60 protein-coding genes and 1 tRNA gene (2 of these 61 running past the window's edge) are annotated in these 54,753 nt (G+C 71.9%); 19 read left to right on the top strand and 42 right to left on the bottom strand.

What is annotated here, in order from left to right; genetic code table 11:
• From CP984_RS23230 to CP984_RS23135, 20 genes are all read right to left on the bottom strand, one after another.
• Positions 1-291, bottom strand: partial view of a hypothetical protein gene (locus CP984_RS23230; protein ID WP_003979865.1) — the start only. The gene continues 522 nt to the left of window position 1, outside the view; 291 of the gene's 813 nt are visible here — the first part of the coding sequence; it begins with the start codon at positions 289-291; the stop codon falls past the left edge of the window.
• Positions 288-704 carry an HNH endonuclease signature motif containing protein gene (locus CP984_RS23225; RefSeq protein WP_003979866.1) on the bottom strand — a complete coding sequence of 139 codons (417 nt, stop codon included), beginning with the start codon at positions 702-704 and terminating at the stop codon, positions 288-290. Before CP984_RS23225 ends, CP984_RS23230 begins: the two co-directional genes overlap by 4 nt.
• Positions 701-1,078 (bottom strand): hypothetical protein, encoded by a 378-nt coding sequence (locus CP984_RS23220; RefSeq protein WP_003979867.1) that lies wholly within the window; start codon positions 1,076-1,078, stop codon positions 701-703. Before CP984_RS23220 ends, CP984_RS23225 begins: the two co-directional genes overlap by 4 nt.
• Positions 1,075-1,305, bottom strand: coding sequence for a hypothetical protein (locus tag CP984_RS23215; protein WP_003979868.1), 231 nt, complete (start codon positions 1,303-1,305; stop codon positions 1,075-1,077). Before CP984_RS23215 ends, CP984_RS23220 begins: the two co-directional genes overlap by 4 nt.
• Complete coding sequence (locus CP984_RS23210) at positions 1,302-1,634, bottom strand: hypothetical protein (protein WP_003979869.1); 333 nt, start codon at positions 1,632-1,634, stop codon at positions 1,302-1,304. Before CP984_RS23210 ends, CP984_RS23215 begins: the two co-directional genes overlap by 4 nt.
• Positions 1,635-1,790: 156 nt before the next feature.
• Positions 1,791-2,189 carry a hypothetical protein gene (locus CP984_RS23205; RefSeq protein WP_003979870.1) on the bottom strand — a complete coding sequence of 133 codons (399 nt, stop codon included), beginning with the start codon at positions 2,187-2,189 and terminating at the stop codon, positions 1,791-1,793.
• Positions 2,186-2,467: a hypothetical protein gene (locus CP984_RS23200; RefSeq protein WP_003979871.1), complete on the bottom strand. Its 282-nt coding sequence runs from the start codon at positions 2,465-2,467 to the stop codon at positions 2,186-2,188. Before CP984_RS23200 ends, CP984_RS23205 begins: the two co-directional genes overlap by 4 nt.
• Complete coding sequence (locus CP984_RS42830; protein ID WP_003979872.1) at positions 2,464-3,018, bottom strand: MazG-like family protein; 555 nt, start codon at positions 3,016-3,018, stop codon at positions 2,464-2,466. Before CP984_RS42830 ends, CP984_RS23200 begins: the two co-directional genes overlap by 4 nt.
• A 3-nt stretch (positions 3,019-3,021) precedes the next feature.
• Complete coding sequence (locus CP984_RS23190; RefSeq protein WP_054102855.1) at positions 3,022-3,267, bottom strand: hypothetical protein; 246 nt, start codon at positions 3,265-3,267, stop codon at positions 3,022-3,024.
• A complete protein-coding gene (locus CP984_RS23185) occupies positions 3,264-3,491 on the bottom strand; it encodes a hypothetical protein (RefSeq protein WP_030184089.1) in 228 nt (75 codons plus the stop codon). Before CP984_RS23185 ends, CP984_RS23190 begins: the two co-directional genes overlap by 4 nt.
• A 107-nt stretch (positions 3,492-3,598) precedes the next feature.
• Complete coding sequence (locus tag CP984_RS23180; protein ID WP_139679701.1) at positions 3,599-3,901, bottom strand: hypothetical protein; 303 nt, start codon at positions 3,899-3,901, stop codon at positions 3,599-3,601.
• Positions 3,902-4,005: 104 nt separating this feature from the next.
• The gene (locus tag CP984_RS23175) at positions 4,006-4,203 is read right to left on the bottom strand and encodes a hypothetical protein (RefSeq protein WP_030417480.1); all 198 of its coding nucleotides are present in this window, start codon (positions 4,201-4,203) and stop codon (positions 4,006-4,008) included.
• On the bottom strand, positions 4,200-4,544 hold the full coding sequence (locus CP984_RS23170) for a hypothetical protein (RefSeq protein ID WP_129821000.1): 345 nt from the start codon (positions 4,542-4,544) through the stop codon (positions 4,200-4,202). Before CP984_RS23170 ends, CP984_RS23175 begins: the two co-directional genes overlap by 4 nt.
• Complete coding sequence (locus tag CP984_RS23165) at positions 4,541-4,849, bottom strand: hypothetical protein (protein ID WP_003979878.1); 309 nt, start codon at positions 4,847-4,849, stop codon at positions 4,541-4,543. The genes CP984_RS23170 and CP984_RS23165 overlap by 4 nt, the downstream gene beginning before the upstream one ends.
• Positions 4,846-5,109: a hypothetical protein gene (locus CP984_RS23160; RefSeq protein ID WP_003979879.1), complete on the bottom strand. Its 264-nt coding sequence runs from the start codon at positions 5,107-5,109 to the stop codon at positions 4,846-4,848. The genes CP984_RS23165 and CP984_RS23160 overlap by 4 nt, the downstream gene beginning before the upstream one ends.
• A complete protein-coding gene (locus CP984_RS23155) occupies positions 5,109-5,390 on the bottom strand; it encodes a hypothetical protein (protein WP_003979880.1) in 282 nt (93 codons plus the stop codon). Before CP984_RS23155 ends, CP984_RS23160 begins: the two co-directional genes overlap by 1 nt.
• Entirely contained in the window at positions 5,383-5,619 is a 237-nt protein-coding gene (locus CP984_RS23150) for a hypothetical protein (protein ID WP_003979881.1), read from the bottom strand. Before CP984_RS23150 ends, CP984_RS23155 begins: the two co-directional genes overlap by 8 nt.
• Positions 5,616-5,861: a hypothetical protein gene (locus CP984_RS23145; protein ID WP_003979882.1), complete on the bottom strand. Its 246-nt coding sequence runs from the start codon at positions 5,859-5,861 to the stop codon at positions 5,616-5,618. Before CP984_RS23145 ends, CP984_RS23150 begins: the two co-directional genes overlap by 4 nt.
• A complete protein-coding gene (locus CP984_RS23140) occupies positions 5,858-6,157 on the bottom strand; it encodes a hypothetical protein (RefSeq protein WP_003979883.1) in 300 nt (99 codons plus the stop codon). The genes CP984_RS23145 and CP984_RS23140 overlap by 4 nt, the downstream gene beginning before the upstream one ends.
• A 102-nt stretch (positions 6,158-6,259) precedes the next feature.
• A complete protein-coding gene (locus CP984_RS23135; RefSeq protein ID WP_226048690.1) occupies positions 6,260-6,742 on the bottom strand; it encodes a helix-turn-helix domain-containing protein in 483 nt (160 codons plus the stop codon).
• A gap of 214 nt (positions 6,743-6,956) precedes the next feature.
• Here CP984_RS23135 and CP984_RS23130 point away from each other — a divergent pair, with 214 nt between their 5' ends.
• The 5 genes from CP984_RS23130 to CP984_RS42150 all read left to right on the top strand — a co-directional run bounded on the left by CP984_RS23130 (position 6,957) and on the right by CP984_RS42150 (position 9,599).
• On the top strand, positions 6,957-7,496 hold the full coding sequence (locus CP984_RS23130; protein WP_003979885.1) for a helix-turn-helix transcriptional regulator: 540 nt from the start codon (positions 6,957-6,959) through the stop codon (positions 7,494-7,496).
• A 118-nt stretch (positions 7,497-7,614) separates the two neighbouring features.
• A complete protein-coding gene (locus tag CP984_RS41380; RefSeq protein ID WP_156100315.1) occupies positions 7,615-7,773 on the top strand; it encodes a hypothetical protein in 159 nt (52 codons plus the stop codon).
• Positions 7,774-7,835: 62 nt separating this feature from the next.
• On the top strand, positions 7,836-9,092 hold the full coding sequence (locus CP984_RS23125; RefSeq protein WP_226048689.1) for a hypothetical protein: 1,257 nt from the start codon (positions 7,836-7,838) through the stop codon (positions 9,090-9,092).
• A gap of 22 nt (positions 9,093-9,114) precedes the next feature.
• Positions 9,115-9,194: transfer RNA gene (locus tag CP984_RS23120), tRNA-Ser, on the top strand.
• A gap of 69 nt (positions 9,195-9,263) precedes the next feature.
• Complete coding sequence (locus CP984_RS42150) at positions 9,264-9,599, top strand: deoxyxylulose-5-phosphate synthase (RefSeq protein WP_078575436.1); 336 nt, start codon at positions 9,264-9,266, stop codon at positions 9,597-9,599.
• A gap of 41 nt (positions 9,600-9,640) precedes the next feature.
• Here the strand turns inward: CP984_RS42150 and CP984_RS41375 are convergent, their stop codons facing one another.
• From CP984_RS41375 to CP984_RS42645, 5 genes are all read right to left on the bottom strand, one after another.
• A complete protein-coding gene (locus tag CP984_RS41375; protein WP_156100316.1) occupies positions 9,641-10,303 on the bottom strand; it encodes a hypothetical protein in 663 nt (220 codons plus the stop codon).
• A 79-nt stretch (positions 10,304-10,382) separates the two neighbouring features.
• The gene (locus tag CP984_RS23105; protein WP_003979889.1) at positions 10,383-11,102 is read right to left on the bottom strand and encodes an RNA polymerase sigma factor; all 720 of its coding nucleotides are present in this window, start codon (positions 11,100-11,102) and stop codon (positions 10,383-10,385) included.
• Positions 11,102-11,434, bottom strand: a complete 333-nt coding sequence (locus CP984_RS23100) for a hypothetical protein (RefSeq protein WP_003979890.1) — start codon at positions 11,432-11,434, stop codon at positions 11,102-11,104. Before CP984_RS23100 ends, CP984_RS23105 begins: the two co-directional genes overlap by 1 nt.
• Before the next feature lie 203 nt (positions 11,435-11,637).
• Positions 11,638-11,922: a hypothetical protein gene (locus tag CP984_RS23095; RefSeq protein WP_003979891.1), complete on the bottom strand. Its 285-nt coding sequence runs from the start codon at positions 11,920-11,922 to the stop codon at positions 11,638-11,640.
• Positions 11,923-12,046: 124 nt separating this feature from the next.
• Positions 12,047-12,646 carry a DUF4232 domain-containing protein gene (locus CP984_RS42645; protein WP_003979892.1) on the bottom strand — a complete coding sequence of 200 codons (600 nt, stop codon included), beginning with the start codon at positions 12,644-12,646 and terminating at the stop codon, positions 12,047-12,049.
• A 452-nt stretch (positions 12,647-13,098) separates the two neighbouring features.
• Here CP984_RS42645 and recQ point away from each other — a divergent pair, with 452 nt between their 5' ends.
• Positions 13,099-15,120 (top strand): DNA helicase RecQ, encoded by a 2,022-nt coding sequence (gene recQ / locus CP984_RS23085; protein WP_226048832.1) that lies wholly within the window; start codon positions 13,099-13,101, stop codon positions 15,118-15,120.
• 681 nt (positions 15,121-15,801) lie between these two features.
• On the opposite strand, the gene CP984_RS23080 is transcribed toward recQ, so the two are convergent.
• Positions 15,802-16,620 (bottom strand): SDR family NAD(P)-dependent oxidoreductase, encoded by an 819-nt coding sequence (locus tag CP984_RS23080; protein ID WP_032920307.1) that lies wholly within the window; start codon positions 16,618-16,620, stop codon positions 15,802-15,804.
• A 152-nt stretch (positions 16,621-16,772) separates the two neighbouring features.
• On the opposite strand from CP984_RS23080, the gene CP984_RS23075 reads away from it, so the two are divergent.
• Positions 16,773-17,645 carry a helix-turn-helix transcriptional regulator gene (locus tag CP984_RS23075; RefSeq protein ID WP_030182581.1) on the top strand — a complete coding sequence of 291 codons (873 nt, stop codon included), beginning with the start codon at positions 16,773-16,775 and terminating at the stop codon, positions 17,643-17,645.
• Here CP984_RS23075 and CP984_RS23070 read toward each other — a convergent pair.
• Positions 17,629-18,204, bottom strand: coding sequence for a hypothetical protein (locus CP984_RS23070; protein WP_003979896.1), 576 nt, complete (start codon positions 18,202-18,204; stop codon positions 17,629-17,631). The two genes, CP984_RS23075 and CP984_RS23070, sit on opposite strands and share 17 nt — an antisense overlap.
• 197 nt (positions 18,205-18,401) lie before the next feature.
• On the opposite strand from CP984_RS23070, the gene CP984_RS23065 reads away from it, so the two are divergent.
• Together CP984_RS23065 and CP984_RS23060 are read left to right on the top strand one after the other, a co-directional pair.
• On the top strand, positions 18,402-18,926 hold the full coding sequence (locus tag CP984_RS23065; RefSeq protein WP_003979897.1) for an effector-associated constant component EACC1: 525 nt from the start codon (positions 18,402-18,404) through the stop codon (positions 18,924-18,926).
• A gap of 3 nt (positions 18,927-18,929) precedes the next feature.
• On the top strand, positions 18,930-21,050 hold the full coding sequence (locus CP984_RS23060) for an esterase-like activity of phytase family protein (RefSeq protein WP_003979898.1): 2,121 nt from the start codon (positions 18,930-18,932) through the stop codon (positions 21,048-21,050).
• Here the strand turns inward: CP984_RS23060 and CP984_RS23055 are convergent.
• Both CP984_RS23055 and CP984_RS23050 read right to left on the bottom strand, forming a co-directional pair.
• Positions 21,019-22,392 carry a sensor histidine kinase gene (locus CP984_RS23055; RefSeq protein WP_003979899.1) on the bottom strand — a complete coding sequence of 458 codons (1,374 nt, stop codon included), beginning with the start codon at positions 22,390-22,392 and terminating at the stop codon, positions 21,019-21,021. The genes CP984_RS23060 and CP984_RS23055 overlap by 32 nt on opposite strands.
• The gene (locus CP984_RS23050) at positions 22,389-23,042 is read right to left on the bottom strand and encodes a hypothetical protein (RefSeq protein WP_003979900.1); all 654 of its coding nucleotides are present in this window, start codon (positions 23,040-23,042) and stop codon (positions 22,389-22,391) included. Before CP984_RS23050 ends, CP984_RS23055 begins: the two co-directional genes overlap by 4 nt.
• 336 nt (positions 23,043-23,378) lie before the next feature.
• Between CP984_RS23050 and CP984_RS23045 the strand changes: the two genes are divergently transcribed.
• The gene (locus tag CP984_RS23045; RefSeq protein WP_003979901.1) at positions 23,379-23,690 is read left to right on the top strand and encodes a hypothetical protein; all 312 of its coding nucleotides are present in this window, start codon (positions 23,379-23,381) and stop codon (positions 23,688-23,690) included.
• Positions 23,691-23,704: 14 nt separating this feature from the next.
• On the opposite strand, the gene CP984_RS23040 is transcribed toward CP984_RS23045, so the two are convergent.
• Positions 23,705-24,613 carry an isocitrate lyase/PEP mutase family protein gene (locus CP984_RS23040; RefSeq protein WP_003979902.1) on the bottom strand — a complete coding sequence of 303 codons (909 nt, stop codon included), beginning with the start codon at positions 24,611-24,613 and terminating at the stop codon, positions 23,705-23,707.
• Positions 24,610-25,554 (bottom strand): cytochrome P450 family protein, encoded by a 945-nt coding sequence (locus tag CP984_RS23035; RefSeq protein WP_043979071.1) that lies wholly within the window; start codon positions 25,552-25,554, stop codon positions 24,610-24,612. Before CP984_RS23035 ends, CP984_RS23040 begins: the two co-directional genes overlap by 4 nt.
• Positions 25,555-25,617: 63 nt before the next feature.
• Here CP984_RS23035 and CP984_RS23030 point away from each other — a divergent pair, with 63 nt between their 5' ends.
• Entirely contained in the window at positions 25,618-26,382 is a 765-nt protein-coding gene (locus CP984_RS23030) for an ArsR/SmtB family transcription factor (RefSeq protein ID WP_050508371.1), read from the top strand.
• 56 nt (positions 26,383-26,438) lie between these two features.
• Here the strand turns inward: CP984_RS23030 and CP984_RS23025 are convergent, their stop codons facing one another.
• The gene (locus CP984_RS23025; protein ID WP_226048688.1) at positions 26,439-27,758 is read right to left on the bottom strand and encodes a glycosyltransferase family 39 protein; all 1,320 of its coding nucleotides are present in this window, start codon (positions 27,756-27,758) and stop codon (positions 26,439-26,441) included.
• Between the two features lie 295 nt (positions 27,759-28,053).
• A complete protein-coding gene (locus tag CP984_RS23020) occupies positions 28,054-30,894 on the bottom strand; it encodes a D-alanyl-D-alanine carboxypeptidase family protein (protein WP_003979906.1) in 2,841 nt (946 codons plus the stop codon).
• 247 nt (positions 30,895-31,141) lie between these two features.
• On the opposite strand from CP984_RS23020, the gene CP984_RS23015 reads away from it, so the two are divergent.
• From CP984_RS23015 to CP984_RS23005, 3 genes are all read left to right on the top strand, one after another.
• The gene (locus tag CP984_RS23015; protein ID WP_030182595.1) at positions 31,142-31,906 is read left to right on the top strand and encodes a GOLPH3/VPS74 family protein; all 765 of its coding nucleotides are present in this window, start codon (positions 31,142-31,144) and stop codon (positions 31,904-31,906) included.
• A 471-nt stretch (positions 31,907-32,377) separates the two neighbouring features.
• Positions 32,378-33,244, top strand: a complete 867-nt coding sequence (locus CP984_RS23010) for a helix-turn-helix domain-containing protein (RefSeq protein WP_003981622.1) — start codon at positions 32,378-32,380, stop codon at positions 33,242-33,244.
• 201 nt (positions 33,245-33,445) lie between these two features.
• Complete coding sequence (locus CP984_RS23005; protein WP_030182597.1) at positions 33,446-33,655, top strand: DUF397 domain-containing protein; 210 nt, start codon at positions 33,446-33,448, stop codon at positions 33,653-33,655.
• A gap of 195 nt (positions 33,656-33,850) precedes the next feature.
• Here CP984_RS23005 and CP984_RS23000 read toward each other — a convergent pair whose 3' ends face one another.
• Entirely contained in the window at positions 33,851-34,765 is a 915-nt protein-coding gene (locus CP984_RS23000; RefSeq protein ID WP_003981625.1) for a hypothetical protein, read from the bottom strand.
• A 255-nt stretch (positions 34,766-35,020) separates the two neighbouring features.
• Here CP984_RS23000 and CP984_RS22995 point away from each other — a divergent pair, with 255 nt between their 5' ends.
• From CP984_RS22995 to CP984_RS22985, 3 genes are all read left to right on the top strand, one after another.
• The gene (locus tag CP984_RS22995) at positions 35,021-36,223 is read left to right on the top strand and encodes an aminotransferase-like domain-containing protein (RefSeq protein ID WP_003981626.1); all 1,203 of its coding nucleotides are present in this window, start codon (positions 35,021-35,023) and stop codon (positions 36,221-36,223) included.
• A 98-nt stretch (positions 36,224-36,321) separates the two neighbouring features.
• Positions 36,322-37,107, top strand: coding sequence for an SDR family oxidoreductase (locus CP984_RS22990; protein WP_003981628.1), 786 nt, complete (start codon positions 36,322-36,324; stop codon positions 37,105-37,107).
• Positions 37,108-37,467: 360 nt separating this feature from the next.
• Entirely contained in the window at positions 37,468-39,039 is a 1,572-nt protein-coding gene (locus tag CP984_RS22985; RefSeq protein WP_003981629.1) for a sodium:solute symporter family protein, read from the top strand.
• On the opposite strand, the gene CP984_RS22980 is transcribed toward CP984_RS22985, so the two are convergent.
• From CP984_RS22980 to CP984_RS22955, 5 genes are all read right to left on the bottom strand, one after another.
• Positions 39,008-40,702: an ABC transporter family substrate-binding protein gene (locus CP984_RS22980; RefSeq protein ID WP_003981630.1), complete on the bottom strand. Its 1,695-nt coding sequence runs from the start codon at positions 40,700-40,702 to the stop codon at positions 39,008-39,010. The genes CP984_RS22985 and CP984_RS22980 overlap by 32 nt on opposite strands.
• 70 nt (positions 40,703-40,772) lie before the next feature.
• A complete protein-coding gene (locus CP984_RS42140) occupies positions 40,773-43,193 on the bottom strand; it encodes a dipeptide ABC transporter ATP-binding protein (RefSeq protein WP_078575454.1) in 2,421 nt (806 codons plus the stop codon).
• 56 nt (positions 43,194-43,249) lie between these two features.
• Positions 43,250-44,203 carry an ABC transporter permease gene (locus tag CP984_RS22965; RefSeq protein WP_003981632.1) on the bottom strand — a complete coding sequence of 318 codons (954 nt, stop codon included), beginning with the start codon at positions 44,201-44,203 and terminating at the stop codon, positions 43,250-43,252.
• A complete protein-coding gene (locus CP984_RS22960) occupies positions 44,203-45,183 on the bottom strand; it encodes an ABC transporter permease (protein WP_003981633.1) in 981 nt (326 codons plus the stop codon). The genes CP984_RS22965 and CP984_RS22960 overlap by 1 nt, the downstream gene beginning before the upstream one ends.
• Positions 45,184-45,539: 356 nt before the next feature.
• On the bottom strand, positions 45,540-46,688 hold the full coding sequence (locus CP984_RS22955; protein ID WP_003981634.1) for an ADP-ribosylglycohydrolase family protein: 1,149 nt from the start codon (positions 46,686-46,688) through the stop codon (positions 45,540-45,542).
• Between the two features lie 192 nt (positions 46,689-46,880).
• On the opposite strand from CP984_RS22955, the gene CP984_RS22950 reads away from it, so the two are divergent.
• Positions 46,881-47,141 carry a hypothetical protein gene (locus tag CP984_RS22950; protein ID WP_003981635.1) on the top strand — a complete coding sequence of 87 codons (261 nt, stop codon included), beginning with the start codon at positions 46,881-46,883 and terminating at the stop codon, positions 47,139-47,141.
• 14 nt (positions 47,142-47,155) lie between these two features.
• Here the strand turns inward: CP984_RS22950 and CP984_RS22945 are convergent, their stop codons facing one another.
• The 3 genes from CP984_RS22945 to CP984_RS22935 form a co-directional block, all read right to left on the bottom strand.
• Positions 47,156-50,005: a tetratricopeptide repeat protein gene (locus CP984_RS22945; protein ID WP_003981636.1), complete on the bottom strand. Its 2,850-nt coding sequence runs from the start codon at positions 50,003-50,005 to the stop codon at positions 47,156-47,158.
• 131 nt (positions 50,006-50,136) lie between these two features.
• Positions 50,137-52,779, bottom strand: coding sequence for a bifunctional FO biosynthesis protein CofGH (locus CP984_RS22940; protein WP_202480188.1), 2,643 nt, complete (start codon positions 52,777-52,779; stop codon positions 50,137-50,139).
• A gap of 181 nt (positions 52,780-52,960) precedes the next feature.
• Positions 52,961-53,785, bottom strand: a complete 825-nt coding sequence (locus CP984_RS22935) for an LLM class F420-dependent oxidoreductase (RefSeq protein WP_003981638.1) — start codon at positions 53,783-53,785, stop codon at positions 52,961-52,963.
• Positions 53,786-54,024: 239 nt separating this feature from the next.
• Here CP984_RS22935 and CP984_RS22930 point away from each other — a divergent pair, with 239 nt between their 5' ends.
• Positions 54,025-54,753, top strand: partial view of a CehA/McbA family metallohydrolase gene (locus CP984_RS22930; protein ID WP_003981639.1) — the 5' end (the start) only. It continues 843 nt past the right edge of the window; only the first 729 of its 1,572 coding nucleotides appear in the window; its start codon is at positions 54,025-54,027; the stop codon falls past the right edge of the window.

Below are 54,753 nucleotides of genomic sequence, written 5' to 3'. Positions count from 1 at the left end.
CCGGTAGCGCGGGCGCCCATCCGGCAGTACGGCGTTGCGGCCGGTGAAGACCTCTTCCATCCATCCGTGGAAACCAGTTCCGATCACGCTGGCTATGGGGTCGTGGTCGGTGTTGCAGGCCGGCCACTCGAAGAGCTTGTAGGTGAGCTTGCGCTCGCACGGCTCGCCGACCTCGGAGGGACCGATGCGGGTCTGCCGGGAGCGGGGGCTGTTGTTGGCGGCGTCGGTGATGAGGTCGGCGACGCGGGCGGCGAGGGCCTGGCCGGTGGCGTCGTTGCCGGTGGCGATCATGCGGCGGCTCCTTGGTGGGAGTGACGCACGCGTCGCGATTCTCGAATTTTGCGACAGACGTGGCACTCGCGCCGCCCATTCCGCTGGCGATGGCCGGTGTAGGCGTGGCCGTGAGGGCAATGCGTGGCCGTCGCCGGCCGACTGGAGCGCAGGTTTTCGGCATGCGCGATCGCCCTCAGGTGCCAGGGATTGACGCAGCCACGCCTGTGACAGAGGTGGTCGATCTCGTAACCGTTCGGGATCTTCCCGAAGGTCAGCATGTAGGCGACCCGGTGCGCCTTCTCGGTTCGTGCACCGTCGTACACGTTGCCGTAGCCGGTGGGGGTGCAGGCGCCGAGCCATGACCAGCAGTCGTGCAGCGTGTTGGCCACCCGCACCTTGGACCAGAAGCGTTCTGCCAGTGGCTTCGTCATGCCGCTTCCCCCTCCTTGGGCTCATCTGCCTGCGGAGGAAGTTCGAGGAGTTCGCGCAGCATCGATACGAACTGCCGGCCGCTCATGATGACGAACCAGTCAGCGGGATTGCTCTTGCCGCGGCGCTTGCTCCACACGGCCCCAAGAGATGCACCGTCGTTGACTCGTTCGATCTCGGCCTCGTCGACCCAGGAGGCGAGTTCGGTGCGGGCGCAGTTCTTGACTTCCAGGACGGTGCCGGGGATGCCGGCGACGTCGCCGCGGTCCTGACTGCCGTTCAGAGCGCGGCGCTCGGCCTGGATGAAGCCGCGGCTGCGCAGGTAGGCGACGACGGCGCTCTCGGCGCTGGTGCCCTTCTTCTTGGAGGCGCTCACTGGCTGCTCCCTTCGCACAGGCGCCGGTACTCGGCGTCGATGTCCTCGTCGGCGGGCTGGATGGTGGTGAGGGCGGCGGCACGGGCGGTGCGCTGGAAGGCGCGGCGCCGGCGGCGGTGGCGCACGGTGGCGACGGCCAGCCAGGCGGCGCCGATGAGGCTGCCTCCGGCGGCGGCCAGGAGGACGGCGTGCGCGGTGGCGACGGCGATCTCGTGGAGGGTGTTCACGTGTCGTCGCCTCCTTCGATGGAACCGATCCAGGTGCGGCACAGGGAGTTGCGGACGGTTGCGCGCTTGGATCGGGCCACGCCGTGGGGTTCGATGACGCCGTTACGGTGGGCGGCGGCAAACTGCGGGCCCCAGTGGTTGGGGTGGCGGGGTTCGCTGACCAGTCCGGCGGCGACGAGGTCGGCGGCCTGGAACGGCAGCATGAGGGTGGCGGCCACGGCGATGCCCTTCTGGCATTCGGCGGCCCACGCGGTATCGGTGTGGGCTGCGGCGTCGTCCATGCCCTGCTGCTGGGCGATGTCGGCGGCGACCGGGTCGACGATGTTCACGAGGCGGTCACCGCCTCGGTGCTGCTCGTGGTGTCCATGTGGACCTCCGGAAGGGTGTGGTCCGCCCGGCCGCCCGCGGGGAAGGGCGGGCGGCCTGAGCGAGTGGGTGGTTGGTGCGCCGGGCCGCCGGCCGTGGTCATCCGGCGGCCCGGCGGGTCAGGCGGCGCCCACGTCGGCCTGCTTCGTGCTGGCCGGGTCGACGTAGTACGGCGCGCTGTCGAACAGCCCGTCCTCCTGCGGCGGCAGCCGCTTGGCCGCCCGCTTGAAGATGCGGCGCACGGCCCCGTCACACGACGGGCACAGCGCGATCAGTCGGGAGGCGGGCAGGGACGCGGCGGCGGTGAAGTCCACCGACGGGTCACGCGGCACGGCGATCAGCTTGATCTCGCCGATCTTGCTGACGAGCATCCCGTTCTCGTGCGGGCAGCGCATCTGCCGACCGCGCCGGTCGGGGTCGTGCCGCTTGCCGCACACCCCGCGGCACTCGCAGCGGTCCCCGGCGGCCCGCATCACCTTGTTCCACAGATCGGCTCCGACGAGCGGCGGGCGGGTCATGACGCCGTCACCTTCTTCTCGGACCAGGCGGCGAGCGCCGTCCGCAGCCGCACGGCCTCCTCGCGGGCCACCCGCAGGTCTTCGAGGGCGCCGGAGTAGTCGACGGCCGCGCGGTCGAAGTCGGCCTCCAGCCGGGCGCGTTCGTAGCGCAGCCGGTCGTTCTCGGCGGTGAGCCGCACGACCGTGCACACCAGGTCGTCGCACTCGGCGCGCAGCTGCCCGGGGGTCTTGCCGCGGCGCCGGGCCCGGGAGCGGACGGCGGCGATCGGGGACCTCATGCCGTCGCCTCCCGCACCCGCGTCTGGACGCGGCCGAGGTGCGCCGCGAATACCTGCTCGGGGTTGTCGACGACCGAGGCGAGCGCCGTCAGCGCGGTGATGGCCACGTCGCAGAGTTCGTCGGCGACGTCCTCGCGGGTGTGGGTGACGCCCTTGCGCGGGTTCTGGCCGGTCATGCCGATCCACGCTTGGGCGACTTCCCCCGCCTCCTCGGTGATCTTCAGGATGCGGAGGGTCTTCTCGTGCTCGTCGCGGCCGTTCGCGTCATCCAGCCAGGCCACGAAGTCGCGGATCGTCGGCCACATGTCCGCCGGTTCCGCCGCGTCGTCCTCGACGGAGTCCTGGCAGTCGGGGCACAGTCCGGTGATGCGCCACTCGGTTTCGTACTGGCGGGCCTCGTCCTCGTTCCAGAAGACGCGCGCCTCGCCATTCTCCGAGATCAGCGGCTTGCCGCAGCCGATCGGCGGCTTGAGGCAGCGCTCCTCACGCACCGCGTCGGCGGGCAGGTCGCCACCGGAGAGGGCGGCCAGTGCTTCGGGGATGCTCGTCATGGCTCAGTCCTCGTCGCAGTAGTCGTGGGTGTGGACGTGGCCGATGCTGTGCCGCGGCGTCTTCGCCTTCGGCTTGGCCGCCTTGCCGCGGGAACCCCGCGCGCCAGGGCCGGGCTTCAGCGGCGCGGACACCGCCGCCGGGGCCATGGACCGGTCGTCGCAGTCGTCGTCGCGGTCGGTGCACGCCGTCAGCGCGGACGCGGCCAGCAGCAGCGCGACGGTGGTGGCGGCGGTGGTGCGGCGCATCATCGCGACCTGCTGGAGTCGTTGGCCGTATTGAGGGCCTCGAACGCGAGCCGGATCTCGGCGACGATCTTCTTGACTTCGATGTCGGAGGGCTCGCGCTCGTAGAGCTGGTCAGGTCCGTACCGCACGGCGCTGGTCGCCCAGGCGTGCATGTACGCCTCGTACTGGGCCTGCGAGACGCGGCCGTCGCGGTACTGCCACTCAGCTTGGTCGGGTGTCAGCTGCACCAGGCGGTGCGCGTCACACTCGGGGCACAGGCCCTCAAGGTGATTACTGTTGGCGCCAGGACGGTAATGGCCCGGAACGCCTATCGTGCTCGTCTTTCGGCCGCCGGTCACATCTCCTCCTCGGGGAGCGCGGCCTCCAGCTCGTCTGCGTGCTGCCAGCGGCTACGAGTGCTGGGGTGATCGTCCACGGGGCCGGCGCAGATCGCCTTGACGGCCGCGGCGATGGATGCCGGGTCGCTCAGCCAGTCCACGGGCAGAAAGTGCAGGCTTTGCAGGGAGCCGTGGTGGTCGATGTAGCGGCCGTAGCGCCATCCCTCGTCGGAGTCCCAGCGCACGGCCAGGCCGAAGGGGTATGCGGCTGTGCTGTGGCGCGGACGCTCCTCGTCGACCCATTGGAAGACGCCGGTCATGACGATCTCGTCATCGCTCCAGGTATCCCACGCGTCTGGACCCACCTGTGCGGCTGCTAGCGCGTCGGCGACGGCCTGCATGTAAGCAACGTGCGGATACTCGGTCACTGGTCCCCCCTCGGGTGTCGCGGCCCGTACTCCAGCCGCCAGTTGGCGTGTTCGGTCTGCTGCTGCTCGACGGTGCGGCGGGCCGCGTCGCGCTCGTGCGTCAGGTCGTCGACCTGCTGCTGCAGCCGGGCAATCTGCGCGGCACAGGCCGGAGCCAGCAGCAGGCACAGGGCGTAGGCGTCGGCGGCGGTCACGCGGCCCTCACCTCCGCTGCGGCCGGCGCCCACAGCTGCACGACGGCCTCCGGCTGGGGGCGGGGCTGACCGTGCTCTGGCTCCGGCCACGTGAAGACCACCGCGATGCGGGCCGGGTCGTCGACGTCCAGCAGCCGCCACTTACGGTGCTCACCCAGCCGCTTCAGCACGTCCATCGCATCGTCCGGGCCCGCCGCGGCCAGCTCGGCGGCGAGCAGCGGCAGCCCATCGGGCATCGCCCCCACCTGCCAGCCGCGCGTCGCCGGGAACCGCTCATCTTCCTCGTGCAGGCCCCGGATGATGCGGGCCACCAGCGTCTCCACACACATGGGGCGGGTCACGTCTCGTCACCGCCCTCGGCCTCCGCCTTCAGGCGAGCGATCTCTGCGCGGGCTTCAGCGAGTTCGTCGGCCGCGGTGCGGTTCCGGTCGCGGTCAGCGACGATGCTGTCCCGCCACCGCTGCACAGCGGTGAGGATGCGGTCCGCCGTAGCCACCTGCTCGTCGAGCGGCGTGCCGCTCGGGAACTGCAAGTTGATGCTGTTCCGCATGTCCCCGTCGGGCTCGATGTACAGGACGGCCACCGGCGCTGCCCCGCACCGGGCGGTGGCCTGCTGCCCCAGGAAGAACGTGGCGTTGTAACTCATGCGGTGCCTCCGCAGGTCCAGTCGGGGTAGTCGGCGGCGGTGCTGCAGCACTCGGGGTGCTCGACCAGCCAGAGCGCGCCCGCCGTGGCGGCCCGCTCCTTGGCGGGGTACTCCTTGTCGCCCTTGTGCCGGGCCTGCACTTCCTGCAGCGCCTCCCGGACCGCCTCCGGCGTCACACGGCGGCGCTTGATGTCCGCCTGCACGTCGGCCAGCGGCACGTCCAGGGCCTCGATCGCGGGGCGCGGGGTCGTCGTCGCCATCACGACTCACCGCCCTCGGCGGCAAGCTTCTGCAGCTGAGCCCGGCGCCGCTTCGACTGGTCGGCGTAGTAGCGGGTGGCGGACTCCTGGTCGGCGATCGCCGCGCTGGCGTCACGCCTCGTCTGCTCCAACAGCAGGGTCAGCTTGGCGACCTGGACACGCAGCCGGTCGACCTCGGTGATCAGCTCGTACCCGACGGCGCGCAGAGTGGCGGCGGGAGTGGCCTCGTTCCACAGCAGGTCGTCGATCTCGGCGCGGCGGGAAGGGGGCAGTTCACGCACGGGACTCACCCGCCTCGTCGGCCATGCGGCGAAGGTCGGCGGCGGCAGCCCCGCCCTTGTACTTGTGCTCCGCTCGGTCGAAGCCGCTGGCATCGGCGGGGAGCGTGTCCAGTACGTCGGCGGCCCCGCGCAGCACCTCGGCGCGGAAGGCGTCAAGCAGACGGCCGACTTCACTGCGTTCTTCGCCCGCCGCGCGCAAAGCCACGTAGAGCTCGTCGCGGGCGCTCATGCCGCACCTCGCACAACCAGCGACCCGCGGGCCGGGACCGTGGCCAGCGCCTTGTTGGCGCGGGCGACAGCGGCGAGGGCGTCCTCACGGTCCGCCTGCGCCTCGATGCTCAGACCACGGTGGGAGACGGCCTCGCGCACCGCGTCGGCCTGGGTGCGGACGGCGTCCACCACGTACTGCGGAAGGAGAGCCGCCTTGAGGGCGGTCACCGCGTCCGGGACGGGGATCGGATTGGTGTTCACGCCGCACCGCCCGGGACAGTGCCGAGCAGGTGCGGAGCGATGTCCTCGACGTAGACGAACTGCTTGCCGTTCTCCAGCCGCCACGTGCGGGTCATGGCCGCACTGTGAAGGCGGTTCCGGAGCCGCTCGACTTCGCCCTGGGCTTCCCGCAGCTTCGACAGGTCGTGCTGCCACGTCCGGTGGTCGGCGTCACGCTCGGCGCGCAGCCGCTCAATCTCGGCGAGGAGAGCGGCGTTGGTCTCGAGGATCGCCTCGGGTGCCGGGACGGGAGTGTCAGATGGGATAGTGGAGGTCACGTGCCTCCCCTTTCTTGTTCCGTTCTCGGGGTGGTGCGAAGGCCCCGGCTGCCGGGCTTAGGCCCCCGGCGGTTGGGGCCGCATACCGCTAGGCGGCGGTGGTCAGTTGCTCTTCGTCTCGCTGAGCGGTCGGGTCTCGCCCATCGCGGCGATCTCCCGGATGTGCATCAGGCGGAACGTGATTCGGCCACCAGAGCGGCTGTGCGGGATCTCGCGCGCCCGGGCCTTCTTCCGCAGCGTGGAGGCGGTGTACGGCAGCCAGCCGTTGGTCGCGACCTCTTCCGGCTTGTAGTGCACGAGCTCGTCCAAAGTGGTGGTGGAGGCGCCGCCGGTCGTGGCGGTGGGGGGCGCCTTCCTCTTCGTGTCCGTGGCGGGCACTTCGGCTCCTTCATGGGTGATGGCGGCGGTCGGCACCGTCAGCGCGGCAGCTATGGCCAGGACTTTCGCCTCGGCGGGACGCTCGATCAGGCCCCTTTCGAGCCTGGAGAGGTAGCCGCGGTTGAGCCCGGCTCGATGAGCTAGCGCAGGCAGGCTCATATCCTGAGCTTCCCGGATGGCCCGGATGGCGATGCCGTTAGGTCTCACACTCAGAAAGTAGCGTCGCGGCCACACCCTGGCAACCCTTAAGCGCACTTTCTGTGCTTGGTTTCCTCGCCTGGGCGCCGGAGCGGGTGCTCATAAGGGCGCACGCACGGGCTCACTTTGCAACCAGGGGCGCACGGTAAACCTGCTTAAAGGCAGGTCAAGAGGCCAGATCCTGGCTTTCCGGTTGCATCAACGTCAGGCATGATGAGGTGCCATGGATCGAGACTGGGCCAAGCTGGGCGAGGCCGTGCGGCACGCCCGGAAGTCCGCAGAGCTGAAGCAGGATGAGCTGGCCGCCGCGGTGAACGTCAGCCGGGCCACCATCCAGGCCATCGAGCGCGGCGACTCCTTCAAGAAGATCACCCACACGCACCGCGCCATCGCCGCCCACTTCGGATGGGACCCTGGATCGATCGAGGCGACACTCGCGGGTGGAGAGCCTTCACCAGCCGAAGCGTCAGCCGATACCGCCCCTCCAGCCTTCAACGGGGTGGCCTCAGCGCCCGAAGACCTCCCGCTTCGCATCAAAGCGGCGCTCGCCGACGGCCCGCTCGTCGATGCCGCCGTCATCGCGCTGCCCACAGAGGACGGCGACGAGGACCCGGATGCTCAGATGGTCGTCATCGTCCGGGGGCGAAGGGGGGCGTCTGATGAGCAGCTTCGAAGGGCGATGCTGCAGTGGGAGCGGACAGAAGCAAGCCTGCGGCGCCCAGAAGGAGGCGCAAAAGGCGCCGAAGTGCGCCCAGAATCCTAAGCAAAGGGCTCCACATGTGAGCGATCTGTGTGGTTGAGTATTCAACGCGTTACGAAGGTGCCGCCGTACTCGGAGCACAGGGGGACCGGTGCGGGTCGAAGTAATCAGCGTTACCTCCATGCCCCTGGACGTGTGCGTCTACCTGCGTAAGCACGCCCACGCCTGGGTGCTGTACATCCTGCAAGAGATCCTGGACCACCTCGGCGGAGTCGTACCGGGCATGGTGATCACACCCCCTGTGATTACTCCCCGGTGGCTGGTCTCGCCGGGCCGGTAAGAGGAGGCAGTGTGGCTTACGCAGAGAAGCGGGTCAGCACAGCCAAGGGCAGCAAGGGCACGGTGACCTGGCGGGTCCGGTACAAGGGGCCGAACGGCACCTGGCTGACAGAATCCGGTTTTCCGACGAAGAAGACCGCTCTCGACTGGGGGCGCGAGCAGGAGCGTCAGATCAAGGCCGGCATCTGGATCGATCCGGAGGCCCGGAGCACGACCTTCGGCGACTTCGCCCGCACGTACATGCAGTCGCGGCGGAAGCGCGGCCGGACGACCGGAACCCGCTGGGACCGGCTGGAGAACCACATCCTGCCGCGCTGGGAGCACACTCGGCTCGGTGACATCACCTGGTTCGACGTCGACTCTTGGCAGCAGACCATGGATGTCGAGGATGTCAGCCGGGGGCACTGCGTCTCGCTGATGTCCACGATCATGACGGCGGCCGTGGACGCGAAGAAGGTCACGGTTAACCCGCTGTTCGGCCGGCGGCGCACCCGGGAAACGTCCGGCGATGCTGCCCAGCGCAGGCCGCAGAAGGTCCAACGCGACGGCGGAGCCCGGCCGGAGGACGCGATCCTCCTGGCCGAACGGCTCGGCCCGGCAGTGGGTATCCATGTGCTGACCACCGCATTCGCCGGACCCCGCTGGGGGGAAGGGCTGGGCCTGCACCGCGACAACACGCTGCTGGTGCGCCGCCAGCCCTGGGGGGCGGGAGAGTTCGTGTGCCCGATCATCCGCATCGTCGAGGAGTACGCCGAGTATCAGGAGCGCGACGAGCACGGCAACAAGAAGGGGTACATCCTGCGGCTTGAGGCGACGAAGAACGACGGCAGTACGCGGGACGTGGACGTGCCGCCGTTCCTTGCGCAGCTGCTGCGCTATCACCTCAGCGACTGGCCGCACCCTCGGATCTTTTGCACGCCGTCCGGTCAGCCATGGCGTCGCGGGAACTGGTGGCGCACCTTCCGGCCGGCGTGTGATGGACGCGAGGAGAGGGCGCGACGGCGGGGCGTCGCACACCGGGACGCGTGGGAGCCGATTCTGCCTGGGCTGGACATGCGGGCGCTGCGGGCGCTGCACGACACGATGCAGTCGGAGATCGGCGTGAAGGAGCCGCTGGCGTTCGAGGCGGCGGGGCACCGTCGGCCGGGGATCAAGCGGCATTATCAGAAGCCGACGGCGGCGATGCGCGCCGAGCGACTGGAGGGACTGGAGGAGATATTCTGGAAGGGCATGGCGAACGTGGGGCTGTCGACGTTGTGGGGGCGTGTCTCCCTTCAGAAGGCTCCCGCGGAGCGCGTCTCCCAAATCTCTCCCAAATGATCTACTCGGGATGATGGGCACGGCCCCTGACCGGCGAGAGAATTGATCCAGAGCACCGCTCTCCTAAAGCGGGTGTCGCAGGTTCGAATCCTGCCGGGGGCACAGGGAGAAGGGCCGGGGCGGGAGGAAAATTCTCCCGCGTCGGTCCTTCGGTGCGTTTACTCTCGCCCCATGTCCCACGCGAAAACCTCCTACGTCTGTCTCCCCTGCCGGGCCTCCTACAAGCAGCCCCACCCCGGCCGCTACGACCACGCCCGAATCTGTCCACGGTGCGCCGAGCATCTGATCCACGTCGGGTCTGCCTTTGCGGCGCCCAAGAAGCGGGACGACGCAGGCTGGCGGGTACTTTCTGTGTTGTTGAATGCCGGGGTTCGGTTTCACAAGAGTTGTTGTGGTGGGCCCGGGTATCGGCCTCGGACGCTTGGGGAGGTGCGGGAGCGGATGGCTTATGCGCGGGCCAGTGGGGAGCCGATTGCTCGGGTGCTGGTTCGGCGGGAGTTGGCTTAGTTGAGGGGCTGGGGTGGTCAGCTTGCGGGCGTCGTTAGCTTTCAGCCGCGCTTCGATGTCGTGAGTTCCGCTATGTGTTCTGCGAAGCCGGCCGGTGGCAGGGGGAGGTCCAGGTCGGGGTTGTCGGTGAATTGGATGGCTTTGGAGACGTAGCCGAGTACGGCGGCGGCGGTGGTTCGGGGTGGGGGCGGGGCGAAGCCTCGGGCTGTTTCGAGGCTTACGGCCCAGGAGATGACCAGGTCGTAGGCGTCGGCCGAGGGGCGGGTGCGGGCGGGGCGGTCCGGGTCGGCGTGGGCGTGCCACCAGTGGGCCTCGCCGACCTCGGCGAGGGAGAGGTGGTGGAGGTAGAGGCAGTAGGCGGACGAGGTGTCGCCGGCGCCGGCGGCGTACTGCCACCAGAAGCGGGCGGAGTCCTCGCGGCCGGCGAGTTGGAGGACGCAGGCCAGTACGCGTGCGCCGTCGGGTTCGAGGAGGCGGCCGCCGATGAAGACGGACATCTGGTGGAGTGCCTCGGGTTCGCCGACGACGAGTGCGCACAGGCGCAGGAGGTCCTGTGCGGCGTCGTGCATATGGCGCTGTTCGCAGGGGTCGCCGCGTTCGCCGGTGGTGCGGTCGCGGCCCAGGGCGGCTTCCACGTGGGCCTGTATGGCGGCGTCGAAGGACAGGGCGCCACAGAGGACGCGGTCGGCCACGCGGGCGCTCAAGCGGGCTTCGGCCGCGGCTACTTCGCGTTCTGTATACGGGGGTGTATCGAGGCGGGCCTTGGCCAGGAGGCGGTCGAGGTCAGTCGGCAAGGCGGGCATCGTCTTCCCCTTCCTCCAGGTCGAACGCCTGGCGCAGTCGGCGGAGCGCGTAGCGGATGGTCGAGCGGACACCGGCCTCGGTGATGCCCATGAGGCGCGCCGTTTCCTTGGTGGCGTATCCGAGGGCGTAACGCAGCAGCATGACGTCCCGCTGGCGCTCGGGCAGCGAGGCGAGGGTCTGGTAGAGGGTGAGGGACTCCTCCAACTCGCTTATCGGGTCGAGGGCGTGGCGCAGGGAGAGGGTTTCGAAGGCGGCCACGTCGACGACGACCGGGCGGCGGCCGCGGGCCCTGGCGTGGTCGATGGTGCGGTTCTTGACCACACGCCAGGCGTACGCCTCGGGGACCGGCTGCCGCAGTACGGTCTGCCAGGCGAGCATGAGCTGCTCGAAGGCCAGGTCAACGGCTTCCTCGGCGTCCGCGCGTGACTCCAGGTGGAGTTCGGCGTACCGGATGTAGCCCGCGCGGTAGAGCTGGTGGAAGGCGCGGAAGTCGGCGGGCAGGCCGAAGTTGGCGAGGGTGTGGGTGCCGGGTGCGCCTGGTGCGCCTGGTGTGGCGGCCGGTCCCGGTGTACTGGGCGGGCGGAAAGGATACTTCTGGGGGCCGGTGGCGGATTGGGGCGTACGGGCGGGGGCCCTGTGTGATCCCCGGGCCTGGCCGGGACGTGGGTCGCGGTCGGCGCTCGGCTCGCGTTCGGACATCAGCGCTCGCCCTCCTGGAGGTCGTGATCGCGCTGGGGTCCGTACGAGGGGCCGCTGTACGGCGCGTTGTACGGGGAGCCGCCGTACGGAGTGTCGTAGTCGCGCGCCTGGTGGGCGGGGGCGGCGGCACGCGTATGGGTACGGGTGCCCGTACGGAGGCGTTCGCGGGTTCCTGCGCCGGTACGTGTTCCCGTACCGGTACGTGTGAGTTCGGAGACGCCCGCCAGCACCTGGGCGGCGGCGAGGCGGCGCAGCAGCATCCGTATGTCGGCGCTGAACACGCGGACCGCGATGGCGGCCACGGCCCAGTCACGTACGAGATCAAGGTTCACGGAGCCCTCGGTCCCTCCGGTCGGGGATGGACGGTGCCTGCTCGTCCCGGCACCGGAGAGCCAGTACGAGCTCTCTGCCCGCAATAGCGTTCAGGAGTGCTCAAGCGTGCAAGGAAAGAAGGCAAAATCTTACGGAGTGCTACCAGCCAGTTACCCTTGTTCGAGGGGTTGGCGAGCGGGATGAGGGCAGGGGCGCCCCGGGGTCAGGACGAGCGGGTGCGGCCGCGGCGGGGGCGCTGGGAGCGCGGGGTGGAGCAGCGCGGGCACCAGTAGCCGTCGCCCTGGTAGTACGTCCAGCCCATGTCGGCGATACGCGGGGCGGCCGTTTTGGCGCTGTGCAGAAGGTGGCCGAAGAGGTCCGTCTCGATGTCCGGCGGCGGGTCGGCGACGACCAGGTCGAGGACGGCGCGAGCATCGCAGCCCATACGGTCGCACAGCAGGAAGAAACGCACGGGGCCCGGCGGCTCGCCGGCAGTCGTGAGGCTCATGCGCTCACTTTGGTCGATGACGGGGGCGGGGGCGGGTGGTTCGGCGTAACCCGCCCCCAGGGAAGGGCAGTTGAGTCGTCGAGTGATTGTTGGGGCGCCGGCCGGCCGTACGGTGTCGGGGTGATCAACCGGCGGTCGGGCGCCACCAGGTCGTGGTCGGCGACCAGACGCGGATGTCGTTGGGCGCGCCCAGGGCCGCGGCGTCGAAGCGGCGGCCCTGGTGGGCCGGATCGGCGGCGACGGTGATGAAGCCGACGGTGCGGGTGGACGGGGACGGCTCGCCGGTGACCGTACGGACCGTCGCGTACGCGGTGGCCCCCGGAGCGAGGCGGTACGGGGCGCTCTCGGCGGGCGGGTCGGGCTGCGCCGCGCCGTCCAGGTCGCCGAAGGTCACGGTGGGGATGCGGTCGATGACGCAAGGGGTGACGCTGCGGTTGTTGGCGCTGATGCGCAGGACGTCGGGGCGCTGAGAGGTGACGGCGGACGCGGTGATCTTCAGGGCGGATTCGGGGCAGGGGCGGATTGCCGAGGTGGCTGTGGGTTTGGTGGGGGTGGTGGGAGTTGTGGGGGTGGGGGCTGAGGCGGCTGAGGCGGTGGTCGTGAGGGTGACGAGGGTCACGAGAGTTGCGGCTGTGGTGGTGAGGAGGGTGGCGGAGGTGGTGGCGGGTCGGCGGGGGTGGTGGGGGTTCGTGGGGTGGTGGGAGTTCGTGGGGTGGGTGCGCATGGTGGTCTCCGTCCTTGGGAGGGGTGGTGGAGAGGTGGCGACGAGACTGGAGGTAGGGCCTGTGGAGGAGCGGGTCGGTGGGAGATGCGGTGGCGGCGCGGTTGGGCGGCGTAGGGCCGTAGAAGGCAGGTGAGCGAGGGGCCGTGCCGACGTGAAGGTGAGAGGGGTGCTGGGAGCGCTGGTGGGCCGGTGAGCTGGTGCGCAGGTATTTGGGCGTGCCGGGGCGGTATGGGGCGCGGGCACAGGCGGCGGTATTTGGTGTTCCTCGTCGTCTTGTGAGACGGCTGGGTGGTGGATTTCGTTGTACGGGGTTGCCAGGGCGGTGCTGCGCCGTACCACCCGTGCGAGCTGCCGGGGAGTAGCAGAGGCGGCCGGTCCCGCGCCGAGTTATCCACAGGCTTGAGCGCGGGTAGCGGGATAGCTCGTACGCTGCAGGCATGAGCGAGGTAGAGATGGCTCCCGAGGCCGGGGAAACGGTGGACGACGCCAGTGGCGCGGTGGGCGTCCTGCGGCGGGTATTCGGTTACGACGCGTTCCGCGGGGAACAGCAAGCGATCATCGAGCACGTCATAACGGGCGGCGACGCGGTCGTACTGATGCCGACCGGCGGCGGGAAATCCCTCTGCTACCAGATTCCGGCACTGGTGCGGCCCGGGGTCGGTGTGGTGATCTCGCCGCTGATCGCGCTGATGCAGGACCAGGTCGACGCGCTGCGGGCGCTGGGGGTCCGGGCCGGGTTCCTGAATTCCACGCAGGACTTCGACGAGCGGCGGATGGTGGAGGCCGAGTTCCTCTCCGGGGAGTTGGACCTGCTGTATCTGGCGCCGGAGCGGCTGCGTGTGGAGCAGACGCTGAGCCTGCTGGACCGGGGCAAGATCTCCCTGTTCGCGATCGACGAGGCGCACTGTGTCGCGCAGTGGGGCCACGACTTCCGGCCGGACTACCTGGCCCTGTCGATGCTGCGCGAGCGGTGGCCCGAGGTGCCGCGGATGGCGCTGACGGCGACGGCCACGGAGGCCACGCACCAGGAGATCACCACGCGGCTGGGTATGGAGAATGCCCGGCATTTCGTGGCCAGTTTCGACCGGCCGAACATTCAGTACCGTATCGCCGGCAAGAGCGACCCGAAGAAGCAGCTGCTGGAATTGCTGCGCACCGAGCATGCCGGTGACGCCGGAATCGTGTACTGCCTCTCGCGCGCCTCGGTGGAAAAGACCGCCGAATTCCTGGTGCAGAACGGGATCACGGCGCTCCCGTACCACGCGGGCCTGGAAGCGCGGACGCGCGCGGAACACCAGGCGCGATTTCTGCGGGAGGACGGGGTGGTGGTCGTCGCCACCATCGCGTTCGGGATGGGCATCGACAAGCCGGACGTACGGTTCGTCGCCCACCTCGACCTGCCGAAATCGGTGGAGGGCTATTACCAGGAAACGGGGCGCGCGGGGCGGGACGGCCAGCCGTCCACGGCGTGGCTGGCCTACGGGCTCCAGGACGTGGTCCAGCAGCGCAAGATGATCGACGGGTCGGACGGCGACGACGCCCACCGCAGGCGGCTGTCGGCGCACCTCGACGCGATGCTGGCGCTGTGCGAGACGGTGGAATGCCGGCGGGTGCGGCTGCTCGCGTACTTCGGGCAGGAGAGCGGCCCGTGCGGGAACTGCGACACGTGCCTGACGCCGCCGCAGACGTGGGACGGCACGGTGCCCGCGCAGAAGCTCCTCTCCACGGTGGTGCGGTTGCAGCGGGAGCGGAAGCAGAAGTTCGGCGCCGGGCAGATCATCGACATCCTGCTGGGGAAGAAGACCGCGAAGGTCATCCAGTTCGATCATGACACGCTGAGCGTCTTCGGGATCGGGAGCGATCTCCGCGAGGCCGAATGGCGGGGCGTGATACGGCAGTTGCTGGCGCAGCGGCTGCTCGCGGTGGAGGGCGACTATGGCACGCTGGTGCTCACCGAGGAGAGCGGTGAGGTGCTGCGGGGGCGGCGCGAGGTGCTGATGCGGCGCGAGCCGGAGAAGACGGCCAAGGCCGCCAAGGCCGCGAAGGCGGCCAAGGGGCGGCGCGCGGCGCCGGTGGACCTGCCGGAGGAGGCCGTGCCGGTCTTCGAGGAGCTGCGGGCCTGGCGGGGCCGTACGGCCAAGGAGCAGGGCGTACCGGCGTACGTGATCTTCCACGACGCCACGCTGCGCGAGATCGCCACGGCCCGCCCGGCGAGCCTGGCCGCACTCGGCACGGTGAACGGCGTGGGCGAGAACAAGCTGGCGAAGTACGGCGAGCAGATCTTGGAGGTGCTGGCGGGGCAGGGTGCGGCTGCGGCGGGGGCGCCGGTCGGGGGCGCGTCGGCCGCGGGGGCGGCGGGGGCGGGAGCGACTGCGGCGGGGGCGCCGGCCGCCGATGGTTCGGGCGGTGGGTTCATCGATGAGCTGGGTTGGGACGAACCGGACTGGGGGGAGCCGCCGTTCGAGGAGGAGTGACGGGCGGGGGCCCGCACTGCCAGCTCCGTACGGTCGGGGGCGGGCCCGTACGGGCTGGGGCGCCCCCGTACGGTCCGGGGCAGACCCGGGCCGGGGCGGCCCATACGCCCTCGGGCCCGGGCGGATCCGTACGGCCCGAGATGGCCCGCACGCCCTCGGGCCCGTGCGGATTCGTACGGTCCCGAGGCGGCCCGCGCACCCTCGGGCCGGGGCGGGCCCGTACGGTCCGGGGCAGACCCGGGCCGGGGCGGCCCCGTAAGCCCCCGGGCCCGGGCGGAACCGTACGGTCCGAGGCGGCCCGCAGGCCCTCGGGCCAGGGCGGCCCCATACGGGCGGCCCCATACGGTCCGAGGCGGCCCGTACGCCCCCGGCCGGGACGAGCCCGCGCGGACCGGGCGGCCCCGTGCCGTGCGCGACACCCACGCACACGCCGGGCCACACCGCCTCCCGCACACCCCGGACCACACCGCCCCCGCACACCCCGGACCACAGCCCCGGCCCGCCCTGGACCACAGCCCCAGCCCGCCCCGGCCCACACCACCCCGCCCACCCTCAGGCCGGAGCAACCCCGCGCGAACCGGGCCGGCCCCGTGCCGTCCGTATCACCCATCCGGTCCGAAGCGGCCCGGGACCGCCCGGGACCGCCCGGAACCGCCCCCACCGCATCCCCACCCCTCCCCCTCAGACCCACATCCCCCCATCCACCCGGAGGACCGTCCCGGTGACATAGGACGAGCGGTCGCTGAGGAGCCAGGCGGCGGCCTCGGCTATTTCTTCCGGGGCGGCGGGGCGGCCCAGCGGGGTCTGCGCGTTGAGGTGGTCGATGGTGCCGGGGGCCTTCTCGTCCCACTCGCGCAGCATCTCGGTGAGCGTGGTGCCGGGCGCGATGGCGTTGACGCGGATGCCCTCCGGGCCGTACGTGACGGCCGCCGACTCGGTGAGGCTGTTGAGCGCCCGCTTCGCGGCGCCGTACGCGGGCAGCTGAGGGTTGCCCATCAGGCTGCCGACGCTGGAGGTGTTGACGATGGCCCCGCGCCGCGCGGTGGCGCGAATGGCGGCGATCTCGGCGGTCATGGCGAGCCACGGGCCCTTGAGGTTGACGGCACAGACGTGGTCGAAGTCGGCCTCCGACAGCTGGTCCATCGGGCCGGGCGGCTGGCCCGTGGCGCCGTTGTTGAAGGCGACGTCGAGCCGGCGGTACAGCTGCACGCACCGTTCGACGGCGGTCCGGACGCTCGTGGGGTCGGCCAGGTCGCACACCACGTAGTCCGCGGTGCCGCCGGCCGCCCGGATCTCCTCCGTCACCGCCTTGAGCTGGTGCTCGGTGCGGGCCGCGAGGAGCACCCGGGCGCCCTCCCGGGCGAACAGCCGCGCCGAGGCGGCGCCGATGCCCCGCCCGGCACCCGTGATGAAGGCGACCTTGTCGGCGAGCAGGCCCACGGCCGCGGTGGACGTGGCGGTGGCGGGCAGAGGGGCAGCGGGCGTGGAGGTGGCGGGCATGGGGGTACCGGGGACGGTCGGTGTCTCGTTCATGCCGACGAGCCTGCGCAACGCCGTCCCGCTCATCCAGGAACAGGCAGTACCTGGCTGAGCAGCCATCCAGGCACCACCAGTACCTGGATGGGTGGCGCGCCCCCGCGCACACTGGTCGGGTGGATCGACGAGTACGACAAGAGCTGGGCGGCTTCCTGCGGAGCAGGCGCGAGCGCCTCACGCCCGCCGAGGTGGGGCTGCCCGCCGGGACGCGCCGCCGCACGCCGGGGCTGCGTCGCGAGGAGGTGGCGCGGCTGGCGTACATCTCGACCGAGTACTACGCGCGGCTGGAGCAGGCCCGCGCTCCGCACCCCTCCCGCGAGGTGCTGGCCCAGCTCGCCCGCGCGCTGCGCCTCTCGGACGCCGAGCGCGATCACCTCCACCACCTCGCGGGCACCCCGCCCGGTCCCCCGCCCGGCCCTTCGCGCGAGGTGCGGCAGAGCATCGTCGACCTGCTGAAGCGGTTGCCGGAGGCCGCGGCCATCGTGTTGTCCGCGACGTACGAGGTCATCGCCTGGAACGACCTGGCCGCCGCCCTGATGGAGGACTTCTCCGCGCTGCCGCGCCGGGACCGCAACCTCCTCCGGCGCGCCTTCCTCACCCCGAACGAGGGCGGCCGGCGGCTGTACGGCGTCTCGGACGCGGACGAGTTCGCCCGGTCGGCGGCCCGGCACCTGCGTGCCGCCGCGGCCCGCTACCCCAACTCACCGGAGGTGACCGGCCTGGTCGATGAACTCCGTGCCGGGAGCGAGGAGTTCGCCCGGCTCTGGGCCGCCCATGACGTGGCCGCCCGGCCCGCCCTGTGCAAGACGTTCGACCATCCGCTCGTCGGCCCCGTCACCGTCAGCTGCGACGTCCTGGACATCGCGGACCGGGACCAGCAGGTCGCCATCTACACCGCCGCGCCCGGTTCACCGTCGGAAGAGGCGCTGCGGCTGCTGTCGGTCATCGGGACGCAGCGCATGGACGTACCGGCTACTCCGGGAACCTGAACCCCAGGCGCTCCTCCAGCGCCCGCGCCTGCTCCGGCGTGGCCAGGACCATGATGCTGTCGTAACCGCGGTGCGGTTCCCGCTCGAAGTCGACTTCGCGCCAGGAGCGGGGGTCGTCCTCGTGGGCGGTCACGGCGATGGCCTCGCAGGCCGCGGCGTGGTCGTAGTAGTCCTCCGCGAAGTGCTCGGCGTCGATGGACATGGGCGTGCCGTTCCGTTCGAACGTCAGGGTGTCCATCCGGCCGATGTCGAGGTCGTCCTCGCCTTCGTCGAGCCGCACGTTGGTGATGGCGACCCGGCCGCCGGCGGCCTTGGCGGCGGCTTCCATCAGGTCCGCGTAGTCGTCGTGGATCGAGTCGATGTCGTCGGCGTGGACGCAGACCGCCACCCCGAACTCTTCGAGGGAGCCCGCCGCCTCGTAGTGGTCGATCTCCTCGTCCGCGTAGGTGGCGGCCTCTTCGAGGACGCTGCGCATCTTCTCCTCGGTCACCATGCCGATCTCGTGCAGGATCGCCCCGACACGGGTGTAGGTGTACGTATTCGATGAAACGTTCGACATGGAGGTGATCCTGCCAGACGGGGCCGCCGGAGACCCCCGGTTCCGGCGACGCGCCCTCCCGCGTCAACTCCTCGGCATCTCCCACCCGTTCGGATGCATCAGCTCGCGGAGCACGCCCACCATTCCGTGAATCCCGGCGGGGCGGCGGGGTATGGGGCGAGAGTTGGCACGAGGCCGGACAGCAACGTGGGGGACGAATGAGCATTCAGGTCAGGCTGGACGATGCCGGGAGCGACCGCGAACTGCGGTCGCTGTGCGACTGGCTGGCGGACGATCCCGCGGTCGGCCGCAGCGCGCGGGTCTCGCTGCGGGCGCGCGAGACGCAGCCCGGGAAGATGGGGCTGGGGTTCGAGGCGGTGCAGCTGATCGTGGACAGCGCCTTCCAGCTGAGCAGCCTCGCCCTCGCCATCGACGGCTGGCGCAGGGCGTATGCGGCACGCCCCAGGATGACGGTCGAACGCAATGGCGTACGGGTCAGTTTCGCCACGGCGGACACGGACGGCGCACGGAGCATCCTGCGGGCGCTGGCGGAGCTGGAGCGGCTGGAGGAACCGACGGGACCGGAGGGGTCGGAGGGACCGGAGGAATCAGAGGCGCCGGGCGAGCCGGACGAGCCGGAGCCGCACCAGTCGCCAGACGGGAACCGGAGCCCGAACCCGGCACCGGCTCCGGCCCCGACACCGAACCAGGCCCCAAACCCGGCCCCCCGCCCCAGGACCTGACCGATGACAGACAACGGAGGCTATCCCGACCCGGTGTTCAACCCCGCGGAATCGGCCTGCGTGATCATCGGCGTCGATTCGTACACCACCCTGCCGCAGCTGCCCGCCGTGCGGAACAACCTCAAGGCGCTCCGGGCCGCGCTGACCGACCGGACCATCGGGGGCATGCCGAAGCGGAACTGCCGGGTGGTGCTCAACCCGCGGACGATCACCGCCGCGTTGCGGCCGGTCGAGCAGGCGGTGCACACCGCGAAGGACACGCTGATCGTGTACTACGCCGGGCACGGCTTCCTCGACTCCAAACAGGAGGGGCTGTATCTCACGCTGCCCGGTACGGAGGCCGGGAAGCTGCACAGCGGCATCCCGTACGCCTGGCTGCGCAGTGTGCTCGGCACCCGTACGCCGCCCAGGCTCCGCATCGTCATCCTCGACTGCTGCTACAGCGGCAGCGTGATCAAGGGGATGTCCGCCGGGACGATGGCCGGCGGCGCCATGTCCACCGCGGCGGCCACGCAGCTGGCGTCCAGCCGGCTCGGCGAGGCCCTGTTCGAGGGCATGGACAGCATGGAGGGCGTCTCGTACCTCCTCACCTCGACGCCGTGGAATGTAGAGGCGCTGGCTCCTGAGGGCGAGGAGTACACGGCGTTCACGGGGGAATTTCTGCGGGTGCTGCGCGAGGGCATTCCGGGGGCGCAGGCAGCCGGCCGAGTTCCGGAGGCCGCGTCCTCGGAGCCTGGTGAGCCACCGGACGCGAACGGGCCGGACACCCACCTCACCCTGGAAGCCATCTACCGCGAAGTCCGCCGCGCGCTGCGGGCGAAGAACCGGCCGCTGCCCCAGCAGCAGAGCCAGAACAGCATCGAGAAGCTGCCGTTCGTACGGAACCGGGCGGCGCGGCCCGTGCCCCAGGTACCGCAGGGCGGTCAGGCCGCAGGGGCGGGCGGCCCGGGGGACGGCGCGACGGACCGGGAACTGGAGCGGCAGCGCGAGCGGCAGCGGGAGGAGGAAGAGCAGGAGGCGAGGAAGCGCAGGACCCGCCGCCGGGGCCTGATCGCCTCCCTGTGTGTGGCGGCCGTCGCCGTACCGTCCTTCGTGTGGTGGCAGTCCCGGGACGAGGTGCCGTCCTCCGGCGACTGTTCCGACGATGTGGCGCTGATCGGCCACAGCGACGCCCTCGACGGTGTCGAGTACGAGGCCGCCGTACCGGTCGACGGGCTGTCCGCCCTGGCGATGGCCGGCCCGTCCCGCGCCTGGGCGCTGGCCGACAACTCGCCCGGCCGGATCTTCGAACTGGACCTCGGCACCACCGGCGCCTCCCCGCCCGCCGCCCGCGCCATCGACATGCGCACCCTCCACCCCACCGGCGGCGGCCGTTTCGACGGCGAGGGCCTGGTCCTGGAGCAGGGCGGGCGCACCGTACTGGTCGCCTCGGAGGCGGGTCCGTCCATCCGCAGGTTCCGGGTGTCGGACGGCGCGGAGCTGGGCCGTATCGAGCTGCCGCACAACCTCGTCAGGTGGGCGGGGCCGGAGAACCTGGAAGCGCTGGGCGCGTCCCCGGACGGGCGGTATCTGTACGCGGGCCTGGAGGCACCGCTCTTCCGCGACGGCAAGGCGCGCGGCCGCAGCCTGCTGCGCATCCAGCGCTTCAAGGGAACGCCCGGCGGCACGTACGTAGCGGACAAGCAGTACGCCTACCAGTCGGCGGCCGGGCTGCGCATGTCGGAGCTGGTGGCGCTGGGCGGCGACCGGCTGCTGGTCCTGGAGACCAACCACGCCGAGGGCCAGGGGAACGCGGTACGGATCTTCGGCGCCGATCTGAGCCGTGCGAAGGACGTGTCCAAGGTCGAGTCGCTGCAGTCCGAGCCGGTCGACGCGTTCGCGAAGAAGTGGGAGCCCGTCGATCTCGTGACGTGCCCGAGGGGTGGTTCGGCCGCCGCGCAGCCGCAGCTGAACCCGCTGCTGGAGAACGCGGAAGGAATGGCGCTCGGCACCGCGCCGCTGGCCTCGGGCCCGTACAAGGGGCGGCTGCCGCTGTTCCTCGTCTCGGACAACAACAACAGCCCGCACCAGATCACCCGGGTGTACGCCCTCGCTATCCGGGTGGGTCGGCCGGCGGCCGAGTAGGCGACGCGGCGGGCGGCTCTTCCGGCGGCGGCGTAAGGCGGAGCACGGCCCGCGCGCCGCCGTCCGGCGCGTTGGTGAAGCTCAGTTCGATGCCCAGGACGGCCGCTTGCCCGACCGCGATGGTCAGGCCGAGGCCGTGGCCCTTGCCGCGGCCGGGCGCGTCGGTGCGGAAGCGCTGCGGGCCGCGGTGCAGCAGCGCGTCCGGGAAGCCGGGGCCGTGGTCGCGTACTTCCACGACGGGGACCGCGGCGGGCCCGTCACCGTACGCCGCCTCGTGCCCGGCCCTCTCGCCCTCGGCCGCCGCGGCAGACGCCCCGCCCGGTACGTCCACCGTCACCACCACCGGCGGCTCCCCGTGCCGGTGCGCGTTGAGGACGAGGTTGCACAGGATGCGGTCCAGCCGACGGCGGTCCGTCCGTACGACCGCTTCGCGCACGACCCGTACCTGGGTGTCGAGCCCCATGCCCCGCACCGAACTGCGGACCAGCGCGCCCAGCTCGTACGAGGCCGGCTCGGCGCGTTCGGCGCCGGAGTCGATCCGGGAGATCTCCAGCAGGTCCTCGGTGAGCCGGCGCAGCGCCCGCAGCCGGTCGTTGATCATCTCCTTGGGGCGGCCCTCGGGCAGCAGCTCGGCCGAGGCGAGGATGCCGGTCAGCGGGGTGCGCAGTTCGTGGGCGACATCGGCGGTGAAGCGCTGCTCGGCCTGGAGGCGGCCCTGGAGCGAACCGGCCACCGAGTCCAGCGCCGCGGCCACCGCCGCCACCTCGTCCTGCGGCGCGGGCCGGCGCCGCCCCCGGTCCTCGTCGCCGACCCGCGCGTCCAGGTCCCCGGCCGTGATACGGCGGGCGACGGCGGCCGTGGTGCCCAGCCGCCGGCTGATGCGGTGGGCGAGGAACAGCCCGGCGAGGGCGACGGCGGTGGCGGCGAGTACGGCCGAGCCGAAGATCGCCGTATCCAGGTTCTCCAGGGAGCGGCGGGTGTTCTCGTACGGGGACCAGACCGCCATGACCTGGCCGCCGGCCGGCGCCGCCGCCCACATGACGCGCTTCCCCTGATACGTGCCGACCATGCTGCCGCGCCGGTCGTGGTGCACCGACGTGCGGAGCTCCGGCGGCAGTTCGGCGGGGTCGAGCACGGAGTTCAGCCCCTCGCGGGACGTGCCGTACTCGTACAGCTCCAGCGCCTCGTCGAGGTCGGCCAGCGTCTCCTTGTGCACCTGGCCGACGGTCTGGCGGGCGACGGCGTTGTGGACGAGCACGCCCAGGACGGCGGCCACGGCGCAGCACACCGCCGTGACGGTCAGCGCGATCTTCCAGCGGAGGGAGAGGGCCGGGCGGGTCACAGCCGGTCTCCGGGGGAGGGCGGGGGTGTGCTGGAGGTCGGCGAAGGGTTCTGCGGGGTCCGGTAGTCGTCCAGGGTGAGGTCCCACAGGCCCATCCGGCTGCCGTCCCAGACGTAGTCGGTGACACTGACGTAGCGCGGGTCCTTGGTGGGCTCGCGTACGGAGAGGTGCCCGGCGGCCAGTTCGACGCCCGCGAGCACGGCGCGCAGGGCGAGGACGCGGGTCACCACCGCGTTCCGGACGCTGTAGACGCGCAGTTCGCTGGTGCGCCCGTCCAGGTCGACGGCGCTGATCAGGTCGGGCCGCCCGTCGTCGGTGAGATCGTGGTAGGCCGGGCTGCGTACGGCGTTCGCGGCGGGCGGCCGTCCCCCGTCGGCCACGTGGTCCGCGCGAACGACCGCCGCCGGGTCGGTGTCCTTCATGTCGCCGGAGGGGACCCGGGCGACGCCCGGCACGGCGCGCTGGTCGCCGGGGTCCGCCTCCCGGACGCGCGGCGAGGGTGACCGGTCCGCCCACAGGGCGTGCGGCGCCTTCACGTTCCGCGCGCGGCCGTCGTCGTGCAGGCCCGTGAAGTTCGCGCAGCCCGCCGTCAGGGCGAGCGGCAGCGGCGCCACGAGCGGCACCACCACCGAGAGCATCCGGCGCCGCACGGCCCACCACCACCTTTCCCGTTACGGGATCTCGCACGGGTGTTCCCCGGTACGGACACGCTTCCTCGGCACGGACACATTTGCACGTAACGAGACAAAGTTACCCATAGTGGGGGCGCGAGGACGGCCGGTCACGCCCATGCCCGTGACATCACTGCCCGCAGAGCGGGTCCAGGCTGTTACACAACCTACGGATCGCCGTGAAACACGCCTCGTAGATTGATCTCCGCCAGCACGACGCAGGCACGACGCAGCACGACGCAGCAGCAGATCCACGCACGACGAACCCAGCAGACCCAGGGCGGCCGGAAACCGCCACGACGAGGAGTAGTTCCCATGCGGGCCAAGCGCCACTCCGTGATCCGTACCGCCGCCGTCGCGACCGGTGTCGCAGCCGTTCTGGTCCTCCCGGCGAGCGGCGCGTTCGCTGCCGACGCCTCCGACGCCGGCGCCTCGCACGCCTCCGGCACCACCGTTTCGCACGCGATGGGCCGCAAGTCCGCCGTACTGCCGGAGGACGGCATCGTCGGCATCGCCGAGCGGATCGGCCAGCTCCCGACGGGCGGGCTCGTGGGCGCGGCCGGCGCGCTGGGCGCGGCGGGCGTGGGCATCACGGTGCTCCGGCGTCGGCAGACCCAGCAGGGCTGAGCCCGCCCGACCGTTCATTCCGGTACCGCCAGCCGCTGCACCTCCCCGTAACCCGGCACCCCGGCAACGTCCTGGCCCGGCTTGTCCGCCCGTACGGACCCGGCCAGCCCGACCGCCGCGTGCAGCGCCGAACGGAACAGCAGCGAACCGGTGCTGACGCGCCGTACGCCCAGGTCCGCCAAGTGGGCGAGGCGGAGGCGGCCCGGCGCGTACAGGATGTTCAGCGGTGCCGGGACCGCCGCGACGAGCGTGGCGATGGCCCGCTCGTCGACGATCCCCGGTACGAAGATTCCGTCCGCCCCGGCCGCCAGATACGTTTCGGCGCGGCGCAGCGTCTCGTCCAGCGGCCGCGCGGCGGGGTCCGCCACGAGCCAGTGCGTATCGATACGGGCGTTGACATAGAGCCCCGGCGCGCTCGCCTTGACGGCGCGGATCAACTCGGCCTGCTGCCCGGCCGGGACCAGCGGGCCGTCTCCCGCGCGCCCCGGCAGCCCGTCCTCCAGATTGACGCCGGAAGCGCCCGCTTCGGCCAACTCGCGCGCCAGCTCCCCCACTTCCTCCGGCCCACCGCCGAAACCGCCCTCGATGTCCACCGTGTACGGGCAGGTCAGACGGCTGCCCAGCCGTCGCGCGAGGGCGAGCGTGGCATCCCGTACGAGGGCCGAACCCTGCCCGTCGGGTTCGCCGAGGGCGGCGGCGACGCCCAGGCTCGTGGTGCCGATCGCGGCGAAGCCCGCGGCGGCGAGGGCGGCGGCCGAGGCGGCGTCCCAGGCGTTGGGGAGCAGGAGCGGGGCGTCGCGGTGGTGGAGGGCGTGGAAGGTACGGGTGAGGGCCGTACGGTCGACGCTCACGGGTGCGCCGGTCTCCGTGCCCGCCGACTTGCCCGTCTGCGCGCTCGTCGGCTTGCTCGTCTCCGTGCTCATGTGCACGTCACCTCCAGCCGCACCGGCACCCGCAGGTTCGGGGACGGCTCGTACGCGAGGTCCGGCCGGACGAGGCGGCAGCCGCGCCCGAGCAGCGCGTCCAGCACTCCGGCCGCGAGCGCCCGGGCGTGGGCGCGCCCGGGGCAGGCGTGCGGGCCGGCACCGAAGGCGAGCGATCCGTCGTCCGTGAGCAGGGCGATCCGTACTGGATCACCGCCGTTCGCAGGGGCGCGGAGGGTGCCCCGTACGGGTGGGTCGGCGCTCAGCGTCCGGTCGAGCGAGGCGGTGACGACATCGGCGGCAGACTCGGCGGAGCCCTCCGGCGTATCCCCCGTACCGCTCGCACTCCCCGTATCGCCTGTATCGCAGGACAGCATCCGATGCGCCGCGTTGCCGATCAGCCCCGCCGTCGCGTCGTACGCCTGCACCAGCAGCCCGATGCGGGCCGCCGTGGCCTCGTCCCACGTACCGCCGCACACCGTTACGAGCCGGGCGAGGGCGCGGTCGGCGGCCGGGACGGTCTCGCCGTGTGCGTGGTACGCGCGGGCGACGTGCCCGACCAGCCCGGCCGTCTCCGCCGTGACCGGCAGCCCGACGAAATCGGCAAGCACTTCGACGGGCACGACGCGCGCCACCAGCGCCATCACGTCCACCGTCCCCGGCCCCGATCCCGGCCCCACCCCCGCCCCGTCCAGCAGCGCTTGCGTCCGTACGCGGGCGGTGTCGCGCAGCGCGTCGGCCGCGTCTCCCCCGCCGAGCGGGCCGACCGCCAGCGCCCGGCGCCGTACGTGCGCCTCCCCGCTGCTGAAGCGGGCGACCCGCGCCCGCAGCCAGGCCATCCCGCCCTCCGGTACGTCCTGGGGCACCGGCGGCACCACCCAGTCCGGGTCGGTGAGCGCGCCCGGGCCCACCTCTGCTCGTGTGTCATCCGAGGTCCGCATGGCTGGACCGTAGGGCCGGATCGTTTCGGGCCCCGCCGAAACGTGACCGCGCACAATGAACCCATGACCACACAGCCACGGGCGCAGGAACGGTCACCAGCGCCATTGGACGCGGGCGCGGCCCACAGCGCCGGACTGGCGCGCCTCGCGGGCCTGCTCGCGGACCGTACCCGGGCCGCCTTCTGCCTGGCCCTGCTGGACGGGCGGGCCTGGACGGCGGGCGAGCTGGCCGCGTACGCGCGGGTGGCGCCGTCCAGCGCGAGCGAGCACCTGACGCGGCTGACCGAGGGCGGGCTGCTGGTGGAGCGGCGCCAGGGCCGCCACCGGTATGTGCAGCTGGCGAGTCCCCGCGTCGCCGAACTGCTCGAAGTCCTCACCGCGCACCTGGACCCGCCCGCCGCCCCGCCGCGCGGGCTGCGCGCCGTCAACGCCTCGGCCGCGCTGGCCCGCGGGCGTACGTGTTACGACCACCTGGCCGGGCGCCTGGGCGTGGCCCTCACCGACGCGATGACCGAACGCGGCCTGCTCGACCAGGACGGCGGCTTCGCGCTCACCGGCACGGGCCGTACGTGGTTCGCCGAAGCCCTGGGCACCGACGCCGCCGCCCTGCGCGCGGGCCGCCGCCCGACGGCCCGCGGCTGCCTGGACTGGACCGAGCGGCGGCAGCATCTGGCGGGCGTGGCGGGCGCCCGCCTGTGTGCGGAGCTGCTAGAACGGGCGTGGGTACGGCGCGTGGGCAGCGGCCGTGCCGTACGGCTGACGCCCGCGGGCGCGGAGGCGCTGCGCGACCTGCTGGGGCTGGACGCGGAGGCGGCGGCGCTTCTGTGAGGCGCCCCTCAGCGGTCCCCACTGTCAGCGGTCCCCACTGTCAGCGGCCCCTGCCCTCAGCAATACCCCGGCCGCGCATACAACGTCACCTGTGCCCCCGTGAGCTCCCGCGTCGCGCAGACCTGGAACGCGGCGCGCAATACCGTCCGCTTGGCGATCTCCTGGTCCGTGTCGTCGAGCGGCTGGCCCTTCGCGTCGCCGACCGCGACGATGCGGCGCGTCTGCATCATGTGCTCCTGTATGCGGTCGCCGGTCAGCTCCGTGCCGTACAGGGTGTGCGAGGCGACCGGGCTGCGGTCGAGGGCCAGGTCCCGCAGGCGGTGGAACTCGTGCGGGTCGGCCGCCGCCCACACCCGCCGCCGGGAGGGCAGGAACAGCAGCCCGTCGCCCGGTGATGACAGCTCCTCGACCGCGCGGGTCACCGCGATCGCGTCGTCCGTACGGCTCTGCGGGCTGCGCAGGAAGACGTTGACGGGGACGAGCAGCGCCGGCACCACGGCCAGCGCCACCGACCGGTACACCAGCCGGCGCCGGGTCTGGCCGCGCCGGCCGGCCGGCCGCAGCACCCAGTCGAGCGCGGCGCCCGCCAGGAGGGCGAAGCCGGCCACGTAATACAGGACGTAACGGTCCACGTACATCGGCTTGAGCTGGGAGAGCAGCACCAGCAGCGCCGTGGGCAGCACCAGCAGCGGCAGCGCGACCGGCCGCAGCCGCAGCCGCTGGACGCCCGCACGGGCGACCGGGGCGCGGGAGCAGAGGAGGCCGCCCAGGACCAGGGCGATGAACGTGCCGAGCTGGACGGGGTTGGGCCATTGCAGCCAGCTGAGCTGTTCCGACTGCCCCATGCTGAACAGCGCCATCGGGACGAGCGCGACGACCACCGCGCCCGCCACCACGCACCAGGCCCGCCGGACGGCACGCGGCAGGCCGGACAGGACGACGGCGGCGCCGTGCGCGGGCAGGGCCAGTACGGCGAATTCGTGCATCAGGCAGGCGGCCAGCGACAGCGCCCCGTAGCCCGCCCACAGGCGCCTGCTCGGACGGGCGGCGACCCGCGCCAGCAGGTACGTGGACCACACCACCAGCGCGCAGACCATCGCATAGGAGCGGCCCTCCTGCGCGTACTGCTGCACCATCGGCAGCAGTACGAAGACCAGCCCCGCGAAGAGCCCCGCCCGCCGCCCCGCCAGCTGCCTGCCCAGCAGCGCGACACCGGCGGCCGCCGCCGCCATCGCGACCACGGACGGCAGCCGCAGGGCCACCACACCCCCGTCGAAGACGAGGAACCAGCCGCGCATGAGGACGTAGTAGAGGCCGTGCACCGCATCCACGGTCCGGAGCGTCGGCCACAGCTCCGCCAGGGTCCGGTGCGCCATGTCATACGTGACCGCCTCGTCACGCCACATACTCCCCTGGCGCCGGATCCCCCACAGCCCCGTAACGAGCATCAGCGCCGCCGGAAACAGCGCGACGGCCCCCCACGACGCCCAGACACCTCTGGCGCGCGCGGGGGACGCGTACGCGGTCTGCGCTACATCGATGACGGACTCCGCTCCACCGGGCCGGGCCGGACTGTCCGGACACGCTTAGACCGTACGACAGCCGCCGCCCACGGGCAGGCGGGGGCCTGCCGGTGGGCGGCGGCTCGTGTCGCAGGCCGCCGGCGCTCGCTCAGCCGATACGCGTCAGCTTCGCGCCGAAGGTCGGCTCGGCGAGGTTCTTCTGCAGGGCCACCGGCACCTTGGCCGCGGTGGACCCGGTGCCCACGGTCAGCTCGCCGACGACGGTACCGGCCTTCGCCTCGTGCGGGACGGGCTTGCCGGCGGCCGGGCCGATCTTGAAGTCGATCTTCTGGCCGGGGACGCCGATCGCTTCCAGGTCCTTCGTCGCCACGACGGGCGTCTGGCCGCCGACACCGTCGTCCACGTAGCCGACGACCTGGCCCTTCTTGACGGTGGTGGCGGAGGTGAGGGCGTTGCGGATGGCTTCGATCATCGTCTTGGTGCGCTGCTGGACGAGTTGCAGGCTGCTGCCTCCGTTGGGGTCCAGGCCCTTGACGTGCTGCCCCATCGTGGCACCGAGGATGAGCTGGTCCTTGCCGCCGACACCCTTGTACGCCGCCCACACCAGCGTGCCGCCGGCCGCCGTGCTGGAGCCGGTCTTGATGCCCTTGATGCTCAGCTCCGGGTACTTGGCGATGAGGTCATTGTTGTTGAAGAGCCGCTCCGGAAGGCCCTTGTCCGCGTTGGGCATCGCGACGACTTTCCGGAACGCGTCCTGCTTCATGACCTCCTCGGCCAGCTTGAGCTGGTCGACGGCGGTGCTCACGGTGGTCTTGTTCAGACCGCTGGGGTCGGTGTACGTGGTGTTCTTCATGCCGAGGTCCTTGGCCGCGGCGTTCATCTTCTCGGCGAACTTCGCCTCGGTCCCGGCATCCCAGCGGGCCAGCGCGCGGGCGATGTTGTTGCCCGAGGGGATCATCAGCATCTGCAGCATCTTGTACTCGCTGTACTGCTGACCCTCCTTGAGGCTCTTGATCGTCGACTCCCCTTCGGCCTTGCCCTCCTGGACCGTCTTGGCGTCGATCGTCAGAGTCGGGCCCTCCTCACCCTTCCCCAAAGGGTGGTTCTTCAGGATCACGTACGCCGTCATGATCTTGGCGACGCTCGCCGTCGGCACCGGCTTCTCGTCGCCGTACGTGCCCAGGCTGCCCGCGCCCACAACCTTGGCGGCGGCCTGCCCCTGACCGGGCCACGGCATCTGGAACGGGCTGCCCCCGAAGGTGTACGAGGACTTCTCGCCCAGCGCCAGCTCCGGATCCGGCAGCGGCCGCACCTGCTGGACGACCACGAAGATGATCGCCAGCAGGACCACCACCGGGGTCCAGATCTTGAAGCGGCGGGCGACCGTCCGCATCGGGGTCTCGGGCGGCGGCGGGGTGTTGGTCAGCTGGGCCAGCAGGTCCAGGGGCGGGAGGGGCTGCTGCTTGGTCTGCTCGGAGTCGGGCAGGGCGCCGGGCGGCGCGGTCGTGCCGGTCGTCGCCCCGGCGGGCGCCTCGGGCGTGGCGGTCTTGGCGTCGGCGCCGGCGGTGCCGGCCGCCTTCGCGCCCCACTTCGTGCCCGGGGCGACGTCCGGCTCGGCGGCCGGCTTCGTGTCCGTGCCGGTGGCCGCCTTGGTGGTGGGCTTGTCCTCGGTCTTCGCGGCGTCGGTCTTCGCGGCGCCCTTCTCCGCCTTGCCCGGCTTGCCTGCCTTGCCCTGCTTGCCGGGCTTGTCGGTCACGACCGGGCGCGGCGGCTTGATCGGCTGCGGGTCGGTGGACTTCAGCGCCACGAACTGGCTGGTGCGCTCGCCGTCCGATTCCGCGGCGCCGGACGGGCGTACGGCCTTGATCGCCGTGGTCGGTTGGTCGGCCGCCGGCTTGGAGGCCGACGCTTTCCCGTCCGACGGCTTGGCGTCCGACGGCTTGGCGTCGGACTTGCCGGGCGCCGGGTCGGCCTTCGTGGCGGCCTTGGCGTCGGTCTTCGCGTCGGGCTTGGCGTCCGCCTTCGCGTCGCCCTTTCCGGCCGCGTCCGCGTCCTTCGCGGGCTTCGCCGGGCCGCCGTCCGAATCCTTCTGCTTTGCGATCGAGAACGTACGCGTCGCGTTGTCGACCGGCTTGCCCGCGGCCTCGTCGGCGCTCGGCGCCTTGAAGATCGCGGTCGGCTGGTCGACGGACTTCGGCTGCTGCACGACCTTGGGCTCGCCCTCGGTCGCGGCGGCGGGAGCGGCAGTGCCCTTGGCGCCGCTCTGCGCCCCGGAAGCCCCGGCACCGGCCTTGTCGCCGGAAGCGGACCCGGAAGCCTTGCCACCGCCCTTGGAGGGGCTCTCAGAGGCGCCCTGAGGCGCGTCCTCGGCGGCACGCTTGTCCGCGCCCTCGGAAGCGCCCCCAGAAGCGCCCTTGGCCGCGCCCTTCGCGCCGTCGGCCGCCGCACCCTTCGCCGCGCCCTCGGAGGTCTGCTTCGCCGCCGTACCGGCGTCAGCCGACGCCTTCGTCACCGGCGCCTCAGCCGCCTCATCCTTCGCACGGTTTTCCGGCTTCGCTTCGGCCTCGCCCGACGCGCTCTCGCCGCCCGACGCGCCCTCAGCGCCGTCCTCGTCCGACGTCGCCACCCACGCCGCAACCGCTTCTCGCAGCCGCGCGTCACGGCCCTCGCCGCCCGCGTCGGCCTTCCCGTCAGCAGCACCCTTGCCGCCGGCGGAGCCCTTGCCGTCAGCAGCGCCCTCGCCCGTCGTACCGGCCGCACCCGGCTTACGGACCCCACCGGTCTTGTCGGACTTATCGGCCTTCCCGGCCGTCTCGCCCTCGTCGCCGGGCTTTCCGCCCTTCTTACCGGCCTTCTCGCCGCGCTCGCCGGCCTTCTCGTCCGGCCTCGGCGCCTCTCGGAAGACCGCGAGTCGCGGGTCGCGTTCGCTCCCCGCCGTCTCCCCCGACGACTGCTTCTGCTCCGGCTTGCCGGGGGACTCGCCCGCCACCTATGTCTCCTTCACACGTCGCGATACGTCGCGCTCTGTCTGGCCCAGTGTTCCCAAGTGTCCTGTGTCCGCGAGGCACGTCCGCACCGCCACGCGAAACGATGGGCGCCCCGCCCCACAAGAGGCGTCGCCAAGCAGCTAGACGAGAACGACATACCTACAGGTTCCCTGCCTAACCCCCCACGCACTCTCGACAGATGAATGTGAGAGGGGTCACCCTGTCATTCATCCACGCGGGGAGGCATGGATGGGCAGGAGCCGCAGAACAATTCCGGAGGAGCTTCTGCTGCTCGCTTTGGACCCGGCAACGGGAACCACAGCGCAGCCGCAGTCGCTCGACCTCGGTCTGGCCGGGGCCCAGCTAGTAGAGCTGGCTCTGGCCGGACGGATAGCCCCGGACGGGGATCGTATCGCCGTGGTGCTGCCACGGCCGACCGGAGATCCGACTCTGGACTCCGCGCTCGAGTTGCTGCGACGCCGCGGCAGCCCGGTGCGCGCCGTCCACTGGATCGGCGGGCCCCGGCTGGGGCTGCGCCAGACGTATCTCACGCACCTGGAGCGGTGCGGCATGGTGCATGCCGTGGCGGGCCAGATGTGCGGGGTATTGCCGACGACTCGCTACCAGGCGACGGACACGGCCATCAGCCGGGAGATCAAGGCCCGGCTCGACAGCGCGATCCGCACCGGCGTGCCGCCGGACCCGCGGACCGCGGCGCTCGCCGCGCTGGCCCACGCGGTCGGCCTCGGCAAGCATCTGTATCCCGGGAACGAGGGGCGCTCCTCGCGCTCCCGCCTCCGGGACCTGATCCGGCACGACCCGATGGGCGGGCTGGTCGCACATGCCGTCATGGATGTGCAGAACGGCGTCGCGGCGCAGCCGAGGCGCGCGCCGGTGGCGACGGCCTCCGGGCCGGGAGCGGGCCGGCAGCCCGCGAGCCGCGTCGCGGCGGAGCCGGCGGGCGTGCCGGCCCAGCCACGGCACGGTTCGATGGCCCGCGTCGGCGCGCGTTGACGTACCGCGTCAGCGGGCGTTGACGGAGAACCGGGTACGACACGGGCAAATCACAGAGCGCACACACACCACGTATCCACCACGCACCATCCACGCGGGGGCGTATCAGCCGCACCGCGTACACCCGGCGCACCTGACGGCAGGCGCGCGGGGCACCGTGACACCGCCGGACGACCGGCATCACCGCTTGACCTGCACCACCGCATGACCCGCAGTACAGCACCACTGTCCCCACCGTCCCGTTCGGGAGCCGCAGCAAGCGCGGGGTGGCGGGCCGGCCGTTCCGGACGACGGCCGGCGCGCCACCCCGCGCCCGTGCCGGGGGCCGGGGCCGCGTGGGCATGCAAGGGCCGCCACCACGTGCGTACGTCCGCTCGCCTTGTGTGTCCATTCCACTGCGCTGTGCCGACCTGGGATGGCAATCTGCTGAGCAGGAGAAATCAGCAGTACGGAGCCGGAGGTGCACGTCCCGTGGCGTCCAACATCAATCCCACCGTCCGACGTCGCCGGCTGGGCCAGGAGCTGCGCAGGCTCCGCGAGCTGAAGGGCATGACGGCCGAGGAGGTCGCCGAGCGCCTGCTCGTGTCGCAGTCGAAGATCAGCCGTCTGGAGAACGGCCGCCGCAGCATCAGCCAGCGGGACGTCCGGGATCTGTGCGGGGTCTACGAGGTCGACGACCACCGCGTGGTGGATTCGCTGATGCAGATGGCCAAGGATTCGCGGCAGCAAGGCTGGTGGCACGCGTTCGGCGACATCCCGTACAGCGTCTACATCGGGCTGGAGACCGAGGCGGCCTCACTGCGGGTGTACGAGTCGCTGCTCGTGCCGGGCCTGCTCCAGACGCCCGGGTACGCCGAGGCCGTCATTCCCGGCACGGTGCCGGAGCTCACCCAGGAGCAGCTGGAAAAACGTATTCAAGTGCGGATGCGCCGCCAGGAGCGGGTCAACCACCCGGACAATCCGCTGCGGCTGTGGGTCGTCATGGACGAGAGCGCGCTGCGCCGGGTCGTGGGCAGCCACCTGATCATGCGCGAGCAGCTCGACCATCTCGTGGAGGTCAGCCACCTGCCGCATGTGACGGTCCAGGTGCTGCCGTACAACGCCGGCGCGCACGCCGGTATGTCGGGGACGTTCTCGATCCTGGAGTTCGACGACGCGGCCGATTCGAGCGTGGTCTACATCGAAGGCGTCACCAGCGATCTGTATCTGGAAAAGACCAACGACGTCCACAAGTACACGATCATGTACGAGCATCTGCGGGCCCAGGCGCTCAGCGCGGACCAGAGCCGGGAGTTCATCGCCTCCGCGGCGAAGAAGCACGCGGACAGCATGGCCTGATCGAGACGCCAGGATGGCTGAATCGGGGATTCCGGCGCGCAACGCGGCACCGTACACCGGGGCCCCCGCCCTTGAGAAGAGATCAAGGAATATGCCATACGGATGAGTGAACTGCTCCTGCCCTCCGTGATGTTGGCGCGTAGCGTCGGGACTACCGAATCCGCGGCAACGCGGTGCACCTCACAGCGAGTCGGAGTGAACATGGCCATGCAGCCCAATTCCGCATTCTCCTGGACGAAGTCCTCGTACTCCGGTGGCAACGGCGCTTGCGTCGAGATCGCCGTCCCGGCGTCGGCCGCCATCGCGGTACGCGACTCCAAGGACCCCGACGGCCCGCGCCTGACCTTCGCCACCTCCGCGTGGAGCTCCTTCGTCACGGACGTGAGCAAAGGCGCCTACGACCTGAGCTGAGCCGACCGGCTCAGGCCGGGCCGGACGCGGACTCCGTCCGTATCCTTCTGGTCCGATCCACCGCATGGCGTATGCCGCCATCCGGACACCGCATGAACAGCAGTACCCAGAGCCCTCTCGACTGGATCGCCGTCCCGGCCGAGGGGGCTCGGCCTTGCCCGGACGCGGGCGGGCACCTGGCCCCGGCCCGGCGTCTCAGCGCAGTTCGTCCACGTACCGGTCGGTGCCGGGCACCGTGGGGAGGAACGGCGCGACCAGCTCCACCCGCCCGCCCCACGGGCCGTCCGGCTCCGCGTCCGGCCCGGTGAACCACGGCGTCCAGCACGCGCGCGGGTCCTCCTGGAGGAACCACAGCAGCGTCAGCCGGTTGTCCACGCCCTCCACCTGCCGCACATACGGCATCCGGTCGTCCGGGAGCGGCGTGGGCCGGAAGACCGTCACCATGGCCGCGGGCGAGCCCGCCAGCCGGCGCGGCAGCCACTCGTCCCGCAGCCACCGGAGCAGCGCGGCGCGCCCGTCCGCGTCCGCCGCGTCGATGATCTCGACGACCAGCCCGGCGTACGGGTGGTCCAGGGCGTGGAAGTCGCGCGGGCCGCGGTCGCCGTCCCGGTAGACGGTGGCCGCGTGGTCGTGGAAGGCGGTGAAGACGTGGGTACGGGCGTGGTGGATGCGGCCGTCGGCGTTGAGGCGCCGGTTGATGGCGACGGTCCACCGCATGTGGTCGTCGTAGCGGCCCTCGGTGATCCAGTACGTCGAGAGGTAGCAGCCCGCCGTGACCGGCCGGGCGACGGCGGAGCGCGCCGGGCGGCGCAGGAGCTGGAGCTCGCGGGTGGCGACCCAGCGGCGCCCCGCGAAGATCCACGGCATCGCCATGGCGCCGGAGATGTAGTGGTCGTCCTCGTACCAGCGGTTGTACGCGCGCTCCTGGCCGGGATGCGGCTCGACCATGGTGATGAGCGCGTGCCCCGGGCGCACGCCGTACGGGCCGACGGCGGCCAGGTCGGCATAGGTACCGCTGTTGGGGGTGGTGTGCTCGTCCGTGGCGGGAGGGTTGCGAGGGCCGCCGGGGGCGGCCTGGGCCTGCTCGTCCGTGCGAGGGTCGCGGGTCATGACCTCCAGGTGTAGCTGACGGCACGTCAGTTGACGAGAGGCGTGACGGCTCCGGTTCGCCGATACGCCGCGGCAGCTCCCTCTACAGGAAGAAGTGCGTCCGAACACGATCCAGCACGTGCCGGGAAGGTTCACCATGCGGGCAGTTCTGCACGGTCACGGCGCCCGCGCCTAAGCTCCCTGCATCCTGCACCTATCGAGGGACGGGCGCCTTCGCGTGCCCGGGGCGCAGGCGGTACACGACGGGAGAACGCCATGCTGCACGACATCCGCCCCGCCCCCGCACTGGCCGCGCGCGCGGCGCACACCGGCGGCTCCCCCGTACGCGAGATCCTCGCCCTGACCGCCCGGCCCGAGGTCATATCCTTCGCCGGCGGGCTGCCGGCGGGCGAGCTGTTCGACGCGCGGGGCATCGCGGCGGCCTTCCGGCACGTACTGGACGAGACGCCGCAGCAGGCCCTCCAGTACTCGACGACCGAGGGCGACCCGGCGCTGCGCGCTGCCGTCGCGGCCCGGGTGAGCGCCCGCGGCCTGGCCACCGGGGCGGACGACCTGCTGGTCACCACCGGCTCGCAGCAGGGCCTGTCGCTGCTGGCCACGGCGCTGCTGGAGCCGGGCGACACGGTGCTGGTCGAGGACCCGTGCTACCTGGCGGCGCTCCAGGTCTTCGGGTTCGCCGGTGCGCGGGTGGTGCCGGTGCCGACCGACGACGCGGGGCTGGACCCGGCCGCGCTGGACGAGATCGCCGCGCGCGAGCGGCCGAAGCTGATCTACCTCGTGCCGACGTTCCAGAACCCGACCGGCCGGACGCTGCCGGCCGAGCGGCGGGCCGCGGTGGCCGGGGTGGCGGCCCGGCACGGGCTGTGGATCGTCGAGGACGACCCGTACGGCGAGCTGCGCTTCGAAGGAGAGCCGGTGCCGTACCTCGCCTCGTTCCCTGGCGCCGAGGACCGTACGGCGCTGCTCGGCTCGTTCTCCAAGATCGTGGCGCCGGGTCTGCGGCTGGGCTGGCTGCGCGCGCCGGCCGCGCTGCGCCGCGCCTGCGTCATCGCCAAGCAGGCCGCCGACCTGCACACCTCGACGGTCGACCAGGCCGCGGCCGCCCGGTACCTGGCGGGTCCCGGCCTGGACGCGCACCTGGAGCGGGTGCGCGGCGCCTATCGCGCGCGGCGCGACGCCCTGGTGGACGGCCTGGGCGCGGCCCTGCCCGACGGCTCGCGCTGGAACCGGCCGGACGGCGGGATGTTCGTCTGGGCGACGATGCCCGCCGGGTACGACGCGGCGGCGCTGCTGCCCGAGGTGGTCCGGCACGACGCCGCGTACGTCCCGGGCGCGCCCTTCTACGCGGGCCCGGCGGACGCGGGGTCCATGCGGCTGTCCTTCGTGACGCATCCGCCGGAGGAGATCGAGGAGGGACTGCGGCGGCTGGCGAAGACGTTGCGGGGCGCACGACCGTAGCCGGCGCGGCCCACCCCGCCCTATCCTGACGACCCGTCACCTACCGCCGACGGTGCACCGGGCGCGCCGCCGGCGGACGGCCCGGCCGGGAGGCGCGCATGCTGCTGCGGGACAAGACCGTCGTCGTGTCGGGCGTCGGTGCCGGGCTCGGGCACCAGGTCGCGATGGCGTGCGTACGGGACGGCGCCTCGGTGGTGCTCGGTGCCCGTACGAAGTCCCGGCTGGCCGATACGGCGGCGCAGGCCGATCCGTCGGGTGAGCGCGTCGCGTGGCGGGTGACGGACATCGCGGACGAGGAGCAGTGCACGGAGCTGGCCGCCCTCGCGGTCGAACGTTTCGGCGGTATCGACGCGATCATCCAGGTGGCCGCCCTGGACACGCACTTCGGCGGTCTGGCCGACGCCGACTTCGACGCCTGGCGGCAGGTCGTGGACATCAACCTCATCGGCTCGCTGCGGATGACCCGCGCCTGCCTGCCGTCGATGACGCAGCGCGGCGGCGGGTCGGTCGTGCTGATCGGCACCCAGTCGTCGGTCGCCGCGCCGACCGAGGTGCGGCAGACCGCCTATGCGGCGTCCAAAGGGGCGCTGGTCTCGGCGATGTACGCGCTCGCGCGTGAGCTGGGGCCGCGCCGTATCCGGGTCAACACCGTGCAGCCGGGCTGGATGTGGGGCCCGCCGGTCGAGGCGTACGTCCGGTACGCGGCGGACGCCGAGGACATCCCGGAGCGCGAGGTGCTGGACCGGCTCACCGCGCGGATGGCCCTGCCGGAGATGGCGACGGACGCCGATGTCGCCGAGAGCGCGGTCTTCCTGGCGTCCGACCGGGCGCGGGCGATCACCGGCCAGTCGCTGCTGGTGAACGCCGGCGAGATCATGCGCTGAGCGGTCGCCCGCTTCCGTACGGGTTCCGCCCCACGGGCTACCTCGCCGTTACGCGCCCGCGTGCCGTACCGCAGCGCCGTACCGTCGCGCCTTCGATCCCGCCCGTACCCCTCACCCGCCACCACCCCGGCGAAGTGTCCGTACGACCCTGCGCGCGCAACAACTCCCCCAAGGGTCAAGAGGCCCCAAAATCGTTCGCCGAGCTGACAGGAGTTCACATCCTTGACCGCCGGGACTCTTGACCGCCCCTCTCCATGAACGGTTCAATCCCCGAAGTCCCCGCTCCCGCACGGGGGCGCCGCCCCGCGGAACGTACGGCGATGTGTTTCCCCGTTCACAAGGCGGACCCCTGGAGGGGCCATGAACAGTCTCGACTGGGCCGTGCTCATCGGCTACTTCGGCGTGATGGTCGCGATCGGCGTGTGGTCCCATCAGCGCGTGGACGACGTGGGCGACTTCTTCACCGCGGGCGGCCGGATGCCGTGGTGGCTGTCCGGCATCTCGCACCACATGTCGGGCTACAGCGCGGTGATGTTCACCGGCTACGCGGGCATCGCCTACCAGTACGGCATCACGTCCTATGTCACCTGGTCGTTCCCGATCGCGATCGGGATCGCCATCGGGGCGCGCCTGTTCGCCGGGCGGCTGAACCGGCTGCGCTCACGGCTGCACGTCGCCTCGCCGCTGGAGTACCTGAAGAGCCGCTACAACCTGCCCACCCAACAGGCGCTCGCCTGGTCCGGCGTCCTGCTGAAGATCGTGGACGTGGGGGCCAAGTGGGCGGCGATCGCCACACTGCTGTCCGTCTTCACCGGCCTCACCCTCAACCAGGGCATCCTGATCACGGGTGCGGTCACCGGCGTCTACTGCACGGTGGGCGGCCTGTGGGCGGACGCGCTCACCGAACTGGGCCAGTTCGTCATCCAGTTGCTGGCGGGGGTGGCGATGCTGGTGACCGTACTGGCCGAGCTGGGCGGGGTCAGCGCGCTGTGGACGGTGTGGGACCGGCTGCCGGACGGTCACGCGCAGCCGACGGTCGGCCCGTACACGCTGACGTTCCTGCTCGCGTACCTCTTCATCAAGACCTTCGAGTACAGCGGCGGCATGTGGAACCAGGCGCAGCGCTACATGGCCACCCGCAGCGCCCGCGAGGCGCGGCGCTCGGCGCGGCTGTCCGCCGTCCTGTGGTTCGTGTGGCCCGCGGTGCTGTTCTTCCCGATGTGGGTCGCGCCGCTGCTGGTGAAGGCCGAGAAGCCGGACGCGTCCGACTCGTACGCGCTGCTCACCGAGCGTCTGCTGCCGCACGGACTGCTCGGTCTGGTCATCGTCGGGTTCTTCTCGCACACGATGGCCATGTGCTCCTCCGACGCCAACGCCATCTCGGCCGTCTTCACCCGGGACATCGCGCCCGCGCTGCCGAAGCTGGGCGCGCGGGCGCGCGGCTGGTCGCACCGGGCGGGACTGCTGGCGGCGCGGCTGTCCACCGTGGCCTTCCTGGCTCTGTCGATGGCGATCGCGACACAGGTCAACTCGCCGACGTTCAAGGACATCATCACCGTCGTGATCAAGTGGGTGGCCGGGCTGGTGGGGCCGATCTCGATCCCGTTCCTGCTGGGCATGGTGCCGCGGTTCCGCCGGTCGGGGCCGACCGCGGCGCTGGTGTCCTGGGCGGCGGGCCTGTTCGCCTTCTGGCTCACCAACTACGGGCTGGCCGGCGTCCAGCTCCAGATCCAGATCGTCGCTCCGGTCGCCACCTCGCTCGTGCTGTACGTCCTGATTGGCTACCTCAAGCCGGAGGACACACCGGAGCGGGACGCGGTGCTGGCCCGTATCAACCCCGACGATGACGACGACGGGGACGGCGGCGGCCCCGGTGGCGCGGGCGCCGCCGCCCGGCCTTCTACTTCGTGTAGCCGATCCGCTCGTACGTGATGTCGGCCATGCCCTGCGCCCCCAGGTTGGCCAGGGTCTTCTTCGCCGCGGTGATCTCGGGGAGCTGGTACGTGGGCAGTACGCCCGCGACCCGCCACGCCTCCGCGTCGGCCTCGTTGACCGTCCCCAGAGCCGCCGCCGGGTCGGTGGCGCGGCCGGCCTTGTCCAGCAGCTCGTCCAGCTTCGCGCTGCCGGTCCTGGAGATGTTGCTGCCGCCGTTGGACGCGTAGATGTTGCTCGATCCGCTGGCGGAGAACGGCGTACGGGAGAAGCTGTACGGCGCCACGTCGAACTCGCCGGGCGTCAGGTACTTGTCGAAGAACTCGTTGACCGGCACCGTACGGACGTCCAGCTGCACACCGACCTGGGCCCACATCTGGGTGAGGATGGTGGCCTCGTTCTTGGAGGCGGGCTGGCCGGTGGGGATCAGGAAGCGCAGCTTCAGCTCCTCGCCGCCCTTCTTGCGGACCTTGCCGTCCAGCTTCCAGCCGGCCTCGTCGAGCAGTCGCCCCGCCGCCTTCGGGTCGTACGTGCCGAGGTCACCGGCGTTGTCGCGGTAGCCCTTCTGGTTGGGCACCAGGAAGTGGTTGTTCAGCGGCTTGGCCTCCCAGTTGAGGCCCTTGACGCTGGACTTGACGAGGGTGTCGCGGTCGGTGGCCTTGAACAGCGCCTTGCGCACGTTGGGGTCGCTGAGCTTCGGGCTCTTGCCGTTGAACGTCAGATGCCGGTAGTTGGGTCCGCCGGCTTCCCGTATCTCACCGGACTTGACCGTCGACGCCTGCTTGAAGGCGGCCACACCGGCGTTGAGGTCGAAGTAGTCGATCTCCCCGTTGGCGTAGGCGGCGGGCATCGACTCGGTCGTCATCGCATGGAAGACGATCTTGTCGAGCTTGGGCTTGTCGCCCCACCAGGCGGAGTCCGGCACGAGCGTGATGGTCTGCGCGGTCTTGTCGATACCGGCGAGCTTGTACGGGCCCGCGCTGAGCGGGATCTTGTTGAGGTACCCGGTGGTGAAGCCCTTGGCGTCGGCCATGTACTTCGCCGGGTAGAGCGGCGTGTTGTTGGGCGCGCCGAACATGGCGCGCCAGTCCGCGTACGGCTTGTCGAAGGTCAGGACGGCCTCGTGGTCGTCCTTGCCCCTGCGTACCGACGACACCTCCTCGTACGCGGCCGAGGTGCCGACCTTGAACGCCGGGTCCTTGCTGCTCATGGCCCGTACGTTGGCCTCCAGGTCCCGGTAGGTGATCGGGGTGCCGTCGGACCACTTGGCCTTGGGGTTCAGCCGGTAGGTGACGATCTGCTTGCCGCCCTCCGTACGGCTGGACGCGTCCAGCAGGAAGGCCCGGTTGGGGACCTGCTCGCCGTTGGGGGCCGAGTGCCACAGGGAGGGCATCAGGGCCTCGATGACGACGTTGGTGGCGGCCTGGTTGCCGTCCACCTCCATCTCGTTGAACTGCACGGGGAACTGGTCGATCGCCCAGTTCAGCGTCCCGCCCTGCGTGAGCTGCGCCGGGTCGGTGCGGTTGATGTCCAGCGCGGTGGTCTTCGGCGCTTCCTTCTTGCCGCCGCCGCCCCCGTCGTCCGACCCGCCGCAGGCGGTGAGCACGGACGACGCCACCGCGACGGTGGCGACGAGGGAGAGCGGAACTCTGGAGAGCTTCATTGCGGAGATCGTTCCCTTTCTCGACTGGACTGACGAAAACACAGGGAGGGCGCGGCGCGGGAGTGGTTCTTCAGCCTCCTGGCGGAGGGGCGGGGTGGTGGCAGGCGGACGTGTGGCCGTCGGATTCGTGGTGGCCGGCGGTTCGGGGGCCGTGGGTTCCCCGGCCGGTCGGCGCCGGCCGTAGCAGCGGATCGTCCTCCCGGCAGCGCCGCTGTTCCGGCGCGCCGAGCGTCGCGTACAGCGGGCAGCGGCTGCGGAAGCGGCACCCGGACGGCACGTCCGCCGGGCTCGGCAGGTCCCCGCTCAGCAGGACCCGGGTGCGGGCCCGTTCCTTGCGCGGGTCCGGCAGCGGTACGGCGGAGAGCAGCGCCCGCGTGTACGGGTGGGACGGCGCGGCGAAGACCTCCGCGGTACCGCCCGACTCCACGATGCGCCCCAGGTACATCACCGCGACCCGGTCGGCGCTGTGCCGTACGACGGACAGGTCGTGGGCGACGAGCAGATAGCTCAGGCGCAGCCGGGCCTTCAGCTCGTCCAGCAGGTTGAGGACACCGGCCTGAACCGACACGTCCAGCGCGGAGACCGGCTCGTCCAGCACCAGCAGCCGCGGCTCCAGGGCCAGGGCACGGGCGATCGCGATGCGCTGGCGCTGGCCGCCGCTGAACTCCCGTGGGTAACGCCCGGCGTCGTCCGCCGCCAGCCCGACCAGCTCCAGCAGCTCGGGGACGCGCGCGGCGATCCGGTCCCTGGGGACGCGGTGAGTACGCAGCGGCTCGGCGAGGATGTCACCGACCGGCATACGCGGGTCCAGGGCCGCGGTCGGGTCCTGGAAGACGATCTGGAGATCACGCCGCAGCCGCTTGCGCCCGGCCCGGTCCAGCTCCCGCACATCCTGGCCGAAGAGCCGGACGGTACCCGCCTGCCCGGCCGCCAGGTCCATGATCTCCAGCAGGGTGGTGGTCTTCCCGCAGCCGGACTCACCGACGAGGGCGAGCGTCTCCCCCTCCCGTATGGCGAGATCGATACCGTCGACGGCCCGAATGGTGCCGGTGGGGCGCTTGAGGAGGGTGCGTCGGGTTTGGGGAAAGTGTTTGGTGAGGGCGGTCACTTGGAGAAGGGTGGGGGCGGCTGGGCCGGTTCCGGCCGGCCACCCCTGGGTAACCCCCTGCTGGGGGGTCGAGACCGTTCGATTTGGCCTGGTAGAGGGCCGGTTTGCGGGGGCGGGGGCTGGAGGGGTGGGGGTCGTGGGCGCGGAGTCCGCAGGGGCCGAGCCCGTAGGCGCGGAGTCCGCAGGCGCCGAGCTCGTAGGCGCCGAGTCCGCAGGTGCCGAGTCCGCAGGCGCCAAGCCCGTAGGTGCCGAGTCCGCAGCCGTCGGCTCCGTAGGGGCCAACTCCGTAGGCGCAGAGCCCGTACGGACCGGGTGCGCGCCGGCCGCCTGCGTACGGGCCGGGCTCGGGACGCCCGTATCACTCTCCCTCTCCCCCGCGCCCTCCCCTCGCACCGTTCCGAAGATCCCCGCCCGCGGCAAGCTCCCGTCGGCGATCTCCGTACCCCGATGGCAGGCGACGGTGTGGCCGGCGTCCGTGCCCCGGGCCGGTGCGGGCTCGGTCTCCCGGCAGCGGTCCACGGCGACGGGGCAGCGCGGTGCGAAGGGGCAGCCGGGTGGGAGGGCGGACAGTGACGGCGGCGCGCCGTGGATGGGCACCAGGGGGGCGCCGGCGGGGCCGTCCAGCCGGGGCGTGGCGCCCAGCAGGCCGATGGTGTACGGCATCCGGGGCCGGTAGTAGATCTCGTCGACCGTTCCGTACTCCACCGGGCGTCCCGCGTACATCACCTGCACCCGGTCCGCGAAGCCCGCGACCACGCCCAGGTCGTGGGTGATCAGGACGATCGCGGCGCCGGTCACCTCCCGGGCGGTCTTCAGTACGTCGAGGATCTGCGCCTGGATGGTGACGTCCAGGGCGGTGGTCGGCTCGTCCGCGACGATGACCCGCGGGTCGTTGGCGATGGCCATGGCGACCACCGCGCGCTGCCGCATCCCGCCGGAGAACTCGTGCGGGAAGGCGTCGGCGCGCCGGTGCGGATCGGGTATGCCGACGAGGTCCAGCAGTTCGACGGCGCGCGTACGGGCGGCCTTGCGGCTCAGGTCCTGGTGCACGCGCAGCGCCTCCACCAGCTGGTTCCCGACGCTGTAGACGGGTGTGAGGGCGGACAGCGGGTCCTGGAAGACCATGCCGATGCCGTTGCCGCGGATCTCGGAGAGGGCGGCGTCGTCGAGGCCGAGCAGTTCGCGGCCGTCCAGCTCGACGGAGCCGCGTACCTCCGTACCGTCCGGCAGCAGTCCGAGTACGGCCTGCGCGGCGGCGGACTTCCCGGCGCCCGACTCGCCGACGATGCCGAGCACTTCTCCGGGCCGTACGGCATAGCTCAGCCCGCGTACGGCGTGCACCGGCCCGGTCTCGCCGGGGTAGGTGACGTGCAGGTCGGTCATCTGGAGGACGGGTACGGGGGCCGCTGTACCCGGGCTGGGGGGTTGTTCCTGTCCGATCACCGGCGACGGCCTTCCGCGACAACTCCGTATGCGCGCTTCCCGCGCCTCCTGACGCGCGCCCGCGCCCCAGCCGCGTCGGGGTCCAGCGCGTCCCGCAGCCCGTCGCCGACGAAGGCGAGCGACACCCCGATGAGCACCAGACACCCGGCGGGGAAGAAGAACAGCCACGGGTAACTCGCCGCCATGTTGGTGTTGTCCGCGATGACCGTGCCCAGTGACACGTCCGGGGGCTGCACCCCGAAGCCGAAGTACGACAGCCCGCTCTCCCCGATGACCGCGGCCCCGGCCTGGATGACCGCCTCGATGATCAGCAGCGAGGCCATATGGGGCAGGATGTGCCGGAACACGATCACCGGTGCCGGTACTCCCAGGTACTTCGCGGCCTTGACGTACTCCCGTTCCTTGAGCGTGAGCGTCACGCTGCGCACCACCCGCCCGGTGATCATCCAGCTGAACGCCGCCAGCAGCACGACGAAGACCGGCCAGCCCGAGCCCCGTACGAGGGGCGACAGCACGGCCACGAACAGGAACGCGGGCATCACCAGCAGCAGGTCGACGGCCCCCATCAGGACACGGTCGGTCCAGCCGCCGAAGTACCCGGCGAAAGCGCCCACCACGGCTGACAGGGACGTGGAGACCACCCCCACCAGAAGGCCGATGACCAGCGACTTCTGGAGCCCGCGCAGGGTGAGCGCGTACAGGTCCAGGCCGCTTTGCGTGGTGCCGAACCAGTGGTCGGCGGACGGTCCGGACAGGAGGCTCAGGAAGTCGTGGGTGCGGTGGTCCCACCGGGTCAGCAGCGGGCCCGCGTACGCGGCAAGGAAGAGCAGGACGAGCAGCGCGAGGCCGAGGAGCGCGAGCCGGTTGCGGGCGAAGCGGCGGGCGGTCAGACGCAGGCGCGTCGGCTGCTCGGCCCGCGGGGTACGGCCGCGGGCGCGCGCGGTACGCATCACCGCACCCGTACGCGGGGGTCCAGCGCCGCGTACAACAGGTCCGCGAGCAGCCCCGCGACCACCACCAGAGCGGCCGCGAACAGGCCGACCGCCGCGACCGAGTTGACGTCCTGGCCGGCGACCGAGTCGACGAGCAGCTCCCCCATGCCGTGCCAGCCGAAGGTCTTCTCCACGAAGGTGGCGCCGGCGAAGAGCAGCACGATGTTGTAGACCAGCAGCGGTACGACCGGCAGGACGGCCGTGCGCAGCCCGTGCCGTACCAGCGCGGTGCGGCGGCGCAGGCCCTTGGCGCGGGCGGTGCGCAGGAAGTCGGCGCCGAGCACGTCCAGCATGGTGCTGCGCTGGTAGCGGCTGTAGAGGGCGACCTGCACGATGATCAGGGTCAGGGCTGGGAGCAGCATGTGCTGGGCGCGGTTGAGCAGGGCGGCGGGGTCCCACCGGCCGGCGTACTGGGCGTCGTACTCACCGAGCACCTTGATCGTCTGCGTACCCTCGTTGAGGGCGGTCGCCCCGATCTTCAGCGCCACGCCGATCACGAACACCGGCATGGCCAGCACGAAGAACGACACCAGGGTCGAGAACCGGTCGAACAACCGGTACTGGCGGATCGCGCCGTACGCACCGACCGCCACGCCGAGGGCCGAGCCGGCGAGGGTCGCCAGGAGCAGCAGCCGGGCGCTGACGCCGACCCGGCGGCCGAAGTCGTCGTTGACCGAGTCGCCGTCGATGGTGCGGCCGAGGTCGCCGTGGGCGACGTCACCGGCCCAGCGCGCGAAGCGGGCCACCACCGGGGTGTCCGGGTTCAGGTTGTAGTCGTCGAGGGTGCGGGTGACGGCGGCTTCGGGCAGCGGCGGGTTGCGGCCCTCGAAACGGGCGCGCGGGTTGAGGCTCAGCCCCGCGAGGAAGTACGTGAGGGACGCCGCCACGGCCACCAGCACCAGGTAACTGGCCAGCCTGCGCAGCAGGTAGCGGCCCATGGTGTCTCTCCCCCTCGTACGCCATCGCCGCGGATCGCCGCGGCCCCCTGGGCTGTTCTCGCATGCGCGGGGCCGGTTTGTCGACCAAGGGTGGGTGAAAGCGGGGCATTGGGGGTGGGGGCGGGGGCTGCAAGGCGACGGCGCACGAGGGGCGAGGGGGCAGGTGGGGCGGGCGGGGTGGTTCCGGCGCGCCACCGCTTGGGTAACCCCCTGCTGGGGGGCCGTGGGCGTTCGATTCGCCCTGTAGTACGCGCGGTTCGGACGTACGGCACGGACGTACGCCACGTACGTACGCCCCAGCCGTACGCCACGAACGCACCCCGCGAACGCACCCCACGTGCGTGCGGCGCCCTCCCCTAAGCCCGCGGATACCGCTCCAGCCACCCCGGCGCCGAGTTCCCCGGCCCGTGGAGCGCCGGGCCCTGCGTCATCTCCATGGCGAAGTCGTCGGCGAGTTGGAGGATCGTGGCGCGGCCCTCCAACTCGGCGAGCCACAGGGGCGGGAGTGCCGTCTCGCCGTGCAGGGTGCCGAGGAGGTTGCCGCAGATCGCGCCGGTGGAGTCGCTGTCGCCGCCGTGGTTGACCGCCAGCAGCAGGCCGTGCCGCACGTCCTCGGCGACCAGGGCGCAGTACACACCGATGGCCAGCGCTTCTTCGGCGGTCCAGCCCTCGCCCAGCGACTCCACGCGGGCGGCCGTGGGCATCCCCTGCCGTACGGCGCCGAGCGCCTGTTTCAGGGCCTCGGCGGTCTCCTCGTGGCCGGGCCGGGTGGCCAGGTGGGCGAGGGATTTCTGCACGGCGCCGTCCAGGTCCTCGCCGCGGGCCAGCGAGTGGGTGATCACCGCGAACGCGCCGGCCGCGAGATAGCCGGTCGGGTGCCCGTGCGTCTGAGCCGCGCACTCGACGGCCAGCTGGAAGACCAACTGCGGCTCCCAGCCCACCAGCAGCCCGAACGGCGCCGACCGCATCACCGCGCCGCACCCCTTGGAGTCGGGGTTCTTCGGCTGCTCCAGCGTTCCCATCGTGTCGTCGCCGAGCCCGGACAGACAGGCCCGGCCGGGCGCCCGCCGCGCGTACAGCCACTCCTCGCGGGCCAGCCACCCGTCGTCCTTCTTGCGCTCGTCGGGGCCCCAGTCGCGCTGGGTGGCGGCCCAGCGCAGATACGCGCGGTGCACATCGGTGGGCGGGTGCCAGGCGCCGGTGTCGCGGCGTACCTGGGCGCGGATCAGGCCGTCGACGGTGAACAGCGTCATCTGGGTGTCGTCGGTGACGGTGCCGCGCCGCCCGAAGGCCGGTACGTAATCCGTGATGCCGTCCTGGCCGTGCGCCTCGCGGATCGCGTCCAGCGAGTCGAACTCGATGCCCGCGCCGAGCGCGTCGCCGATCGCGCCGCCCAGCAGGCAGCCCCGTACCCGGCTGCGGAAGTCCTGCTGTTCGGTACGGCCCCAGATGGCCGCGCCGCCTGCCGCTGCGCTCACGTTCGTTCCCTCCCCGTAGCCGCCCATTCCTTTACGGGGTCCTTACGCTCCCCCTGCCGCAGCACTGTAATCGACCAAGAAAGGCCAAAACCGGGCGAGGAACGTTATGCGAACAGTCACCCTGACGGAGGCTTTTGATCGCTACGGTCCCGATCAGCACAGACGTGCCCCCTGCGTACCGAGGTCATGCGACCGGTGCCCGGTGGGCATGCTCCCCCCATGCCCGAGTTCGAATGGGACCGCACCGCCATGGCCGTCGTCGCCTGTGCCCTGGCCGGTGACAGCGACGGCGCGGTGGAACTGCTCCGTCCGCTCTCCCAGCGCGACGTGTGCCAGATCACCGTCCGACTCGCCGCGATGGCCGCCGACGCGCTCATCTCAGCCGCCGAGGACACCGGCGGCGACCGCGCGGAGGCGCTGGCGCAGTGGCAGCAGTGCATCCTTCAGCATGAGGCGGAGGCGGAGTCGGGGGACGGGTGAGGCCGGGGGGACGGTCACGGTGCATAGATGGCCGCAACTTCGGCCATTCGCTCCAGGAGTACGCGGCGCAGACCGGCCAACTGGTCGGCGCCCGGCGCGTCCAGGTCCCGCCACAGCCCGGCCAGGTCCCGCAGCCCGTACTCCGTCTCGGCCAAGCGCTCCCAGGGCGTACCGTCGCCGAGCAGGTCAGCGACGGCCGCCCGGGCCCCGGTCCAGTCGCCCAGCGCACAGCGGGCGACGACCGCAACGGCAGCCGCCCCGGTCAGGCCCTCCTCATCGCTCGGCAGCAGACCCTCCTGGGCCCCGGCCCGCAGCGTCTCCCAGGCAGGTGCCGCGTCGAGCAACCCGCGTACGGCGCTCGTGAGCAGCGCGGCCTCGTACCGGACCAGCAGCTCTTCCGGCGCGATGGCCCGGGCCGCCTCGACGGCTTCCCGCGCCGCGCCGAACCGTCCGGCCCGGCGCAGACACCCGGCGCGCGCGGCCAGGAAGACGGCCCGTGACACGTCGGGCACGGCGGTCCGGCCGGTGTCCGCGAGGGCCAGGGCCGTGTCGTAGTCGGCGAGGGCTTCTTCCTCCGCTCCCAGCAGTTGATGCGCCTTGGCGCGGCGGGCGGGAGCCCAGGGATTCGCCGTCCCGAGGGCCACCGCCAGACCGAAGTTCGCCACCGCCTCGTCGAGACGGCCCGTGAGCAGGGCGATTCTCCCCCGGGCGGCGGCGGCCCACGCGTACTCCGGGTCGGCCGCCAGCGCACGGTCGAACTCCGCCAGCGCCATCGTGTACTGCCCCATCGCCGCGTAGGTCATCCCCAGCTCGGCCAACGCCCAGGAGTACCCAGGGGTGAGCTCCACGGCACGCCGCAGGCCGGACAGCGACTCCTCGTAGCGGCCCAGGTGACGCAGGCAGACGGCGCGGCTGCCGTGCGCCGGGGCGTGGATCGGGAAGCGCTCCACCACCCGGTCGAACAAGGTCAGCGCCTGCTCATGGCGCCCCATGAGCCGGTTGACCTCGCCGAGCTGGAAGGACGGCGCCGGCTGGTCCGGATCGATGGCCAGAGCCCGGGTGAAGTCCTCGGCTGCCTGCTCGAAGTTTCGCAGGTAGCGGTGGGTGAGCCCGCGGCCGAACCATGCGTCCGCGTCGTCCGGCGCCGCTTCCAGACACCGGTCGAAGTCGGCGAACGCCTGCTCCCAGCGTTCTGCCTTACGGTGCTCACGGCCGCGTATCCGGCATATCGCCACGCGCTCCGCCGCGTCGAGGCCGGGCCCGCCGAGCAGCTTCGTCAGGACCCCGGCGAGGCCGTCCGGCCCGTCGAGGGCTGCCGTCAGCCGCCTGCCCCAGTCGCGTACCTCGGGTGCGTCCCCGTCCTCGCCCGCCTGCCAGATGGTCTCCGCGACCGGGCGTACGGCGGTGGTCTCGTACTCGACGGTGCCTTTCACCTCGGACAGCGCCTCGGCCAGGAAACCCCGCGGGTCGGCGCAGAGTCCGTGGTAGATCTCCCGGAGCCGCAGCTCCCGCCACCGCTCGTCCCGTCGGCACCTGGCCAGGACTCTGCCGCCCGCACACTCCTCCGCCGCCCTCCGCGCCCCCTCCGCCAACCGCCCATGCCGCTCCGCCCAAACCCGCGGCGACCGTCGCCGCTGGAGTCGCAGCATCGCCGTGCGCACCACCTCGTGGTACTGCCACCGGCCGCCGCGCTCGGAGACGAACGGCAGTGTGCGCAGCCACCCGAAGTGGTCGGCGGCCTCCGCGTCCACCGCCTCCCGGTACACGTCCTCGTCCAGATGGCGCGGCAGGGCGGCGGCCAGCGCGGCTTCTCTGCGTACCGGATCGGTCTCCCACTTGAGGAAGCGTTCGACGGCGGTGTCACTGGGGTCGTCGACGGCGTCCGCCGCGCCCGGCCTGCTTCCGGCGAGGGTGGAGACGAGTACGGGGAGGCCGCCGGAGAGGCGCAGGATGGCGTCGACGGTGTCGGGGTCGGTGATGTCCTTGGCCGCCAGGTACCGGCGGGCCTCGGCCTCCGTGAAGGCGTCCAGCGGTACGTCCGTGACGTGTTCCAGATGGTCGGCCCAGCACCGCCGGTCCAGCGCGTCCCGGCCGGACAGGGTGACCATGATGTTCGGGGCGAGCGGCCCGTAGCGGTCGCTGAAGAGGATGTCGCGCAGCCAGGTGTCCAGGAGGGGGCCGGTCGCCTCGTACGTGTCGAAGAAGAGCGCCAGTACGGGTACGGTGTCGGCCGCCTCGCCCAGCTCCCGTACGAAGACCGGCGTCAAGACCTCGACCGGGGACAGCACCAGTTGTACGTCGTCGTGGTTGCGCAGCCGGGCGCCGATCCGGCCGCGGAGCCGGTCGGTGCCGCGGGCGAGCTGGGTGGAGTTCACCGCGCCCGCGAACGGTCCGACGCCCGGGATCAGGCCGAGGCCCGCCACCCCCGCCCTCGCGATGATCATGCTGCCGGGTGACGGCGGCGCCTCGCCGCCCGGTTCGTCCGGCCCCGCGAGCGCCGCCTCCGCCTCGTGCCGCCGCTCCCGGTACGTGGCCAGCAGCTTGTCGAACGACTTCAGCGGGCTGCCCTGGCGGCCCAGCCGGGCGCTGATCCCGGCCATCGCATCGGGGACGCTGTGCACCGACTCGTCGACGTACACGGTCAGCGCGCCCACCTCGCGTGCCATCTGCTCGAACCGCTGCGCCAGGGAGGTCTTTCCGACGCCTCCTTGGCCGTGCAGATGATGCAGGAAGCGGAAGTCCGGATCGGCCGGGTCCCGGGCGAGGTTGGCCCGGAACGCGCTCAGTTCGCCTTCGCGGCCGACGAACCCGTCCCCGCGCCGGGCGCGGATCAGCTCCTGGCGCGAGAGCCGCCTGCGGTCCACCGGTCACCTCCCGGGCCCGCGCTCCCCCGGCGGGCCTCCGGGCGCAACCGTAGCGGGAGACGACCGAGCCCGGGACCTCCCCGTTACTCCTCCAGACCGGGCCTCCGTTACTCCTCCAGGCCGGCCCCCCGTTACTCCACCACCGGCAACAACTCCGGCAGATGCCCGTCCGAGGCCAGCGCCGCCGCCTGGCGCTCCGCCGCCACCGGACCGTACGTCGTCGTGCGGGCGCGCGAGGGGCGGCCCGCCGCGTCCGCGATGGCGATCAGGTCCTGGATGGAGCGGTACGAGCCGTAACTGGAGCCCGCCATCCGGGAGATGGTCTCCTCCATCAGCGTGCCGCCCAGGTCGTTGGCCCCGGAGCGGAGCATCTCGGCGGCGCCTTCCGTGCCCAGCTTCACCCAGCTGGTCTGGATGTTGGTGATGTGCGGGTGGAGCAGGACGCGGGCCATGGCGGTCACCGCGCGGTTGTCGCGGGTGGTCGGGCCGGGGCGGGCGATGCCGGCCAGGTAGACGGGCGCGTTGGTGTGGATGAACGGCAGCGTCACGAACTCCGTGAAACCGCCGGTCTCCTGCTGGATCCCGGCGAGCAGCCGCAGGTGGCCGAGCCAGTGCCGGGGCTGGTCGACATGGCCGTACATCATCGTCGAGGACGAGCGGATGCCCAGCTCGTGGGCGGTCTTGATGACCTCGACCCAGGTGGCGGTGGGCAGCTTGCCCTTGGTCAGCACCCAGCGGACCTCGTCGTCGAGGATCTCGGCGGCGGTGCCGGGGATGGTGTCCAGGCCGGCGGCCTTGGCCTCGCTCAGCCATTCGCGGATGGACAGGCCGGTGCGCGTGGCGCCGTTGACGACCTCCATGGGCGAGAAGGCATGGACGTGCATGCCGGGGACGCGTTCCTTGACGGCGCGCGCGATGTCGAAGTACGCGGTACCGGGCAGGTCGGGGTGGATGCCGCCCTGCATGCACACCTCGACCGCGCCCACGTCCCACGCCTGCTGGGCGCGGTCGGCGACCTGGGAGAGGGACAGGGTGTAGGCGTCGGCGTCCGTACGGCGCTGGGCGAAGGCGCAGAAGCGGCAGCCGGTGTAGCAGACGTTGGTGAAGTTGATGTTGCGGGTGACGATGTACGTGACGTCGTCGCCGACCGTGGCGCGGCGCAGGTCGTCCGCGATGCCGCAGAGCGCGTCGAGCGCCGGGCCGTCGGCGTGCAGCAGGGCGAGCGCCTGGTCGTCGGTGAGCTTGGTGGGGTCGTCGGCGGCCTGGGCCAGGGCGGCGCGGACGTCCGTGTCGATGCGCTCGGGCGCCATGCCGGGCGCGGCGGCCTCGCGCAGCGCCTCCCAGTCGCCGTACACCTCGTCGAAGTCGTCGCGGCGGTCGGCGGTGCGGCCGTCGGTGTCGATGGTGCGGTGCAGGTCCGTACGGCCCGTGGAGCTCATCGAGAAGCCCTCGTCGGGCTCCTGCCAGGGGCGGCCCTCGACCTTCGCGTCCGGGAGGGCCAGCCCGGTCTCGGGGTCGGCCAGCGCACGGACGTGCGGCAGCAGGCGCGGGTCGAGCCAGGGCTCACCGCGCTGTACGTACTCCGGATAGACGGCCAGCCGCTCGCGCAGCTCGAAGCCCGCGGCGGCGGACTTCTCGGCCAGCTCCTCGATCCGGGGCCACGGCCGCTCGGGGTTGACGTGGTCGGGCGTCACCGGGGAGACGCCTCCCCAGTCGTCGATGCCCGCCTCGATGAGCAGCGCGTACTCGGAGTCGACCAGGTTGGGCGGCGCCTGGAGGCAGCCGGCCGGGCCCAGGATGTGCCGGGCGACGGCGACGGTGGCGGCCAGGTCCTCCAGCTCCGCGTCCGGCATGCCGCGCATGGCCGTGTCCGGCTTGGCGCGGAAGTTCTGGACGATGATCTCCTGGATGCCGTGGTACGCGCGCTGCACCTTGCGCAGCGCGAACAGCGACTCGGCGCGCTCCTCGTACGTCTCGCCGATGCCGATGAGCAGCCCGCTCGTGAACGGCACGTTGGAACGCCCGGCGTCCTCCAGGACGCGCAGCCGTACGGCAGGTTCCTTGTCCGGGGAGCCGTGGTGCGGGCCGCCGGGCTCGCTCCACAGGCGCTCGGCGGTGGTCTCCAGCATCATGCCCATGGAGGGGGCGACGGGCTTGAGGGTCTGGAAGTCCGTCCAGGACAGCACGCCCGGGTTCAGGTGGGGCAGCAGCCCCGTCTCCTCCAGGATGCGGATGGCGATGGAGCGTACGTAGGCGATCGTGGAGTCGTACCCCTCGGCCTCCAGCCACTCGCGCGCCTCCGGCCAGCGGTCCTCCGGCTTGTCGCCGAGCGTGATCAGCGCTTCCTTGCAGCCCAGTTCGGCACCGCGGCGGGCGATGTCCAGCACCTCGTCCGGCGACATGAACATGCCGTGCCCGGCGCGGCGCAGCTTGCCGGGCACGGTCACGAACGTGCAGTAGTGGCACTTGTCCCGGCACAGCCGCGTGAGCGGGATGAACACGCTTTTGGAGTACGTGATGACACCGGGGCGCCCGGCGGCCTCCAGCCCGGCGTCGCGCACCCGGGCCGCGGAGGCGCACAGATCCCGCAGGTCGTCGCCGCGCGCCTGGAGCAGCACCGCCGCCTCACCGACATCGAGCGCGACGCCGTCGCGGGCGCGCTTGAGGGCGCGGCGCATGGCGTTGGCGGTGGGGGCGGTGACGGGAGGTGTGGTGTCGGCGGGGACTGCCACCGGGTCCGTCCCCTGCCCGGGTACCTGCGCGCTGCTAGTCATCCAACGAGCATACGAGCGACCACCGACAGTGCCGCCGACCGATGCCCCCGGGTCGGTGTGCCACTGATCACGTAAGACGGAGGTTCCCTCCGGGGGCGGGGCGGGCAGCCTGGGCGGGAGGAGTGCGCCGAAGGGTCGGCCGTCCCTACATGCCTCTCCGCCCCCACGCATGCTGCGCGCCCTACAAATACTGCGCGAACTCGTCCAACGCCCGCAGCACCTCCGCCTCCCCCGCCGCCGGCAGCCCCACGACGGCCTCCTCCACTCCCAGGTCCCGCAGCCGCGCCAGCTTCCCGGCCGACGGCTGCACCGAGTACGGCACCACCGCCGGCTCGCCGTCCCGGCCGGCCTCCGCCCACGCCCGCCGCAGCTCCGGCAGCGCCTCGCTCAAGCCCCCGCCGCCGATCGGCAGCCAGCCGTCCGCGAACTCCGCCACGCTCGCGAAGAGCCGGGGCCCGGCCGCGCCGCCGAGCAGCGTGCGCGGCGCGCCCTTGACCGGCTTCGGGTGCGCCAGGCTGGCCCGTACGGACGCGAACCGGCCCTCGTACGAGGTCGGCTCATCCGCCCACAGGGCGCGCATCACCCGCATCCGGTCCCGTACCAGCGCGCGCCGCTTCGACCAGTCGACCCCGTGGTCGGCCGCCTCCTCCACGTTCCAGCCGTAGCCGACGCCGAGCGTGAAGCGCCCGCCGGAGAGGAAGTCCAGGGTGGCGATCTGCTTGGCCAGGGTGATCGGGTCGTGCTGGGCCACGAGGGTGACGCCGGTGGCGACCGTCAGCCGCTCGGTGACGGCGGCGGCCTGCCCGAGTGCCACGAACGGGTCGAGGGTGCGCCCGTATTCCCGGGGCAGCGGCTCGCCCATGGGGGCGGGCGTGTCGCGCGTGGCCGGAATGTGCGTGTGCTCGGGGAGGTAGAGCCCGGCGAAACCGCGCTGCTCCAGTTCCCGGGCCAGCCGGTCCGGCCGGATCGTTTCATCGGTCAGGAAGATGGTGGTCGAGATCCGCATGCTGGGCGTCCCTCCCGCGGTCGGCAGTGCCCCTTTCCTACCGCTGAGGACGGGCAGCGTCCATGAGGCGCCCGCGGGGCGCCCGGGGAACCCGCCGCGCTCCCCGCCGCCACACGAGAGCGTCCCCGCCCCGCCCCCTTCCCTTGTCCGCCCGTTCACGCCTCAATACGAAGGTCTACGAAGGCTCACGCATGTCTCCGTACGCCGGTTCCGCCACGCCTACCCGGGAGCGATGCCTCATGTGCGACGACGACAGAACCAGCGGCCCGTTCGGACGCCGCGCGCTCCTGGTGACGGGAGCCGCCGCGGCGCTTACGTTGAACGGTGTGAACTTCGCGGCAGCCGACGGCGGGCCCGCCCAGGGTGGGGCCCATGGCGGGTCCCCGAGCGGGGCCCGGACCGGCGCCCGCACCACCGGCGAGGAAACCCGCAAGGTCACCGGCCACCTCCCCGTCGGCGCCCCCGACTACGTCTACCTCCCCGTGGAAGTCCCGCCCGGCGTACGCGAGATCGCCGTCTCGTACACCTACGACCGCCCCACCACCCCGCCCGGCACCGCGGGCAACGCCTGCGACATCGGGATCTTCGACGAACGCGGTACGGAACTGGGCGGGCGCGGCTTCCGCGGCTGGTCGGGCGGCGCGCGTACGGAGTTCTTCCTCCGCGCCGACGACGCCACGCCCGGCTACCTCCCCGGGCCGGTCAACCCCGGTACGTGGCACATCGCCCTCGGCCCGTACACCGTCGCCCCACAAGGTCTCGCCTACGAAGTCACCATCACCCTCCGCTACGGCGCTCCAGGCACTCCACCTGCCCCCACCTACCCACCCCAACGCGCCAAGGGCCGCGGCCGTTCCTGGTACCGGGGCGACAGCCACCTCCACTCCGTCCACTCCGACGGCAAGCGCACCCCCGCCCAGATCGCCGCCCTCGCCCGCGCCGCCGGCCTGGACTTCATCACCACCACC

The organism is Streptomyces rimosus, assembly GCF_008704655.1.
Classification (GTDB): Bacteria; Actinomycetota; Actinomycetes; order Streptomycetales; family Streptomycetaceae; genus Streptomyces; species Streptomyces rimosus.
The sequence above is the reverse complement of the archived record's forward strand: the minus strand, read 5'-3'. Positions and strand labels throughout refer to the sequence as shown.

Coding starts and splice junctions, on each gene's coding strand:
- CP984_RS42140 (WP_078575454.1), bottom strand. CDS start 43,193: ATGACCGACCTGCACGTCACCTACCCCGGCGAGACCGGGCCGGTGCAC.
- CP984_RS23000 (WP_003981625.1), bottom strand. CDS start 34,765: ATGACCCGCGACCCTCGCACGGACGAGCAGGCCCAGGCCGCCCCCGGC.
- CP984_RS22990 (WP_003981628.1), top strand. CDS start 36,322: ATGCTGCTGCGGGACAAGACCGTCGTCGTGTCGGGCGTCGGTGCCGGG.
- CP984_RS23200 (WP_003979871.1), bottom strand. CDS start 2,467: ATGAGGTCCCCGATCGCCGCCGTCCGCTCCCGGGCCCGGCGCCGCGGC.
- CP984_RS42645 (WP_003979892.1), bottom strand. CDS start 12,646: ATGCGCACCCACCCCACGAACTCCCACCACCCCACGAACCCCCACCAC.
- CP984_RS42830 (WP_003979872.1), bottom strand. CDS start 3,018: ATGACGAGCATCCCCGAAGCACTGGCCGCCCTCTCCGGTGGCGACCTG.
- CP984_RS23065 (WP_003979897.1), top strand. CDS start 18,402: ATGAGCATTCAGGTCAGGCTGGACGATGCCGGGAGCGACCGCGAACTG.
- CP984_RS23005 (WP_030182597.1), top strand. CDS start 33,446: ATGGCCATGCAGCCCAATTCCGCATTCTCCTGGACGAAGTCCTCGTAC.
- CP984_RS23080 (WP_032920307.1), bottom strand. CDS start 16,620: ATGCCCGCCACCTCCACGCCCGCTGCCCCTCTGCCCGCCACCGCCACG.
- CP984_RS42150 (WP_078575436.1), top strand. CDS start 9,264: ATGTCCCACGCGAAAACCTCCTACGTCTGTCTCCCCTGCCGGGCCTCC.
- CP984_RS23060 (WP_003979898.1), top strand. CDS start 18,930: ATGACAGACAACGGAGGCTATCCCGACCCGGTGTTCAACCCCGCGGAA.
- CP984_RS23205 (WP_003979870.1), bottom strand. CDS start 2,189: ATGACCCGCCCGCCGCTCGTCGGAGCCGATCTGTGGAACAAGGTGATG.
- CP984_RS23225 (WP_003979866.1), bottom strand. CDS start 704: ATGACGAAGCCACTGGCAGAACGCTTCTGGTCCAAGGTGCGGGTGGCC.
- CP984_RS22965 (WP_003981632.1), bottom strand. CDS start 44,203: ATGCGTACCGCGCGCGCCCGCGGCCGTACCCCGCGGGCCGAGCAGCCG.
- CP984_RS23070 (WP_003979896.1), bottom strand. CDS start 18,204: ATGTCGAACGTTTCATCGAATACGTACACCTACACCCGTGTCGGGGCG.
- CP984_RS22940 (WP_202480188.1), bottom strand. CDS start 52,779: ATGACTAGCAGCGCGCAGGTACCCGGGCAGGGGACGGACCCGGTGGCA.
- recQ (WP_226048832.1), top strand. CDS start 13,099: ATGGCTCCCGAGGCCGGGGAAACGGTGGACGACGCCAGTGGCGCGGTG.
- CP984_RS23150 (WP_003979881.1), bottom strand. CDS start 5,619: ATGAGCGCCCGCGACGAGCTCTACGTGGCTTTGCGCGCGGCGGGCGAA.
- CP984_RS22985 (WP_003981629.1), top strand. CDS start 37,468: ATGAACAGTCTCGACTGGGCCGTGCTCATCGGCTACTTCGGCGTGATG.
- CP984_RS23105 (WP_003979889.1), bottom strand. CDS start 11,102: ATGTCCGAACGCGAGCCGAGCGCCGACCGCGACCCACGTCCCGGCCAG.
- CP984_RS22980 (WP_003981630.1), bottom strand. CDS start 40,702: ATGAAGCTCTCCAGAGTTCCGCTCTCCCTCGTCGCCACCGTCGCGGTG.
- CP984_RS23180 (WP_139679701.1), bottom strand. CDS start 3,901: ATGACCGGCGTCTTCCAATGGGTCGACGAGGAGCGTCCGCGCCACAGC.
- CP984_RS22935 (WP_003981638.1), bottom strand. CDS start 53,785: ATGCGGATCTCGACCACCATCTTCCTGACCGATGAAACGATCCGGCCG.
- CP984_RS23025 (WP_226048688.1), bottom strand. CDS start 27,758: ATGGCGCACCGGACCCTGGCGGAGCTGTGGCCGACGCTCCGGACCGTG.
- CP984_RS23190 (WP_054102855.1), bottom strand. CDS start 3,267: ATGATGCGCCGCACCACCGCCGCCACCACCGTCGCGCTGCTGCTGGCC.
- CP984_RS23045 (WP_003979901.1), top strand. CDS start 23,379: ATGCGGGCCAAGCGCCACTCCGTGATCCGTACCGCCGCCGTCGCGACC.
- CP984_RS23040 (WP_003979902.1), bottom strand. CDS start 24,613: ATGAGCACGGAGACGAGCAAGCCGACGAGCGCGCAGACGGGCAAGTCG.
- CP984_RS23095 (WP_003979891.1), bottom strand. CDS start 11,922: ATGAGCCTCACGACTGCCGGCGAGCCGCCGGGCCCCGTGCGTTTCTTC.
- CP984_RS23015 (WP_030182595.1), top strand. CDS start 31,142: ATGGGCAGGAGCCGCAGAACAATTCCGGAGGAGCTTCTGCTGCTCGCT.
- CP984_RS23030 (WP_050508371.1), top strand. CDS start 25,618: ATGACCACACAGCCACGGGCGCAGGAACGGTCACCAGCGCCATTGGAC.
- CP984_RS41380 (WP_156100315.1), top strand. CDS start 7,615: ATGCCCCTGGACGTGTGCGTCTACCTGCGTAAGCACGCCCACGCCTGG.
- CP984_RS23160 (WP_003979879.1), bottom strand. CDS start 5,109: ATGGCGACGACGACCCCGCGCCCCGCGATCGAGGCCCTGGACGTGCCG.
- CP984_RS22960 (WP_003981633.1), bottom strand. CDS start 45,183: ATGGGCCGCTACCTGCTGCGCAGGCTGGCCAGTTACCTGGTGCTGGTG.
- CP984_RS22950 (WP_003981635.1), top strand. CDS start 46,881: ATGCCCGAGTTCGAATGGGACCGCACCGCCATGGCCGTCGTCGCCTGT.
- CP984_RS22995 (WP_003981626.1), top strand. CDS start 35,021: ATGCTGCACGACATCCGCCCCGCCCCCGCACTGGCCGCGCGCGCGGCG.
- CP984_RS23130 (WP_003979885.1), top strand. CDS start 6,957: ATGGATCGAGACTGGGCCAAGCTGGGCGAGGCCGTGCGGCACGCCCGG.
- CP984_RS22955 (WP_003981634.1), bottom strand. CDS start 46,688: ATGGGCGGCTACGGGGAGGGAACGAACGTGAGCGCAGCGGCAGGCGGC.
- CP984_RS23165 (WP_003979878.1), bottom strand. CDS start 4,849: ATGAGTTACAACGCCACGTTCTTCCTGGGGCAGCAGGCCACCGCCCGG.
- CP984_RS23035 (WP_043979071.1), bottom strand. CDS start 25,554: ATGCGGACCTCGGATGACACACGAGCAGAGGTGGGCCCGGGCGCGCTC.